The following is a 54800-nucleotide window of genomic DNA, read 5'->3' on the forward strand; positions in this document are numbered from 1 at the left end:
CGCGAGCGCGGGTCATAGCTCGGCCTCGACCTGCTTGATGGCGACGGCGACGGAAACCATGCCGCGATCCAGCTCGTCGTTGAATTCTTCGACGCGATCCCACTCGGCATCGTCAGCGCCCTCGGACGCATGGACGACATGGTCGCAGCGGAAATCGTCACGGATTCCCTCGATCATCCGATACATCTCGTCGCGGGGCTTCCGCAGCAGGCCGCGCGCCTCGTCCCTGATACGCTGTTCGGCGGTGAACAGGTCGCCCGCGATATCATCCAGCGCGAACCAGGCGCGGATCACCGGCTTCGCGGCCGCAACCCACTGGTTGGCCTTCGCGATGGCGTCGGCGATGTTCGGTGCAGCGATCACGGAGGGCATCACAGCTGCTCCGGCAGGAACACGCACTGCGCGATCAGCATGGCGACCGAGAAGACGAGCAGCACGGCCATGGTGATGACCGGCATCTGATGCGGTGCGGCGCGCTCGGCCTCGCGGGCTTCGATCTCAGCCTTATAGTTGTAGGCGTCGTCCCACGCGCGAGACGCATCGTCGTGCGTCAGGCTCCGGGGCTGGTGACTGGTGGACTGTGCCACGGTGTTTCTCCCATCGGCTTGGTGCCGTTGATGGGAGCAATAACGCTATCTTTTGTAGCGTGTCAACATCTTTTGTAGCGCAGTCCGCTATGAATTATTCGTCGGGATAAACCTCGTCCGGCCACCAATCAGCATCCTCCGACCCCGGTGGAGGCCAATCATAGGCTCTTGAGTCCTCCATGTCGGGCAATTCCGGGATAGAGCCATCGGTGCTGACGCGGATCGTAGCGCCCCAGCGTTCAGCCTTCTGGAAGATCGCATTGACACCCTGCCGCCGCATATATGTGTGGACGAGCTGGCAGCGCTCGGCCCGGACATAACCGATCTGGATTCCACGCTCACTGAATACGGCAATCGCCTGCGGATCGACCGGATTCTTGGGTTCCGGCACGAGGTCGATGCGCTCGCCCGGCACGCACATTGCTATTTCAAAGCGCCGTGTCGGTCCAGTTTTGTTGGGATGGTCGGCCCCGACGACGGCGAGGGAAAGATGTCGCTGCATTGCTTATGCGAAAAAGCTGGAGATCCACCGGACGGCGAATGCCAGGACGAGCAACACCGCCATCCGCGACACAATAGCGATCGGCATAGCACCGAGACGGCCTTCGCGGTTCGCAGCCATAACCATGCTGTAGCTCGCTGGATTGTTCACGATGTTGAGTGCCGCACCCAGAAAAGCCGGAATCAACAACCACCATGCGCTCCAGCCTGCCACGCCCGATCCGACAGCAACAGCGACCAGCGCAAGAAATGCAACAGTGCCGAGCATATCAGTGCCTCCGAGCCGACCAAACCACGCGACCGAGGATGCGCAGATCTTCCGCCGAGACTTCCTGATCGGGGATCGAAGGATTGTCTGACATCACCAGTACTCGGTCCCGCGCGACCGGCCGCAGCCGCTTGATGCCGCCGGCGCCGAATAAGCTGATCGCCCAGATCTTATCGGTCGTATTGAGGCGCTGCTGCGTAGTGTCGAAAATGACAATGTCGCGGTCATGAATGGTCGGAAACATGCTGTCGCCGATTCCGTCACCGACGATCAGCCGCTCGGGAGGCGCTCTGCTGATCATGCGCAGCATGTTTGCGTCGAACTCGAAGACGCCCTCGTCGAAATAGTCGTCGATGTTTGATCCGTCACCCATGGATAGGGACATGTCGAGCCGTCGCAGCGGCACAGACCCCTCTTCCGAAGCGACCACTGGCAAATTATCGGATGCGCGTTCCGCTCGCGCGATCGTCGGCTTCGGCCCGCCCTCCATCAGCCATTCGGCCGTGACACCCAGCTTTCGCGCGAACAGCGAAGCATATTTCGCAAAACCATTCTGCCCATTTTCATAGGCGCGATAAGTCGTGGCGTTGACCCCGCACTCGCGCGCGAAGTCGGCTTTATCTTCGAAGCCCGCCTGGGTGCGCGCCCATGCAAGGCGTTCGGACGGCGAATCAAGGTGATGATCGGACATGACCGATCTCTCGCATATCGTCGCGCTACAAATCATGTTGCCATAGCGCGCTACGTTTGATAGCGATAATCGACATGGAACATAGCGACACTATCAAGGCGCTTGGTGGCGCCAAAGCCGTCGGGGATGCCCTGCGCGCCCGTAATGTCGTCGTGGCGGATGTGACCGTCCGGTCATGGTCGCTCGAAGGACGGACGATTCCCTCGAAATATTGGGCGCATCTGGCCGCAATCGCCAGTGAACAGGGCAAGAGCGTGTCCTTCGAGCAGCTCGCCCAGGCCGCCGCCGCATGACCGCGCGCATCCGCCGCAGCTTCGATCCCCTGTTCTGGCCACGTTTCGCGCTGGGCCTGCTGGCGATCGGCAAAAAGGTCCGAGCCGACGCGCACGCCGGCCCGGCAGTTTGTCCCGCCGCGTCGGGTCGCATTCGCACGGCAGGTAAGTCTCCCTCGGGTCGCACCGCGGGCGCAGCTGGGTCGGTCCTGCACGATCGGCCCAGCTGCAACTCTGTTCAAATCCCCCTTCATGAGGATGCTGAATAATGCCGCAGCGCAACAATCCCGAGCGGGAAACGCCGGTCTTTTCCGCTTCCAAGGTGCTGGAGACGGTTGGCAACGATCTCGCCCTCATCAAATCGCAGGACCGGCTGACCTATGCCGACCTCGCCGCCATCCTCGGCAAGAGCGAGGATCAGGCCGCGAAATACTGCGAGGGCACGGCGGAAATGGGCGTCGTCGCCTTCGCCCGCGCCTGGCGCGAGTGGAATGGGCGCTTCGCCGGTGGCCTCGCTGCGCTATGCCACGACAGCCGCCCGAACAAGCATTGTGACCGTGTCCGGCAAAGCCGCGTCCTCGAAGCCGCACTCGCTCTATCCGTTGCGCTGGAAGATGACGGCGAGGTCCGCCCCTCCGAAGTCCGCGACAATCTGCCGGCACTCGAAGCCGCCCGTGATGCGCTCGACGAGCTGATCCGCCGCCGGGTGCAGCGCGCATGACAGCCGCGCCCGCCCCGCAATGCCAGTGCGGCAAACCCTTCTCGCCCAAGCGCGTGCCGAAGACCGGCATGTGCCGCAACTGCTGGTCGATCAAAGGGCTGCATCAATCTGTAACGTCGAAAGGAACTCCGAATGTCTAGTGGACATATCGCCTCCGAAGACCTGCGCCTCGGTATCGAGCGCATCGAGCGTCTGGAGGAAGAAAAGAAGGGCATCGCGGACGACATCAAGGATGTCTATGCTGAATATAAGGCCAAGGGCTTCGATACGAAGACCATGCGCGACATTATCCGCCTGCGCAAAATGTCTGCCGAGCAGCGTCGTGAACGCGAAGCGATGCTGGACATTTACAAGGCGGCCTTAGGTATGCTGGACGGCACCCCGCTCGGTCGCTGGGCCGTGGAGCGCGTGTCCAAACCTGAGGATCAGCCCGAACCCGCCCCATCCCCTGATGATGCTGCACCTGATGCAACCGATCAGGAAGATGCCGCTGAGCGTGCGCCGGAACCAACGGTCGAAGACGCCCGTCGCATGGGGACCGAGGCCGCACAGGCGAACAAACCCGTCACCGCCAATCCCTTCCCGGCCCGCGATGCGCGCCGCGCAGCATGGGACGAGGCGTGGTGCCAGCATCTTGGCTCCGATGGCATGGACATTCCCGATGCACTGAAACCGACCCCGAAGAAAAAGGGCCCTTCGCCCGAAGCCGCGGGAGAAGATGAATGAGCCGGCGCGTAATTGAAATGCAGTCGACAACGCTCGACCAGCTCGTCGGCGATCCCGGCTCCGCACGCTCGGAACTGGAGAAGGAATTCGGCAACCTTGGCCTGGTCGTGATGCCAGGCGATGCTGAAGCACCGATCTTGACCGCTCCGGTGCGCGGGGCGCTGCATCAGTGGCTGTTCGAAATGAACGCCGAGCAGGATCTTCAATCGGTTGGCCTGAAGCCCCGCAGCCGCGCCCTTCTCTCCGGTCCGCCCGGTTGCGGTAAGACGACGCTGGCGCACCACATTTGCGCCCGCCTCGGCGTGCCGATGGTCGTGATCCAGTCGCAGGAGATGATTGGGAAATATCTCGGCCAGACCGGCAACAATCTGGCGAAAACGTTCCGGTCGGCCCGGCGAAATGCCTATGGCGTCGCCTTGTTCTTCGACGAGTTCGACGCACTGGCGAAGCGTCGCGACGCGCTGAATAGCGAAGGCGCGGACAATGAGCGCAGCAACATCACCATCGCGCTCCTCCAGGAGTTCGACCGTTATGACGGCCTTCTCTTTGCTGCCACCAATGTCACGAAGGACATTGATCCGGCCGTCTGGCGGCGCTTCCAGCTTCAGATCGAGATCGGCCTGCCCGGCACGGCAGAGCGGTTCGCTATCGTCCGCCTCTACCTCGCCCCGTTCGAAGTCGACGACGACACCGTCGCCGGCATTGCGGATGCCTTCACTGACGCATCGCCTGCCCTGATCCGGGAAGGCTGCGAGGCGATCAAGCGGTCTCTTGTTCTCGGCCCCCGCATGAAGCTTCCGACCGATCTGCCCTCCATCCTCGACCGGTTCGCCGCCTCGGCATCCGCATCGGAGGGGATGCCGGAGCCGAAATTGTGGGGCGAGCGTCGCGCCGTCCTTCGCGATGCCGCCAATCTTCCGTGGCCGCCAGAAATGGGAGCCACCTAACCAGCTACCCCCGATCGATAGACTGCCCGGACGCCTGCGTCGGCCCGGGACCAAACAAGGACACGATGTCCCGCAAGGGGCCAAGCGGTTCGATCAGGGGGATAGGCGTTCAGCCGCAAATCGTGACCACCGACGCACATTTTTGAGGAGAATATCATGAGCGACATCCATCCCGCACCCGAGGAATTCTCGGCCGACCAGATCGGCGCCGATCCGATCTTGCGCTATTTCCACTATTCGCACCTGCCAGCCGTCCTTCAGGGCGCGAGCAAGCCCTTCTGCGATCTCGCGCGCCACATGGTCGAGACGCTCCCTCGCAATCCCGAACGCACCGTCGCTCTCCGCAAGCTGCTGGAAGCCAAGGACGCTGCCGTCCGCGCCAACGTCAACTGAGTTCCGCGGAGGGTGGTCCTTTGGCCGCCCCGAGCATGAATTCAGCGGGTGCTATATGAAAATCGAACTCCCCTTCCCTGCCAAGATCCTGTGGCCCAACGGTCGCGGGCATCACATGCGCAGGCACAGTGCCGCGAAGAAGCACAAGGGCTGGGCGCGCGCCGCCGCCCTAGCCGAGCGGAAGCACGCCCCGGCCGGTGAGCAGCTGCGTCTGATCGCCACATTCCATCCGAAGCCCGCAGGCCCGGCACCCGACAAGGACAATGCCGGGGCCAGCCTGAAGGTCTATCAGGATGGGATCGCCTGGGCGCTCGGCGTCGATGACCGGCATTTCGCGCAGCCCGAGGTAATCTTCGGCGACCGCGTCAAAGGCGGCAAGGTCGTGATCGAGGTGGTTGCCCATGGCTGAACCACTCACCCCGGCAGAGTGCGACCTGCAGGATTTCCCCTTCATGCCGCTGCACGTCGCCAGGCTGCGCGACAGCGATCTGGCGGCCACGGTCGACCCCGAAGCCGCCTGGTATGCCGTCATGCTCTGGGCATCATCCTGGCATCAGATACCCGCCGCCAGCCTCCCGAATGACGATCAGGTGCTGACCCGGTTGTGCGGTTTGGGCCGGGACGTGAAAACTTTTCGGAAAAATCGCGGCGGAGCGATGCGCGGCTTCATCCTCTGCGATGATGACCGCTGGTATCATCCCGTCGTCGCCGAGCAGGCAAATGCCGCCTGGAAAGCCAAGCTGGAACAGCGCTGGCGGACCGAGTGCGCCCGCATCAAAAAGCACAATCAGCGGCACGAAACCGACGTTTCCGCGCCATCTCTGGAGGAATTTATCGCCTCCGGGTGCCAGCCCGTCCCGCTGACTGCTCCGCCCAAGTCCCCAACTTGTCCCCAGGGACACGGAGGGGAAGTCCCTCGCGAAAACACCTCCAAGGGACAGGGACAGAGAGAGGGAGAGGGACAGGGAGATTCTATAATAGAAGTTGAAGAGGAGCGCGCGGGCGCGAAGCCCGACAGCGTGGAAGAGATCGCCCGCCTCGTGGGGAATGCTGCAGGCATCAACCACAACCCGGCGAACGACCACCAGCGCTACTCCGACAACCTCACCCACGTCAGGGAATGGATCAAGCTCGGGGCAACGGTCGAGGAAATGACCGAGTGCGCCGCACGAGCCTGCGCTGCCCAGTCCGAGCCGATCCGCACATTCCGATACCTCGATCCAGCCATCCGCCAAACCGTTGCCCGCCGGGAGAACCCCCATGGAACACGCCAATCCCCTGTTCGATCGCCGTCCCGCTCCAGCGCTTCCGGCCGTCTCCTCGCCGCAATCGCAGCGGAGGAAGCCGAGCGCCCGCACTGAGCGGATGATCCGCGAACTCGACGTCCGCTTCCCGCCCAACGCCACGATCAGCGAGGAGGATCGCGAAGCCCGCGTCCTGCTGCTCGCGAGCGACGTCGCCGACATGATCGAGGATCAACTGGAGGCAGCGGTTCGGGAATGGATCAGGACCAAGGCGTTCATGCCCAAAGCCGCGGAGCTGCGGAACCTCGCGGCCGACCTTCGGCAGAGGGCTATGTCCGATCCCGACGATCGCGCCGCCATCGGTCGCCGCGTCGCCGAGAATTACAACACCCGCCTCCAGGGCGAAGGGAAGCAGCTGCGTTGGGTCTACAACGAGAAGGCGGACACGATGCACCTCGTCCCGCTGGAGGAATTCCGGCGCCGTGACGAACCGCGATGCACGCCCGACGAGGCTCGTGACATCCGTGATCGCCATCGGAGGGCCGCATGATGCAGCGCAGCCACCCCGAGCTTGATTGCCTCTGCGGAGCCAGGGAGCCGGACACCGGCCAGCCGGTCCCGTTCCGCTGCTGGAGCTGCGGCAAGGACACCTTGGGCCAGTTCACGCGCCGCACCGGAGGAAAGGCTTAATGGAAAATCTGGTCGGACTGGGGATCATCGCCTTCACAATCATCACGGTCGCAGCGGGGACAATCGGGAAATGACGGAACTGACGAACAACGAACGGATCATCTACGAGGCGCTGGTTGCCGCGGCTAATGCCTGCGCGCCCTGCCCGGGCAACGATGCCCTGAATGAACTGATCGGGTCCGAGCATGACAGCGAAGCCCCGCGCCTGCTCGGCCGGCTGGAGGTGAAGGGCTATATCGAGCGGGAAGTTTTCCAGCGGTCTCGTCGTGTCGGGATCAAGGCGACGGGCAAATGGACGGCCCTGCCCCTCAACACCGCCCCGCACTGGCGCAACCGGCCCAAGGATGTTCCGACGCCTGCCCCGGTCGTGGTGAAGACGCGTCGGCCTGACATCGCGGCGGAGATTTTCACCGAAGCGGCCCGGCTGGGGAAGCCTGCGGTGGAATATCTCGCGGATCTGGTTTTCGTGGGTTGGGAGATCGAAAAGAGCCGTGGCTAAGCTGGATGGAAAGCAGGCGCGCTTCGTCGAAGAATACCTCGTCGATCTCAATGCCACCGCTGCCTACCGGCGTGCGGGCTATGTGGCGAAGGGAAATTCGGCGGAGGTCAATGCCTCGCGCCTACTCAGAAATGCTAAGGTTCAGCGGGCCATAGCGGCTGCGCAGCAGGCTCTGAGCGAGCGGACCCAGATCACGCAAGAGATGGTGCTACGCCGTTGGTGGGAGATCGCCACGGCCGATCCGAACGAGCTGATCCAGTTCCGCCGCACCTGCTGCCGGCACTGTCACGGCGACGATTTCGGCTATCAGTGGATCGACACCGCCGAGTTTCGCAAGGCCGTTGCCGCTGCGGCCATGGTCGAGGATGCTGGCCCGCAGGACATGCCCAGCGACGAGGGCGGCTATGGCTTCGACAAGAAGGCTGACCCGCACCCTGACTGCCCGAAATGCGGCGGCGAAGGGCGCGAGGACATCCATGCGCTCGACACCCGGCACCTCAAAGGGCCTGCTCGCCTACTCTATGCGGGCGCGAAGATCACGAAGGAGGGCTTCGAGATCAAGCTGCAGGATCAGGGCAAGGCGCTGGAAAACGTCGCGCGTCATCTCGGCATGTTCAAGGACAAGGTCGAGCATGATATCACCGACGATCTTGCTGCGGCCATCATCGCCGGCAATGCCAGGGTGAACAATGGCCGCCAGTGACCGCGTCGCCCTCGCCCAGCGTATCGGCGAATTCCGTTTCTCCCCGCTCGATCATGCCCGGTTCGCCTATCCATGGGAGACTGAAACGCTGCCGGCGCCTGGCCCACGCACCTGGCAGGAGGAAACATTCCTCCAGATCGAGGAGCACCTGTCCAACCCGGCGCTGCGCTTCACGCCCTGCCGCATCGGCATCGCCTCCGGCCACGGCATCGGCAAGTCCGCTGGGATCTCGATGATTAACAAATGGGCGCTCGATACCTGCGTCGACACCCGCATCGTCATCACCGCTAACACCGAAGGTCAGCTGCTGACAAAGACTGGCCCGGAGCTGGCGAAGTGGGCGCAGCTCGCCGTCACGGACGACTGGTTCAAGGTCAACGCGACCAGTATCGTGTCGACCATGGGCGAGCGCTCGAAGTCGTGGCGCACCGATCTGGTCACATGGTCAGCCAACAATACCGAGGCGTTCGCCGGTCTGCACAACCAGGGCAAGCGCATCGTCCTGATCTTCGACGAGGCGTCGGGCATCATTCAGAAGGTCTGGGAGGTCGCGCTAGGTGCGCTGACCGACGAGGATACCGAGATCCTGTGGCTCGCCTTCGGCAACCCCACGCTCAACACCGGATCATTCCGCGACTGCTTCGGCAAGAGCCGGAACCTGTGGAAGACGAAACAAATCGACAGCCGCACAGTCGAGGGCACGAACAAGGCTTATCTGCAGGAGCTGGTCGACACCTATGGCATCGACAGCGACATCGTGAAGGTCCGTGTCCTTGGGCAATTCCCCTCGGCGTCGTCGATGCAGTTCATCGGCATGGATGTGGTCGAGGCCGCCCAGCAGCGCGTCGTCAATTCCATCGGCTCCGATCCATTGATCTATGGCGTCGACATCGCGCGTTTCGGTGATGACCATAGCACGCTCGCCAAGCGCTGCGGCCGCGATGCCAAGTCCCGGCCGTGGAAGCGGTGGTATGGTGCCGACACCATGACGGTCGCGGGCGACATCGCCATGGAGGCGCAGCAGGAGCATCCCGACGCAATTTTCGTCGATGTCGGTGCCATGGGTGCCGGCGTCATCGACCGCCTACGCCAGCTGCTGCCGGAGATGGCTGTCTTCGAGGTCAACTTCGGCGGCAAGGGGCGTGATGCCGTCTGGGCCAACAATGTCCGCGTGAAGACCAAGAACAAGCGGGCGGAGATGTGGACATCGATGCGGACGTGGCTGGAGCATGGCGCCATCCCAGAGGATCAGGGCCTCGCCGACGATCTGACCAGTCCGGAATATGGCTATGACGCCGAGCAGCGCATCGAGTTGGAAAAGAAGGATCACATGAAGGCGCGCGGTGTGGCGTCGCCGGACGATGCTGATGCGCTGGCCTGCACTTTCGCCGAACCGGTCGCGCCGCGTTCTGTGCCTGGATACCTCAACCCCGAGAATTATGGGCAGTCGCGCAGCAGCGACCGCTACGCCGAACTCGACTAGCCCCGTCGATTCAACCGAATAGCCCGCCGCCATATCCCTGCTCCCGCCACCAAGCGGGAGACAGGCCATTTGCGTTTCAGCACCTGATGTAGCAACGGCGCCGGAGCGACAGTCCGTGAAGCTGCCCGACGAGGGAACGGACCCAGCATCGGATCGTGACGCGCGCCGCCGCCGCAAAGCGATGATCTCGGGCATGATCACTGGCCCGTCGGGCGCGCTCGGCGCTGCCAACACCTCGGCCACCTCGAACACGCTCGGCTGATGGCGTCGCTCCGGCAGAACTGCGAGACCCGGCTGAAGGGGATGCAGTCCATCCGCTCCGACTATGAGCCGGAATGGAAGGAAATCGCGCGCTTCTGCCAGCCTGCCCGGTCGCGCTTCCTCAACAGCGATACCAACAAGACGGCCCGCCGGCAGCGCAACGCCAGGCTCTACGACGAATATGCGATCGGCAGCTATCGGACGCTCGCCAATGGCATGACGTCGGGCCTGTCCTCGCCGTCGCGCCCCTGGAAGAAGCTCTCCACCTTCGACGACGCGCTGATGGACGAGCCGGAGGTGCGCTTCTGGCTGTCCGAGGTCGATCGGCGCATGGATGCCTTCTTCGCGCAGACCAACTTCTACGGTGCGGCGAAGACCGGCTATCATGAACTGGGCCTGTTCGGCACCGAAGCCTGCGTCATGGTCGAGCATCGCAGTCTCGGCATGGTGTGTCACGCCCTGACCGCGGGAGAATATTGGATCTCGATGTCGGACGCGATGGTCGCCGACACGCTCTATCGCCGCTGCCCGATGACGGTGCGCCAGACCGTGCAGTCGTTCGGCAACCGGGCCAGCAGCACCGTGCGAGCCATGTATGACCGGGCGAATTACGACGAGATCGTCGATGTCTTCCAGGCAATCGAGCCTGACCCGGAATGGCGGCCGGGCGATCCCTTCTCGAAGCCTTGGCGGTCGGTCTATTGGGACGAGAAGGACGATCGGGAAAAGACCCTGCGCGTCTCCGGTTATCACGACCAGCCTTTTTATGCCCCGCGCTGGGATCTGACCGGCTCCGACACCTATGGCTATTCTCCTGCGATGGAGGGCCTTGCCTCGATCCGCGAACTGCAGATGCAGAACAAGCGCGAGAATGAAGCGATCGACCAGCTGGTGAAGCCGGAGAAGGTGACGAAGCCCGGCCTGAAATTGACCGGCCAGCCCGGCAACATCGTGTCGGCCGCCGACATCGACAAGGATTCCGTGCTGATCCCGTATCAGCTGCCCTATCAGGCGATCCAGGCGATCGGGGGCAAGATCGACCGGCTCTATCGCAAGATCGACACCACATCCTTCGCTGACCTGTTCATGGCGATCACCAACATGCAGGGCATCCAGCCCCGCAATATCGAGGAGATCGCGGCGCGCAACGAGGAGAAGCTGACCCAGCTTGGTCCGACGATCGAGCGCGTGAACAACGAGAAGCTGTCCGTCGCCATCGATCGCGTCTTCGGGATCATGATGCGCGGCGGGATGCTGCCGCCGGTCCCGGAAGTCATGCGCGACCAGAGCGAGATCAAGGTCGAGTTCGTTTCCATCCTGACTCAGATGCAGCGCATGGTCGGCCTCGGCCAGATCGAGCGCACCGCTTCCTTCGTCGGCAACCTGGCGGGCGCGTTCCCGGATGCGGCGGACAAGCTCAACACCGACGAGATGATCGACGAATATGCGGAGCGCGCCGGCACGCCACCGAAGCTGATCCGCACCGCCGAAGAGGTGGCGAAGATCCGGCAGGCCCGCCAGCAGCAGCAGAACGCGGCGAAGATGGCGGAGATGGCCCCGGCGATGCAGCAGGGCGCGGATGCTGCCCGCCTGCTGTCCGAAACCGACGTCAACGGCCAACCCATGCTCGACACGCTGCTCGGATGACCCAGCAGGAAAAGGATATGGCCGATCTGCTGGCTCTCCCGGCATTCCGTCGGTTCATCTGGCGGTCGATTCAAACGTCCGGAATTCTGACGCAAGGAACGAGCGGGGCTGATGGCCGCGATCTCTCATTCGCAGAGGGGCGCCGCAGCCAAATGTTCGCGATCCTCGCCGATGTCGAAGCGGGCCAGCCTGCCGCGCTTCGCCACCCCCTCAACATCATGACGCTGATTGCGGTGCTTCGCGAGGAAGCGAACCCAGCCCCGAAGGAGAAGAAGAGTGCAACTGGTCGGTATGACGAAATTGCGGAATAGGCATAGCCTGCTGGCTGGCGTCGCCATGACAGCGCTCGAGCGGCGGGTCGGCCGATTCCTGCGCGCGCCGGATCACCCGACCGGCGATCCTGCGCCTGCTCCGGCTGCTGATCCCGCCCCGGCACCCGCCGCCGACCCTGCTCCGGTTGATCCGGCACCCGCCGCTGATCCCGCGCCTGCTGCGGTCGATGATGGCGACGACGATACCGCGCTCGGCGGAAAGAAGCCCGAGACCGATCCCGCTGACCCAGATGCGCCCAAGGAACCCGAACCGCCGGTCGTGCCGGAATCCTATGAGCTAACCGCACTCGAGGGCATGACCATCGACGCGGACCTGCTCGAAGAGGCTACGCCGATCTTCAAGGAGTTGGGCCTGTCCAATGACCAGGCCAACACGATCCTGCCGGTCGCCAAGTCCCTGATGGAGAAGACGCAGCAGTCGACCATTCAGGGCATGATCGACGCCGGCAACCAGCAGCGCAAAGCCTGGCTGGATGCGGCGAAGGCCGATGAGCAGATCGGCGGAAACAAGTGGGATGCCAGCCTCGAAAGCGCCGGTCGCGGCCTCGATGCGATGGGCCATCCCGAAGGGTCTGCGTTCCGCACGGCCCTCAACGAAACCGGCTTCGGCAACCACCCCGAAATGATCCGCATCTTTGCGAAGATCGGCTCGATGGTTGGCGAGGATGGTGACTTCGTGCGTCCCGATGCCGGGGCGCCGGTCAAGCTGTCGCGGGAAGAAGTCCTCTATCCCAACGACGTCAGGAAGGAAGGAGCATAAATTATGGCAACTCTCGGCTCTTCCTACCTCAACCTGATCGACATGTTCAGGGCGGGTGGGGACGCGGCGACTGCGGAAGTCGTGGAAGTGCTGAACCGGCTGTCGCCGGTCGTTCGTAACGCCTTTACGGTGGAAGCGAACAGCGGCACGACGCACAAGCACTCGATCCGCACCGGTCTGCCTTCGGTGACCTGGGGCCGCCTCTATCAGGGCATCCCGCAGAGTAAGTCCGGTCGCGCGGCCGTGACCGACACGACCGGCTTCGTCGAAGGCCTGTCGACCGTCGATACCCGCCTGCTGGACATCTCGCCCAACCCGGCTGCGCTGCGCATGTCGGAAGGTGAATCGTTCGTCGAGGCAATGGTGCAGGAGGCCGAAACCGGCTTCTTCTACCACGACGTCACGACCACGCCCGAGAAGTTCAAGGGGCTGTTCGCGCGCTATAACGCGCTGGGCGGCGGCGGTGCCGGCAACCAGATCGTCGATGCTGGCGGCACTGGCTCTGACAACACCTCGATCGCCTTCGTCACCCACAGCGAAAAGGCGACCCACCTGATCCACCCCAAGGGGACCAAGGCGGGCCTCCAGCGTGAGGACAAGGGCGAGCAGCGTGTCACCGACGCGAACGGCAACGCCTACTATGTGAAGGAAGAGCTGTTCCGCTGGCACCTGGGCGTTGCGGTCCGCGACTGGCGCTATAACGCGCGGATCGCGAACATCGACGTCTCCGACATGCAGGCGGGCACCGTCGACCTCTACAAGTTCATGCGGAAGGGCTTCTACAAGCTCCAGGGCGTCTATGCGACGGCCATGCGGAGCGCGGGTGGCCAGCTGAACGAAAACGCCTCGGTCGAAGGTCGCACGGTCATCTACATGAACCGCGGCGTCCTCGAAGCCCTCGACGCCATGGGCACCAACGCCTCGAACGGCGCGCTGATGCTCAAGCCGATGGAACTGGAGGGCCGCATGGTCCAGTCCTATCGCGGCATCCCGATCGAGGTGACCGACGCCCTGCTCAACACGGAAACCCGCGTCGTCTGACGCTGGCTGAAGGCAAGGAGGAAGACCATGATCATCGACGCAACTCTGATCTTCAGCGACAGCCAGGCGGTTACGGCTGACGCGGGATCGACCAACAACATCAACATCGGCGCGGCCGGGACGGCTTACGGCCATTCCGCGCCGGTCCGCCGCGACATCGGCATCGGGACGGAAATCCCGCTGTGGATCTCGGTCACGGAGGCGTTCAACAACCTCACGACCCTGACCCTGTCGCTTCAGACCGACGACAGCGCGGCCTTCGGTTCGCCAAAGGAGGTCGCCTCGAAGACCTACGCTCTGGCTGACCTGACGCTGGGCGCTCGCCTCAAATTCCCGGCTGAACTGCCGGAGGGCACGGACGAGCAGTATCTGCGCCTTTATTACGACGTGACCGGCACCGCGCCGACCACTGGCAAGATCTTCGCGGCGGTCACGGCCGGCGCGCAGACCAACTGAGGAGGGTTGGAGCAATGAGCGACGAAAAGGAACTGACCGGCAGCAACACCCACCGGGCGAACCAGCCCGGCTATGCCTCCGGCGTGCTGCTCCAGTCGGGCGATCTCGTCCCTGCCGGCATCCCGGTCAGCGAAAACTGGATGGACGAGGTCGAAGGCAACGGCAAGTTGCAGCGGGCCGTCAACGAGGCGCTCGATCCGCAGCCGGGCGATGTCGACCTCAACCAGCTGTCGAAGGCGGCGCTGGAAGCTCGCGCGGCCGAACACGGCATCAATCCGGGTGGCCTGACGAAGGCGGAACTGATCACTGCGATCAAGGCCGCCTACGACAAGGACCGGACCCAGTAATAACAGGGGTGGCGGGGGGCTTCGGCTCCCCGCCTGCTATCCATGCCCAATTATCAATCCCACACCCGGCAGCAGGGATCGCCAAAACGGCTCCCACAGACCACCGGCCAACCGCCGGAGAATGATTTTCGCGTCGGTGAAGTTCGGGCCGCGCCGGTTGTTGCGCTCGCCCTCTCCGATGTTATGGATGCCGACCGTCTCCTCGATGACGGTCCGGACATCGATTTTGTCGATACTGGCCCCAAGGGCACCCTCTCCTTCACTCTCAAAACCACCGGCATCGCACCGGCGACCTATGGGGCGGCGCTCAAGATCCCGGTCATCACCTTCGACAACAAGGGCCGCGCGACACTGGCGTCCGAAATCAGCCTCGGCACCGCGGCTGCGCTCGATAGTGACAATGATCCAACGCTGGCGGCCAACAGCGCCACGCGCCTGGCGACGCAGCAGGCGGTGCGCGCCTTCGTCTCCCAGGCGGTTGCCGGACTGCTCGAATATAAGGGCGATCTCAACTGCTCGACTAACCCCAATTATCCGGCGGGCGAAAAGGGCGACGCCTATCTGGTCACGGTCGCGGGCAAGATCGGCGGGGCGTCGGGCAAGTCGGTCGATATCGGCGATTTCATTATTGCGCGGGCGGACAATGCTGGCGGGACAGAGGCGTCGGTCGGCGCGTCATGGTTTGTTCTTGAGCATAATCTGGCCGGGGCGCTGCTCGCCGGGAACAATCTGTCCGACCTGCCCAATCTGGCGACGGCGCGCGCCAATCTGGGGCTGGCGATCGGATCGGACGTGCAGACCTATAGCGCGAAGCTGGCGGCCTATGCCGGCGGCGATACGCCTTCGGCCTTCACGCTCGGGATTGTCGATAGTGCTGACCAGACGGCATGGCGGACCGCGATCGGGGCCATGGCGTCGAGCGACTATGCGACTGGCACCTGGACGCCGACTGTCTCCGCAGGTTCCGGCTCGATCACCAGTTACACCGCGAGCGGGCACTACACCAAGATCGGGCGGCTCGTCATCGCCTCCGCCACGATCGACATCACGACCAACGGGACCGGCGCGGCGTTCGTCAACTTCTCGCTCCCCTTTGCCGCGTTCGCGAGCGCGATCCTGATGGGAACCGGGCGTGAAGGCGGCGTGACCGGCAATCAGTTGCAGGTCATCATCAACCCGACCGCAACCGACGCCAATGTGCTGACTTATGCCAACGGCTATCCCGGCGGGAACGGCGCCAAGCTGATCTGCACCGTCGCCTATTTCACCTGACCAGGCGCTGCCCCGTCGATTCAAGCGGTGGGAGCCGGAGCCTAGACAGGCGGCATGGCATCCCAACTCGGCATCTGCAACGAGGCGCTATCCGAGATAGCGGCCGATCCGATCAACTCGATCGAGGAAGCGTCATCTAGTGCCTTCTATTGCCGGATGCATTACGCCTCCGTGCTGGAAGAATTGCTCGGCTGGACCGATTGGGATTGGGCAATCCGCCGCGTCACCCTCGCCGCACAGGCGAATGATCGGCTCGGCGAATGGCTCTACCGCTATGCCAAGCCGACCGGGATGGCGGAGGCGCTGCGCGTCCTGCCAACTGTAACCCAGCAGGTCACTGGCCTGCCAGTGGTCGGCCCCTTCCCTTTCCCCGCCTGGGATGCGCTCGGCAAGCTGCCTTTCGCGATGGCCGCCGGCTCGATCTACACCAATGTCGCCGACGCGATCCTCGAATATCAGATCAATGCCGTCGATCCGGCTGTGATCGACCGCTTCGCCGCGCGTGCTGCATCCCTCGAACTCGCCGCGCGCCTCGCCATGCCGCTGAAGAAAAGCAGGGAATTGAAGGGCGACATGATCAAGCAGGCCGAACTGGCAAAGCAACGCGCCGTTGCGGAGAGCGAGAATCGCCAGCCTAGGAGCCAGACCGACTATGTCAGCACGGTCGAATATGCCCGCATGGGGTTGATCGATGGCCTATAGGCTCGCACAGCCCAGCTTCAGCAAGGGAGAAATCGCGCCGGATCTCTATGGCCGGTTCGATGTCGACGCCTATGCGACCGCGCTTCGCAAGGCCCGCAACGTCTTTGTCCTCAAATATGGCGGACTGATGAAGCGGCCGGGCACCCGCCTGGTCGCCGAAGTGCTGGACGCGACCCGCCCGATCCGCCTTGTTCCGTTCCAGTTCTCAATCGAGCAGGCCTATGCGCTGGAGATGGGGCACGGTTACATGCGCGTCGCCGCGGCTGGCGGCCTCGTCCTCAACCAAGAGCTGGCCATCACCGGCATTACGAACGAGGTCCAAGCCAAGGTCACGGCGGCCTATCACGGCTACAGCGTCGGCAACATGGTCTATCTGTCGGGTATCGATGGCGACCTCGGCGACCAGCTGAATAACCGCTTCTTCCCGGTGGTCGCGGTGGTCGATGCCAATAGCTTCCGCGTCGGCATCGATACCAGCGCCATGCCCGCCTTCACCGGAGCGACCGGCGGCACGGTGCGCACGGAGGCGCCGCCCGCCGATCCTGTCGATCCCGTCATTCCCGATCCCGTTAACCCCTCCGATCCGCCCAGCACCGGCGGCGGCGGCAACGGCTGACCGGCACCAAGGAGGAAGCATGGGCGTCTCGCGCGTCTTCAGGGCAGGAACGCCTTACAACGGCGTCGAGCTGTCAGAGATTGATGTCGAGCAGCAGGCCGACACGATGTATCTGGCGCATATCGACCATCCGGTCACGAAGCTGGCGCGGTCGGCGCATGACAGTTGGACCTTTTCGACGGTCTCTTTCGGCCCAAAGATCGCGCCGCCAACCGACGTCACCATCGATGTCCACATGCCGAACGTCGATTCGGAGAATGGCGGCAACGCCTATTTCCCGCAGAACGCCCGCTATTGTGTCACGTCAGTCGATGTCGATGGCTTCGAAAGCCAGCGGTCGGACGGCAACATCACCGCCTATAACGACCTGTCGCTGAAGCGGAATTACAACTTCATCGAGTGGACGGCAGCGGCCGGCGCGGTCAGCTACAAGGTCTACAAGGCGTCGAACAGCAGCTTTTACGGCTATATCGGCAGCACCGATGTTACCGAGTTCGTCGACGACAATATCGGCCCTGATCTCAGCACGGCACCGCCGGAAGCCTATAACCCTTTTGGGGGGGCAGGCGATTATCCCTCGACTGTCACTTTCTTCGAACAGCGCCTGTTCCTCGGCCGCACCCGCAACAGCCCCAATGCGATCTGGGGGAGCCGGTCGGCGGAGTTCGAGAATTTCGACCAATCTATTCCGCTGCGCGCCGACGACAGCATCGCGCTCGCCGCCAATGCCGGGCGCGTGAACGCCATCAACCAGCTCGTGGCCACGACAAGCCTGCTCGCGCTGACCTCGGACAGCCTGTTCAATGTTGAGAGCGGTTCGGACGGCGGCTATCTGACGGCCACGCCACCAGCAACCGTCCGGCGGCAGATCGGGCGCGGTTCCTCGCGCCTCAACCCGCTCGTCGTCGACAATGTCGTCTTCTACGCCCCCTCGGTCGGCAGCGGCGTTCGCTCGCTCAATTACAAATTCGAGATGGACGGCCTGACGTCGGACGATGTGTCGATCTTCTCGCCCCACTTCTTCGAGGATCTGAGCATCGTTTCGTGGTGCTATGCGCAGGAGCCGCGCTCGCTGATCTGGGCGGTCCGCTCCGACGGCAAGCTGCTGGCCTTTACTTGGGAGCAGGCGCAACAGGTCTGGGGGTGGACGCTGTGCGAAACGGATGGCTTTGTCCTGTCCTGCTGCTCGATCCCGGAGAATGGCGAGGATCGTGTCTATCTCACGGTCCGGCGCGCCATTGACGGCGTTGAGCACACCTTCATCGAGCGGATGGCATCGACCCGCTGGGAGGCGGTCGAGGATTGCTGCTATCTCGATTGCGCCGTGTCCTTCTCCTACGATGAGCCGCGCGCGATCTTCCGCAACCTCTGGCATCTGGAAGGGCGCGAAGTCTGGGGGCTGGTCGATGGTTTTGTCGTCAAGGGGCTGACCGTCACAAATGGCACTGTCACGCTCCCGTCGTCCGCCGGCTCGGCACGCAAGGCGACCTTTGGCCTGCCTTATGATGTCGACATCCAGACCATGCCGGTCATGTTCAGCGCGGGAGGTGGCTCCAACGCGGCGCGGAAGCAGCAGCCCGGCGAACTGGTGTTGCACCTGAAGGACAGCCGCAATGTCCTTGCCGGTGCCGGGCGCGAAGACGGCGCGCAACCGCTCCAGCTGTTCGAGATCAAGTCCCGCGGCGATGAACCCTGGGGCGTGGTCGATAGCCTGAAGAACGGCAAATATCTGATGGACTCGCCTAATGTCGTGAGCGGTCAGGCCTCAGTCTATGTGAAGCAGACGGACCCGCTTCCCCTTACTCTGCTCGGCGTCTTCTTGGACCCGATCGTCAACGGATGACGGTCGAAGTCGTGAGGGCACGGGCCACCCATATAGGCCCGATCGCGACCCGGATGCGCGCCATCGACCGCATCGAGTGCGAGGCGATGGGCCATTCGCCGAAACACGCGCTGCGACAGGGCTTCCTCAATTCCGATCGCTGCTGGACCGCGCTGGTCGATGGGCGGCCGGAAGCAATGTTCGGGTCTGTCACCGTCTCCGCGCTCGATCGCCGCGCGACTGTCTGGTTCCTCGGCACCGACGAGGTTTACCGGCACGCCAAGCTGCTGCTCGCATGGGGGCCGTCCCTGATCCGCCGGGCGGTCGATTCAAGGTGGATGGCTGAAAACCTAGTGTCCAGCGCGAACGGGAAGGCGATCAGGCTGTTGCAGGCATGGGGCTTCACCGTCGAGCCAGAGGAGCAATTGGTGTCCGGCGTCCCCTTCCGTCATTTCTGGATGATCCGCGATGTGTGATCCCTTGACCCTCACGGCCATCGGCACTGGCGTCGCCACAATCGGCGCGGGCTTCACCGCGCTCCAGGCGAACGCGCAGGCCAACTACCAGGCCAAGGTCGCCGACCAAAATGCGAAGCTGTCAGCGGAGGCGGCAAGCCGCGCGCAGGAAGCGACGCAGGACGAGGCGCTCCAGCATTACCGCAAGGTCGCTCAGCTGAAAGGCCAGCAGCGTGTCGCGATGGCGGCCGGAGGACTGGACGTCGATTTCGGCAATGCCGCTGATCTGACCTCCGACACCAACATGCTGGCGCGCGAGGATGCGCGGCGCATCTATGACCAGGGCGGGGAGAATGTGCGCGGCTTTGACATCGAGGGCGCGAATTATAGGTCGCAGGCGAAGGCCTCGCGCCAGGCTGCAACCGGCGCGCTGGTCGGTGGCGCCTTCAACATGGCAACCACGGCGCTCGGTGGCGCCCAGCAATATAGCAAGCTGCGCTCCCAAATGGGCGGCAACTCGTCGTTCAAATGATGATCAGGACAGCAGCCACCACGCCAGCAACAGGAGCAGGAACCCTGCGCCCCACAGTTTGAGCAATTTATCGCCCTTGGCGTCGCTGGCTTCCCACTGCTTCAACCGCGCTGATCCCGGCACGACGTCTTTGGGCTTGCTGCCGTTGCTGGCCGCACTGAGCGCGAAGATGCCCGCCATGATGTAGAGGCTGAAGATGCCGCCCCAGATGGCGCCAGGCTCTGTCACGCTTCCTCCTTCCGTCGATTCAATGGGCTAGCTGGCTCGAATACCTATACGGCTCCACCAAACGAGGCAAGACATGCCCCGCATCCCGACCTATGGCGCTGCAACCGTCAGCCCAGCCCAGACAACCAGCGCCCGGTTCCGTGCCGCCGACAATAATGGCGGCGTCGGCGGTGCCATCGCTCGCGGCCTCGAAGGCGCGGGCGGTGCCGTCGTCGATTTCGCGGAGCGTCAGGCGAAGATCGAGGATGATCTGGCCCGCACCAATGCCGACAATCTCTATCTGAGCGCCAGCACCGCGGCGAACTCCGCCGTCAACGATCTGAAGACCAGGCTGGGAAAAGATGCGCTCGATTACCGTCCGTCCGCTGGCAAGGCCATTGACGACGCCTTCTCGTCCACGCTCTCGCGGGCTGACCGGCTGACACGCCGCTATCTGGAGCCGCAGTTGTCCCGGCTGCGCGTATCGGCCGAGAATGAGATGTCGTCCTATGCCGTGGGCCAAAGCCGCGTCTATCAGCAGGAAACGGGCAAGGCCAAGCTGACCAACGCGATTGAGATGGCAGTTGCCGCCGACGATCCGGCAAAGCGTTCTGAGTTCATTCAGCAGGTCAAGGATCAAACACGTGCGAACCTGTCGATGGCTGGGCTTGCTGACCCAGAAATCTTAGCATCGGAAGAGCGGAAGGCGGTTTCTGGCACACATACCGCTGTCACGAACCGCTATTTGGCCGACAAGAATGTCGAATTGGCAAACGCCTATTTCGAGGCCCACCGGGACGAAATGACGGCGGGTGATGAGGCGTCGCTGTCCGCGTCGTTGGCCGCCCCGTTGCAAAAGCGTTGGGCGTCCCAGCAGGTCGATGCCCTCATGACGCTGCCGCCGATCGGCGAGCCGGGCAAGGCGGCTCCGCGCGGCACACCAGTCACCGACGGCGCAGGCGCGATCAAGGCGCTTTTCCCGCAGGCCCATGTCACCGACAATAAGCGCGACCCCGACAGTGCACTCGGCAAGGCCAACCCGCGTTCTTGGCATGTGAAGTCCGCCGCCGCCGTCGATGTCCGTCCGATCCCCGGCATGACCTTCGACCAATATGTGAAGGGCGTCGAGGATGCGGGCTATACCGTGATCGAGGCTCTGAACGAGGTTGGCTCCGGCCGGTCCAAGCACGCGACCGGCGACCACTGGCATATAGTTCTCGGTCAGGGCGGCGGCGGTGTGGCTCCGTCGGCCCGTCGCTGGGATTTGCAGGATCTGACGTCGAAGGTTTACGCAGCAGCCAAGACGAATGGCTGGACCTTTGAACAGCGCGAAGCGGTGCTGGAGCAGGCCAAGGATCGCGTTTCGTTCGACGAGCAGCTGAAGGCGCGCGACGAGGCTGCGGCCGATCGCTCGGCGAGCGAATGGGTGATCAGCAAGGGCGCCAGCTTCACCGACATTTCCCAGATGCCGGCGTCGATCCGCAACAGCCTGTCGCCGGATGCTGTGCGCAGCTACATGGGCGTGGCGAAAAGCAACTCCAAGCCTGTCGAGGTGCCCGCCAACGGCATGACCGCGACCTCACTCGAACTGATGCGCATCATGGAGCCGGAGAAATTCGCGGCCACGCCGCTCGGCAAATATGCAGGGCAGGTCACGCGCGCCGAGATGCAGGGGCTGCTGGTCGAGCAGGCGAAGATCATCAAGGGCGATCCCGACAAGTCGATCCGCAGCAAGGTCGCGTCGACCATCTCCACTTTCGGCGTCGAGGACGGGCTGACCGGGAGCAAGGAGGAAGACCGGAAGAAGCGCGTCGCCGTGCAGAAGATCATGGAAACCGAGATTTCGGCCGTGACCGGCGGCAAGCGGAATCCCACCGACGACGAGCTTTACCGCGCCTATCAGTCCGCGACCCGCGATGTGACGTTCACCGTCAACACCACGTTTGCCGGCATCCCGACGGGGCAGGCGCAGCGCACGAAGCCCCGCTTCGAACTGGAGGCGCGCGACATCCCCGAGAATATCCGCCAGCGCATTGTCGCGGGCTGGACCAAAACCTATGGCGGCGCGCCCGACGACGAGCAGATCGCGACCGCCTATCGCAACGGCAAAGGGCGTTTCTGGTAATGGCGACCGATCCCTATAAGTATCTGGACGCCATGCGCAGCCGGTCGAACGTGCCGGCGCAATCCGGCACCGACCCTTTCGAGGCCGAGCTTCAGCAGCAGCGCGACGACGAGCTGGCCTATCGCATAAAAGTCGCCAGGCCGGACGAGGCCGCGCGGGTTCGCCCCATTGCAGAGGCTCGCGGCCTGCCGCCGTCGGCAGTCGCCAGCAACCTCCCCGCCTTCGAAGCGGAGGCCCGCGCTGCGCGTGCGAAGTCGATCATGCAGCAATATCCGGCAATCGGTCGCTGGTCGGCCAAGCCGGGCAACGCCACCATCGCCGCCGACGATTACGACAATCTCGGTCTGTTCGGCAAAGCCTTCTACGGGGTCAAGAATTTCGGCTCCTATCTGCTGTCCTCGGTCCCGGAATTTACGTCCGGTATCTGGGGCGCGCTGGGCGGCATCACGGAGAATATGGCGGCGTTGACCCCGTCGTCTGATGCTGAGCGCCGCATGGGCGTCCGGTCCCTGGCCCAGATCGTCGCCGACTTCGCCAACACCCGCCAGGTCGAGGGCCAGCAGATGGCGAAGAACCTGCAACCGCAGGTCGATAACTGGCTGGCGCGGAATCTGCTCCAGGGCGTTTCGTCGACTGGTTCCACGGCTGCGGCGGTCGGCATCGGCATCGTCGCCGGTCCCGGTGCTGGCGCGTCCGTCATGGGCACCAGCGTCGGCGGCAATGAATATGCCAAGGCCCGTGGCGCTGGCGTTTCCCCGACTCGCGCCGCGATTTATGGCATCTCGCAGGGCCTGATCGAGACGGCGACCGAGCATGTGCCGGTGTCGCGCCTGGTTGGCGACCTCGCGGCCAAGTCCCCGCTTGGCAAGACGCTGATGCGCCAGCTGACCGCCGAGATCCCACAGGAACAGGTTTCGACCTTCCTGCAAGATCTAAACGAGTGGGCCACGCTCAATCCCGACAAACCCTTCTCGTCCTTCTTGGCTGACCGCCCGCGCGCTGCGCTCGAAACGCTGGTCGCCACAGTGGGCGGTGTCGGCACGACCGTCGGCGTCACCAAAGCGGCTGAGCGCACGGCGCGGATCGCGACCGATGTTCTGGATCGTCGCCAGCAGGCGGCGCAGGCCCGCGCGCATGGCGCCTTTCTCGATGAAGTCGCGGACGCCACCGGCAAGGCCAAGACGACGGGCCGCTCGCCCGAAGCCGTCGCCGACCTCGTCCAGCACCTGGGCGACGATACCGGCAATGATCGCATCTTCATCCCGTCCGAAGCCCTGCGCGCCTATGAGCAGTCGGACGGCTATTCGGGGGAGTTCGACAGTTTCCGCGATGCCGTGGATGAAGCCTATGCCACCGGCGGCGATCTCGTTCTGCCGATCGGCGAAGTCACGAAGCTGGCGGCTACCCCGGCATGGGGGGCGCTGAAGAACGATATGCGGCTCTCGCCCGGCGGCATGTCGGTCAACGAGGCCCAGACCTTCGAGGATTCCATGGCCGACGTCATGGATCAGCTGTCCGAGCAGGCGGCGCAGGAAGCGGAGGCGGAGCGCGCCGCGCGGGAACCGCGCCAGAAGCTGCAACAGTCCATTGCCGACAAGCTGATGACGGCGGGCTTCACCCCGGCGACGGCGATGCAGCAGGCCGAGCTGCTGACGCAGCGCGAGGCGACGCGCGCAGCCCGCATGGGCCGGGAGTTGTCGGGACAGGAGTTTGATCCGGTGGAGGTCCGCCAGATCCTGCCCCCTGCCCTCGCCCAGATTCAAGCCGCCGATTCGACGGACATCCTGATCGAAACCATGAAGGGCGGGAAGGATGCCCGCACGGCGGCCGATCCATCGCTCATGGACTTCATCTCCAAGGGCGGTGGCATCGTTGATACCGGCGGCGACCTGCGCGCTATGGGCGCCGATCAGTGGCATCGTGGCAAGCCCGGCAAGCGCAAGCTGGTGAAGGATCAGGGCGAGCTGATCGACGAAGGCGGCCTCGGCCAGAATGAATATGGGGCTGATGCCTGGGCGCAACGCGCCTGGGAAGCTGGTTATTTCCCCGACTTCGGGCAGGAGCGGCCGACCGCGAACGACCTGCTCGACGCGATCAGCGAAGGCGTGTCGGGCCGCGACAGGTTTCTGACCGCCAAGGAAAAGACCCTGCGCGATGCAGCCCAGGAACTGCGCGGGATGCTGGAGAACCGGGGGATCGATCCCGACGCCGCCAGCCGGAAGGAGATTAAGGACGCGATTGCCGCCTATCAGCAGGAGAGCGAGGGGCAGGCGTTCGACCAGGCTTATAATGATGGCCCGCGCGGTCGCATCGTGTTCCCGTCCGCCGGCTTCGGCACTGGTCCCAGTATCATCGAGCTTTTCCAGAGCCGCGATCAGTCGACCTTCCTGCACGAGACCGGACACCTCTGGCTCGAGCAGCTGCGCGCCGACGCGATGGAGGAAGGCGCGCCAGACCAGTTGAAGGCGGACTGGCAGGCGGTGCAGGACTGGTTCGCCGCGAACGGCCATCCCCTTGCCGATGGCGCAATCCCGACCGATGCTCATGAACTATGGGCGCGCGGCGTTGAACGATACCTGATGGAAGGCAAGGCACCCACCCCGTTGCTGCGCCGTGCCTTCGAGCAGTTCAAGGCGTGGATGGTCGCCATCTATCGCGCCGTCGACCGGTTGAAGGCGCCGATCACGCCCGAGATCCGCGCCGTTATGGATCGGCTGATCGCTACCGACGAGGAGATCGAGCAGGCCCGGCAGATCCAGAACATCGAGGCGCTGTTCGCCGATAAGCCCGCGACCATGACGGACGAGGAGTTCGCGGCCTATCAGGCATCGACGGAAGCGGCGCGCGGCGAAGCCCATGACGCCCTGCTCGCCAAGGTCATGAACGCGGTGAAGCGTCGGGTCACGAAGGAATATAACGACCGTCGGGCAGCGGTCGAGGCGGACGTCGCCGCGACTGTCGATGCCCGGCCTGAATTCCGTGCGCTGCGCCAGGCGCGCGAAACCCCGCTCGATTCCACATGGATCAGGGAAGCCCTCGGCGAAGACGCGCCGGGGATGCTGCCCAAGGCGGTGCCGCCGATCCACAAGGAAGGCGGGGTCAATCCAGATGAGGTGGCCGAACTGTCCGGCTTCACATCCGGCGACGAGATGGTCCGCGCCCTGATGGGCGTGGAGACCGCGCGCCGGCAATTGAGGGAGGGAGGTGATCAGCGGTCGGTGCGCAAGGCACTGATAGATCAGGAAGTCGATGCGCACATGATGGAGCGCTACGGCGATCCGTTTACCGATGGCTCGATCGAGGAGGAAGCGCTTGCGATCATCCATAACGATCAACAGGGCGAAGTCATCGCCGCCGAAATGCGTGTCCTGGCGCGCTCTACAGGCCAGCGCGTTACGCCTTATCGCATTGCGAAGGATTGGGCGGCGCGGTCAGTAAGGTCTGGCAAGGTCGCCGATGTGGCGTCCCGGTCGATGATCCAGCGCTACCAGCGCGCCGCGGCGAAGGCGGGCAAGGCGGCCATGGATGCGGTGATCGCCGGGGACAATGCCGAAGCGTTCCGGCAGAAACAGGCCCAGATGCTGAACAATGCGCTGGTGTCTGAGGCGAAGCGCGCGGCCGACGAGATCGAGGCGGCGGTGAAGCGCATGGACAAGGTCGCCTCGAAGCGGACCATTGCGTCGGTCGATCAGGATTATCTCGAACGCGCGCAGGGTCTGCTGGAGCAGGTCGACCTGAAACAGCGGTCGCAGCGCTTCCTTGATCGGCAGGAGAGTTTCGAGGCGTGGGCGCGCGAGCAGGAGGAATCCGGGCGCGACATGATCGTGCCGCCGTCCTTTGCTGCGACGCTAGGAACGACGAACTGGTCGCGCCTCTCGGTCGACCAGCTACTCGGGTTGGACGCCGCTGTGAAGCAGATCATGCACCTCGGGCGACTGAAGCAGAAGCTGCTCGATGCGAAGGCGGAGCGCGATTTCGAGGCTGTTGTCGGCGAAGCGGTCGCCACGGCAGGCGGCCTGCCGCAGAAGCCGACCACGGCGTCCTTCGAGGAGCCGGGCTGGTTCGACCGGGCAAAATCCTTCGTCCTCGGCATCGATGCCGCGATGCTGAAGATGGAGACCGTGTTCGACTGGCTCGATCAGGGGCCGAATGGCGTGTTCAATCGCGTCGTCTTCCAGCGGTTCGTCGATGCGCAGGAGCAGAGGCGACTGCGCACGGCCGACATGATGCGCCAGCTGGAGGCTGCGCGCCTGGAGATCCCGGAAGCGATCCGCAAGCGGTGGGGCCAGAAGGTCACGCTGACCATGATCGACCCGGACACCGGACGCCCTGCGGTGATGACGCGCGACAAGCTGATCGCCATGGCGCTGAACATGGGCAACGAGGGCAACGCCCGGAAGCTGGCAGGCGGCTATCGCTGGAACGAGCAAGGGATCATGGACGCCCTCAATGCGGAGCTGACCCCGCAGGAATGGCAGTTCGTACAAAAGACCTGGGACATCATCGATACGCTCTGGCCGGACATCGCGGCGCTGGAGCGGCGGGTGAACGGCGTTGAGCCGGACAAGGTCGAGGCTCGGCCGGTGATGACCACGGCAGGCGAGCTACGCGGCGGTTACTATCCCGTCGTCTATGACCCGACCCGCTCGCTCGACACTGAGCGGCAGAACGCGGTCAGCGGCGACAAGCTGTTTGAAAGCGGCTATCGCCGGGCCAACACCCGCGCCGGGTCCACCAACGAGCGCACCAAGGTCGAACGGCCGGTGCTGCTGTCCTTGGCGGTGATCTCCCGGCACGTCGGCGAAGTGATCCACGACATCACCCACCGTGAAGCTGTGATCGATTCGCACCGCTTCCTCAATGACAAGCGGGTCATCACCGCCGTTCGGGACGCGCTGGGCGAGCATATCCAGAAGCAGTTCAACCCCTGGCTTCAGCATATTGCCAATGAGTTCGCCTATGATGCGCAGGGCATGGGGTCGGTGGAAAAGCTGGTCAAAGGCCTCCGCACCAATGCCACCTTCGTCGGCATGGGCTATCGCGCATCAACGACCCTCATGCAGCTTGCGGGCGTGTTCAATACCGCGGAACGGATCGGCACGCGCTGGGCGGCGGAGGGCGTCTATCGGTTCGCCAAGTCTCCGATCGAGACGATGAATTTCGTCATGGCGACCAGCCAGGAAGTTGCGGCCCGGTCGGAAACGCTCGATCGCGACATCCGCGACGCTGTGCGCCGCGAGCAGTCGAAGGTCGGCGCCCTGTCTGACGTCAAGCGGTTCGGCTTCTACATGATCGGCATGATGGACCGCTTTGTTTCGACGGCTGGCTGGATCGGCGCCTATAACAAAGGGCTGAGCGAGGGCATGTCAGACCGCGATGCCATCGCGTTCGCCGACAAGGCCATCCGGGAATCGCAGGGCGCCGGTGCAGCGAAGGATCTGGCAGCGATCCAGCGGGGCAAGGGTGCGGCGGGCGAAGCGGGCAAGCTGCTGACCATGTTCTACAGCTATATGAGCGCCTATTATCAGCGCCAGCGCACGATCGCGCGGGACTATGGCACGGCGTTCCGCACCGGATCGGTCAAGGATTTTCCCGGCCTGCTGTCCCGGACGGTCATGCTCTACCTGATCCCGACGATCGCCTCGGAGCTGATCGCAGGGCGCGGTCCGGACGATGATGAAGATTGGGCATGGTGGGCGATGCAGAAGGTGGGCCTGGCTGCACTCGGCCCCATCCCTGTCGTGCGCGACGTCGCCGGCGGGATCGCCTCGGGCTTCGGCTATACCTTCACCCCGGCGGCGGGCGTCGGCACCTCGATCGTCAATGCGGCGAAGGACATCGGGCGTTTGATTGAGGGCGAGGAGACGAAGCGGGCGACCCGCGATGTGCTGGAGATGGCGGGCTATCTCGGCGCGCCGGTAACGGGGCAGATGGCGGCTTCGGCCCAGTTCCTTGTCGATGTCGGTGCCGGCGATCAGCACCCGGAGACCTTCGGCGATTGGTGGGAAGGCATCACGAAGGGGAAGATCAAGAAGGACTAGCGGCCCCGCTTCTTCGCCAGCACCGCGGCAATAGCCCGGGCCTTAATGTCGGCGCGTTCTTCAGCCATCAGGGCAGTGATCTTCGGAAGGGCTGTTTCGCCTCCAGCGGCTACAGCCACTCGGGCTATCGATTTCCGCACATCCTCTTGCTCTGCCGGGCAGCTGCCGAAGCCGCCCTCGGCAATGGTTTCGGCAGATTCGGCCGGGACGATTAACGAGACGGCGGCCGTCTTTACGCAACTTTCCCACTTCGCGCGCTTCTCTGCGAACGATATTTCCTGCGCGCTTGCGCTGACCGAGATGGCGGCGAGAGCGATGCCCGCAACAATCCCCCGTCGATTCAAGCCCTTTGTCATGCCCTCTAATTACTTGCCGTCCACCCCGGAGGCAAGAGATGGCAGTTTCAACGACCGACACCTACTCGGGGCCATATGAGGCCAACGGGGTCACGGTCGCATTTCCGTTCACCTTCAAGGCGGTTTCGGTCGATGACGTCGCGGTCTTCATCCGTCCCGCGTCGGGTGCCGATCAGCTTGTCGATCCGAGCGCCTATAATGTGACGCTGGCAGCGGAAGGCGGAACCGTGACCTTCGAGGCGGCCCCCGCATCGGGCAACGTCTATGTCGTGTCGGAGCCTTCCTTCCTCCAGAGCGTGATTTTCGCTTCAGGGCAACCTTTCCTTCCCGGCGTCGTCAATGAAGTGAACGACCGCGACGTTGTCCGCGCGCTCTACCTGAAACGCGAAATCGAGCGCGCTCCCAAGACGCCCATCGGTGGCGGTGCCGACGGCCGCTTCCCTGTCGTCATGCCTGGCGGCGGCTGGGGCTTCGCTTCCGGCACCGGCGCAGACGACGGCTTGCGGACCGACATGGCGGACGAGGAGATCGGCGCGGCGCTGCTGGCCTACCGCCGCCCCGCCTCCCTTCCCGCCGCCCCCTCGGTCGAACGCAAGCTGTTCGAAATGCCCTCCATCACCGACTTCGGTGCGGCTGGCGACTATAACGGCTCGGAAGGCACCGACGACACGGCCGCCTTCCAATATTGCATCGACAACGACATCGCTGCGCGCATCCCACAGGATCGCAATTTCCTGATCGAGGGCGTGCTGGAGCTGCGCCCCAACTTCTCGTTCATCGGCGATGATTACCCCGGCGCCGGCGATGATGTCGCTGGCTTCCCGACATCGCGCCTTGTCTTTGCCGGGTCCGGCCGCTCGGCGATGGTCAATGCCGATCCGGGGAGCATCCTCAACAAGGGTGCTTTCGCCAATCTGGTCATCACCACGACGGAGGCGGCGCAGCTCGAATATCTGCTGGACGTCAACGGCCTGCTCGGCGGCCAGTTCATGTGGTTGACGATCGAAAATCGCTGGACCAATGGCGGCGCCATCCGCTCCCAGAAGGTCGGCAGCAACCCGACATGGGTCAATCGCATGATCGGGGTCAACATCAAGATCCCCGATGCCAGCACGCGCTCCACGCTCGATTGCGACTGGACCGATAGCGAGATTGTCGGCGGGAATTTCTCGGGCGGCGACGGCGCCAAGTTTCGCGGCAACGGGAACATGAAGTGCCTCGGCGTCCAGTTCGAACGTGCGCGCGCGGCGGGTGCTGGCGCCACCTGCTCGAAAGAGACGCTGAGCAACGGGGAACTTCTGTTCACCGCCTGCACGTTCGACGAGAATTTCGGGCGCGGCGTGCTGGTCACGGTCAAGGACAGCCCCGGCGGTGGCTATTACGCGCCGATCTTCAACAGCTGCGTCATGCGCAACCCCAATGCCGCGAAGGACTTCGAGTTCGATCCGACAGGCGCCGCTGGGATTTACGGCCCGACCATCAACAACACCATCTTCTCGGCGGCCGGTGTTACGCCGATCGACTTCGACCCGACCAAGTGGGACGTCAGCATCGGCGACAACAGCTATGTCGATCCGACCTGGATCGCGAGCCAGTTCTCCAACACCCGCAATCTGCGGCAGATCCTCGGCCGTCACGGCATCAATCTGCGGGGACCGCTGGAGGTGCGCGACAATCGCACCTATCGCGGCATGGCGAATATCGCCGCCATGTTCGGCATCGGTCTGGACGATGCCCCGATGGTCACGACCGGGATCAAGAACGGCACACTTCCTTTCGTCGGTGCGTCCCGAACGGCGGCGGGCGTGGCGACGGCTCTGGCCCTCGTCACGGACAATCTGGAGCGGGTGCTGATCCCAGTCGGCGGCATCCTCAATTACGCTGACGACGCTGCGGCTGCGGCGGGTGGCGTGCCTGTGTTGGGGCTCTACCGCACCGGCTCTGCGCTGAAGATCCGGATGGCCTGATGCGCGCCCAAGATCATGCAACGGCGAAAACGCCAAGGGTCGGGGCAACCCGGAATGCTTAACAACCGGGGGCAAACGTGACGGCTGAGATGTGGACGACTTTGGGCCAGTTCGGGCCGCTTGGGCTGATGATAGGGTATCTGGTTTGGGACAAGTCGCGCGGGGACGACACGCGCCAGAAGATCGACAAGGACCGCACCGAAAGCGACAAAGCCCTAGCTGCGGCCCTGTCTGCGCTGACCGTCACAATCCAGCACCTGGAGCAGAGGATTGGCAAATGAAGGCGGCGCCGACGCAGCAGGAGAAGATCGAGGCGATCCGGGCCGTCCGCTTGGCAGCGCATGAACTGTCCAATGTCTGTGCGGCGATTGTCGGCGGGACGGAAATGGCGGTTTCCCTGCCTACGGTGGACACCATTGGTGACGACACGCACGGCTTCATGACGCGCATATTGAAGGGCCTGCGCCCGAACGGGGGTGAATGATGAGACGCGAAATATTCGACGCCATCAAATCCGCCCGCGACGGCGCGCCCTTCACGCAGGCGGAAGTGGCGCGGGTGGACGGGTTGCTGGATAGCCTGGGTGTGCCGGTGGATGGCGCCCACAAGCACAAGCTCACCAATCCCGACGCCTTCTTCGTGGCTGTCCGCAAGGTCACTGGTCCGCTGGATCAGCAACAGGTGGACATCATCAACCGCCTGCTTGCCGAAGCCGCGCACCACCCGATCGCATGGCTCGCCTATGAGCTGGCCACCGCCTGGCATGAAAGCCGCCTCAAGCCGATCGAGGAATGGGGCAAAGGTAAGGGCCGTGAATATGGGAAGGTCAACAGCACCGGGAAAGCCCCGTATGGGCGCGGTCTCGTCCAGTTGACCTGGCACGCAAATTATCAGCGCGCCGACGACGAGCTGGGGCTGAAAGGCACGCTGATCGGGAACTATGACCGGGCGCTCGAACCAGAGATCGCTGTGCAGATCATGGTGCGGGGCATGGAAAAGGGATGGTTCACCGGCAAATCGCTCGGCACCTATATCGGCACTGGTCGAGGATCGCTGGATGACTTCACCGGTGCACGGCGGATCATCAACGGTACGGACAAGGCGGATCTGATCGCCGGATATGCGGTGAAATTTCAGGACGCGCTGATTGCCGGAGGCTGGGCATGAAAGTCCTCAATGCCCTCAAAGGCATCGGCGGCGAATATGAGGTCCAGCGTATCCTCGGTGCCTTTGGCTCGGTCGTGTTCATCGTGTCGGCCCCGGCGCTGGTGTGGGCGGGCAAGATACAGGCTTCGTTCGATAGCTTCTGCCTTGCGTACCCTGCGGGCCTTTCCGCCTGCATCCTCGCAACCGCTGGCGCCATCGCTCTCAAGGATCGGCAGGTCGCGAAAGCCAAGAACGAAGGGGCCGGGCAATGATCCTGTTCTGGCTGATCTTCTACGGCTGCACCTGGGAGGGCGAATGATGGCGCATCTCGCCGAAGTCCACACGATCTATGAATCCAATCCTCGGTCGATACCCGACATGCTGCGCCAAGCGGCCGACGGCATCGAACAGGAGAAGGACGAGGATTGCGACCAGACCGTGGTCATGGTGGCTGTGCAGGTCACGAAAAGCGGTGCGGTGCAGGTCTATGGCTGGGGCGACACGAACGACATTCATGCGCTCGGCGCGCTGATGGCCGGCGCGCAGCAGATCGGCAACATCATCTTGGACAGCGGCGAATGACCGCTGCCCTCGCCATCTTCCGCCGCTTCTGGCCCGCGCTTGCGGTGGCCGCTGTTCTCGCCCTGATCCTGCTCCTCGTCCGCTGCTCCGACCGTGCCCAGGACAGCGCCGTCGAACAGGCCCGCGATGCCGGCGCCTCAGAAGTCCGCGAGCAGGCCGCCACCTCAACCCTCACTCGAACCCTGGAGGCGATCAATGCCGAAGAAGCTGTCCGCCACGATCCTGCTGTGCGCGATGCTGCCTGCCTGCGCCACGCGCGAAACCCCGAGGATTGTTGACACCTCCTGCACCGCGTTCAAGGCGATCAGCTTTGCGGTGCCGAGCAAGACGAAGCCAGAGACGGCAGCGAACAGCTATGACACGCCCGCTACCGTGGACGAGATCATCGCCCATAATGCGCGGTGGGATCGGCTCTGCGCGTCAGAACAGCCGAAATAGGGCGCTGCCCGCGTTCCAGAATCCCTGTCCTACCGCAAGGACGGTGAGCGCACCAACGACCATACACTCGGCAACGAAGATCGCGCGCCTCAACACCAAGGCTCCCGCCGCCCGGTCCATGTCCGCGCCAGGCCTTCGCTCACCAGCTGATCGCCCAACGACCGCCCTCCCCTGACCAGCACACGCAGCTTGCGGCCATAGCGGTCGGTATCGCGATCGAGCGTCGCCAGGCTGAACGGCCCGGCGTTGACCAGCGATTGCAGGCGCAAGGTCGCGCGGCGGCCTAAATCTGCCTCCAGCGCGCACCGCGACGGATGGGTTTCGGGCGCATCGATGTCGGCGACACGGACCTTCTCGCCAGCGACCCAGAGCGTATCGCCATCGACAACGCAGTTATAGCCGCCTCCGGTGTGGCAGAGGCCGAAGGCTGCGGCGAGGATGAGACCAGCCAGCATTTCCCGATCTTCCTATATCGCGAACTTAGCCGACATTTCGACGGCGATCTTGCGCACCGAAGCAGCAGCTTGTTCGGTGAATGACAGGGCGTTTACGCCGAAGCCATCGATGATGAAGCTGACCCACACTTCTATCCGCTCGGTTACGCCCGGCGTGGGCACGATCCGCTGCGTCGCGGGGTTTATCGGGGCACCTTGGACCCGAACGCCTCCACCGAACCGAACACCCGACCCCCATGATACAGAGCCGTGCTGACTGCTGACGACGGTGCGCTTATCCTCGACTCGCTTCTGAGGCACAAGATCGATATGCTTCCCTCGCTGCACAATGTCATTCAGCGTCGGCAACCATTGAGCGCCGGTAAGGATATAAGGCTGATGGCTCCGCAGGTAATCGGTAAATGGCTGATGCGCTGCCGCGACCGACTTCCACCGCCACCGTCCCATTGAAGACGCGAAGCCCTGCTCGTCCGGCACAATCGGGAAATAGATTGTCGCCCGGGCCTGTTCGTCTGCCGAGAGGTGAGGCTTAACGTGCAGTTCCCAATAACGCCGCGCCAGTCGATCCAATACACTCCGTAGCTTTTCCAGCACTTCATGCGTCAGAAGAACGGCTCGCTCGGAAACGTGCTTCTGCCTAAGCGATGCATCATATTCCTTCCGCATTTCTGCGAGCAGTTCGTCGGCTCGATCCAAGGATAGCGCGATATTAGGATGCAACTTCAGCCCCTTCTAAATTTTGCGTGATCTTTGCTGGCGACGCCTCCCGATTCGGTCAAGCCGCCATCTCCAACCCCTGTGCCGCCGCGAGCCGCGCGCACGCCGTAGCAAAATGCGTCGGATTCTTCTCGATCCCGATGAACTGGCGCCCGGACTTCACCGCCGCGACACCAGTGGAACCCGTTCCGCAGAAGGGGTCGCAGACGGTCCCCGGCGCGACGTTCCTGATGATCTTGTCCATCACCTCATCGGGCTTCACGGTGGCGTGCCCGAACTTCGCCTCCCCACGCGGGGACATAGCAACGATCATGCGATCGAGGTCATCCAGCGTCCCGCGCGGATGGTGCCCGCGATTCCATGCATGGACATAGAACTCCATCACGGGACGATAATGTTTGTTCGCCACCGGCTGCGGGTTCTTCTTGCGCCAGATGGAGAGCGCCTGGCGCTCGAAGCTGCCGTCGAGATAGGGCAGCAGCTTGGGCAACTGGTCGTTATGGCAGAAGACTACGACTGACCCGCATAGCAGCGGATTGATAATGCTGTGGTCGAAGCCGTCCGCCAGCCCTTCCTCAAGGATCTGATCCATACCTTGCCGCGCGGCGCGATACATGCCGCCGCCCTCGGCCCGGAACTCATAGGGAGGGTCCGTGACGATCGCATCGATCCAACCGAGCTGGGGCAGGATCTGGTAGCTGTCGCCGCAGTAGAGGGTGGCGTTGCCGATGGTGATGGGGGTCATGCGCGTGATCCCCACATCACGCTCTCATCGGCTCCGAATAGGTTCAGCCGAAGGCGCAGCAGCCGCGCGCTCCTGCGGCGCCCCGAAGCATCGGCAGGATATTTGCGGTCCATGTGCGCGTTCATCTCATGATCGGTTTCCAGATCGTTGAGCCAGTCACGCTCCCACCGCCCGAGCGGCACGCGATGACGCCCCAACACGACCACCTCGCGGAACATCCTACCCCGGAACCCGCCACACTTGCGGCACCATCCCGCGCCGTTGGTATAGGTGGAATGGCCGGGACGCTGCCGACCCCACAGATGATCGCACGCCAGATCGCGCTGGTACTTCTCGAATGCCTTCTGCTCGGCCTCCGCGATCGTCTCTCCTTCGCCTCGGATGAATGTGCCGGGGATGAAGGCTTCGAAAAACGGCGTGGCCGGAATGATGCCGTTGCCCCATTGGACGGTGCAGTCGTCGGGCCATGCGCACGCCGGCGTATATTGGACGTCCTTCATTCCGAAAGCGCTGGAAATCCGATGCCTGTCTGTGCCGGGAATGTGATGCGCTGCTATCTTCATGCCGCCGCCCCCGTCAGCTTCGCCAGGTCGGCTTGCCGCTGGTTCAGTCGATCGATCTTCTGCGCCAGCTCGCGCTGTGCCTCATGCACCGCTTCCGTCATCCACTTGATCCCAGCCTTGGCGTTGTCGATGGCCCAGACCCGAACCAATCCGGCGTCAGGCGAAAACGTGTTCTCGTACTGAATGCAGCCGTCATGCGTCACGTTGGGATAGCCCAACTCCTCGCATTGCTTCTCGATGATCTCGCCACCTTCATAGGTGAATACAGGGATAGACCGCTCGAACGTGTCAGGCTGTGCCACCAGCTCCGCCAGCTTGAAGGGGTCGGCGTCCATCTCTTCGAGATACCGCGCAAGTTCGCCCCTGTGAGGCTCGCCCCACCTTCGAATGATCTCGCCCCGGTCTATGCTGATGACGATGATGTCATGGACATAGGGCGACCCGATGCAGATGCCGGCGCTCGTGACCTGCACGATATGCTCGATGCGATAGTGATCGCGGACAGCTTTCCAGCCCATTATGCAATCCCCTCCATCCATTTCCGCACCCGCCAGGCGTCATGCGCCGCAGCTGTGGACCAATCGACAGCGACCGCCGTGCGCCGCGCCACGTCTGCCAGCGCGGCGGTAAGTGCCGCCTCCCGCGTCGGATGGATGCCGCCGCCGAATTTCTCGGACAGGCCGTGCCCGCCGCCTCGATCGGCAAGACACACGTCCGTCGCCTGAAGCCAGCCCGCCTCAATGTGCAGCAGCCGAATCGCGCACAGCGGCGAGCCGCGCCAGCCCTTGGTCGGGTTCGGGCAGATAAAGCTCTCGGCCTCGTCGTCGGGATAGGCGCCGTGCGGGTTGGCGGTGACCGCTACCGGGGGAGATGGCGGCGGGGCGAATAGGTCCAGCTGGATCATACGCCCACCATGTCGCGGAACAGGATCGGCTCGACGGAACCATCCTGATTGACCCGATCGAGCCAAGCGGCGGCGCTAGGCTCGTCCCCGTTCCATTTGTCGGGGAAAGTGCGAGCCGCGATCAACTCGCGGATGCGGGCTTCCTCCTCGGCGTTGATCAGGTCGACGCGGGCGCGGGCCTGAATGTCGAGGATCTTCGCCAACGCCTCCACGCGTGCCTCCAGCGTGAGAGGCCCCATCCGCTGGGGGTTCTTCGCCAGGCTGCCATCTTTCAGCGTCTCAGCCCCGGCCTTGCGCAGCCGCTGCGCCGGCTCGCGCATCCAACGGTAGAGCGGCTTGAGCTCCTTCAGTGCTGCGAGGTGCGCCCATTCTGTCGTGCCGACCAGATAGTCGAGTGCCGTATCCCGGACAGCCAACGGACAGCCGATGCAGCCGGTCCGGGCGTTGATTTCCTCTGCGTCATCGCCGCCATATGCGTCGGCCAGAATGCGCACCGGCCAGCCGCCAAATTCCGGCTGCGGCGCATAGACCTTGAGCCAATCCCAGACGATGCAGACGCGCCAATGCAGGATCGGCGCAAGCGTCGCTATCCGGCCGCGCACGCCTTTGCTCTCCGGCAGCGCCTGCTGATACCATCCCTGGCCGCACTCGGCGCCATCCTTGGAGCATGACATCTCAATCCGGCCATCTCGCACCGCGCTCTCGCCCTGGCGGACGCCGGTGATCATCAACGCCGTGCCGGGCAGCGCCGCGATAGCCGCGCCCAGCGCTTCCGCCATAGGCTCGACCTTGATCTGCCGCGTGCACCAACGGAGCGTGTTGTTGTTCGGCGGCGGCACGCCCCGGCCCAGAATATAGACCATGAAGCGCTTATCGAGCGGCGCCCGAACGACAACCACCTCGATCCAGTCGCGCAAGCGCAGCAGCGCCATCACCTGCTCGGCCGCGATCTGGATTGGCGGAAGCTCCTGCCGCGTGTCGGCATAGAATACGAACAACTTGGCGGGCCGGGGAAGCTCGCCGGCCTCGATTAGATGGACGAGCAACGTCAGAGTCGCGGTGCTGTCCTTCCCTCCCGACCAGGCGATCGCGACATGCTCATGCTTGTCCCAATAAGCGCGCAGCGATTGCAGGGTTAGCTCGATCGCCTCTTCCGAGACCATGCGGGCACCGGCGGCGAAGAGGTTGTCGACCGCCGTCATGCTGGGCCACCTTGGGACCGCACCGGGTCCGCAAACTGCTCGATGTTCGCATAGTGTTCCTGCCGAACGAGCGAGGAAGACTGAGGATTTACTGCGAAATTATGGGGATGCGTTGCCCTCCGAAGGCAGGGGGCTATCAGACGGATTCCGCCTGCGGTATTGGTATCATTAGCCATGCGAACCTCCATTCGCTTTGGTCAGGGCCGGGTGCGTTGCGTAGGCGCATTCCGGCCCGAATTGGTTTTGCTTTCCCCCGCTAACTGATTGAGAAATATCGAGCCGGTTTTGCGTGCAAATCGTCACAGAACCCAATGATCACGGGGAATTCATCATAACCGCTGGTTAAACTCTTCCTGCGTCCGGCTCCGGATCGGACGAGCTTGCGCTCTGCGGCCGGCGGCCCCGCAACCCGGCGAACGCTCGTTCCGCCGCAAACAGGAATCAGGCGGCAGGAAGGCACGCTTAACCCGCTTTTAAGACCTGACGCGGCATGACGGCAGGCATATGCCGCGTGAGGAACCATGAGCGAATATATCCCCAGCACCCAGCTTCGCGCCGGAAGTTCGACCACCGCCGCCGATTTCAACGCGGGGGTCGACAGCACGCTCAGCATCGAGAGCCTCGTCACCCGCTTCAGCCAGGCCCTGGGCCTTCAGGCGGCGAGCCATGCCTGCTACGCTGTCGGCGATGGGGAGCGGCGCTTCCTGTTCGGTGAGACCGGCTGGTGCGGGCCGATCGCACAGCCGGAGGTCCTGCCGCAGATCTGCTTTCCGATCACCGGCTGGGACGAACGGCAATATGAGGTTGAGATCCGCCTGCTGAGCATGCTGGAAAGCCCGGAGGAACGCGCGAACCTGCACGCCATGGCGACGCTCTACCTGTGCCGGGGCATCGCCCTGCTCGACGCGCGCGACGATCTGGCCGCGTCCGCCCTGACCGAGACCGAGCTGTTCTGCCTCGACCAGCGGCAGGCCGGGTGGTGCGACCTCGACATTGCCGAGGCACTCGACCGCTCCGTCCAGGCGGTGAAGGTGCATGTCCAGCGCGCCCGGCAGAAGCAGGCCGCCTGAACCCCCTTTATCGACCGGGTTTTTTGCGGGGAACATGGATTGCACCCTGCAACTTTCCGATGACCTCCCCTGTATAATATGTTACAGGCGCTGCCGCTGCATGCGGGGGACGAACGGATTTGATTCATCTGATTTCGAAGAACAATTCCGCACTGTACCAGGACGAGATCAGAGATTTGCACCAGGCCCGCGCGGAGGTGTTCGTCAACCAGCTCGGCTGGGATCTCAGGGTCGAGGACGGATTGGAATATGACGAATATGATGATGCGCGCGCGAGCAACATCATAGGCTTTTCGACCGAGAACCGGGTCGTCATGGGGCTGCGTTTCCGCCCCACCGACGACTGTTCCATGCTGCTCGATCATTTTTCGCATGTCCTGCCCGCCGGCATCCGCCCCATCGACGACGGGCGCACCTGGGAACTGAGCCGCGGATTCTGCATTGAGCGGGGCATGCGCCGCCACAATCTGCGACGGAAGGCCGCGTGCATGATCGCGCCGCTGGAACTGGCCTATGAGGCCGGGATCGACCGTTGCGTGGGCTTCACCGATGTCCGCATGCTCAGCTTCTGCTACGGCGTCGGCTGGAAGCTGACCCTGCTCGGTTCCGCCATGGACTATGGCCAGGGGGAGGCCGTCGCCTATGAGGTGGAGGTGTCGCAGGCCGCGCTCGACGAGATGCGCCAGATGTGGGGCCTGCCCCGGCCTTCGCACATCACCATCGACCAGCTTCTTCCGGAGGAGGAGAATGTGCACGTCGCGGCGGCCCGGCTGGCGCGCGAGCATCCGGAACTGCAGAAGATCGCCGCCCAGCCGGAGATCGGTTCCGTCACACACCCGTCCGCCACGACCGGGGCGGACGTCTATTATGGCAGATTCGGGGCGACCCGTTCGGCTTCAGGGGGACATTGATGAATTCCGACCTTATTCGACAGGCATCGGCAGAGGAAATCGAAAGCTGGATCATTGCCCGCATCGCTGAAATCGTGAATGTGGCGCCCGCCGCCGTCTCTCCCGATGCGCCGTTCGACAGTTTCGGGATCGATTCCGCCAAGGCGATCTCGCTGATGGTGGAGCTGGAGAACTGGCTGAACCTGCCCGACGAACTGCCGCTGGAACTGTTGTTCGAGGCGGAGGCGATCCGCGACGCGGCGACGGGCATCGCCGCGGCGGTCAGCGACATGGCGGCGCAGCAGGGCGGCGTCCGGCCATGATCCAGGACGAACAGATCGAATTTGGCGGATCGGCCGCCGCCATCCGCCACCATTATGATGTCGGCAACGACTTCTATTCGGCGTGGCTCGACCCCAGCATGACCTATTCCAGCGCGATGTGGGACGGCCTGCCCAAGGACGCCCCGCTGGAGGAGGCGCAGCAGCGCAAGCTCGACTATCATGCGGAATCGGTCGGCGCCGGCGAGGGCATGCGCATATTGGACGTCGGTTGCGGCTGGGGCGGCATGATGCGCAACCTGCGGCGCAGGCATGGCGCCGCCGAATGCGTCGGCCTGACGCTGAGCGAGGAACAGCTCGCCTATATCGAGCAATCGGGCGATCCCGGCATCGGCGCGGTCCTTTCCAACTGGCACGACTATCGTCCCGACAGGCCGTTCGATGCGATCATCTCCGTCGGCGCGTTCGAGCATTTCGCCCATCCGCAGCAGAGCGTGGACGAGCGCCGCGGCGTGTACCGCGAATTCTTCCAGGCCTGCCGCGACTGGATGGAAGGGAAGGGCCGTCTGTCGCTCCAGACCATCGCCTATGGCAGGATGTCGCCGGAGGACGCCAATCCCTTCATTGCGAACGAGATCTTCCCGGCGGCGGAACTGCCGACGCTGGAGGACATCGTGGTCGCCTGCAAGGGTCTGTTCCGCGTCGAGCGGCTGCGCGACGACGGGCTGGACTATGCGCGCACCTGCGAGATGTGGAGTAACCGGCTGCGCGGCGCGGTCCGCAGCGGGGTGGTGGATCCGGCCATCCATCCGGTCGAGAAATATTCCCGTTATCTGCGCATGTCGGCCGCCGGTTTCCGCATGCGGAAGATCGGCCTGCTCCGGATAGCCTTCGCGACGGAATGACCAGAATATCCCGGCCAGCGGGCGGAATCGCCTGGCGACCGGGACCATGCGGCATCAAAGGACTGGGCGTTTTCGCTCCATGTGAAAAGGCTCCAAAGCATCGGGTTCGCAAAAAAGATGCAGATAGACTTCAGCCGGTCGATCGTCGACATCGTACTGGACCATGGGAACAGCGTCCCGGACCGGCCGGCGCTGATATTCGACCAGGGCGACGGTCCGCAGAGCAGCCTGACCTATGCGCAGGTGGCGGCGCAGGTCGGGCAGCTTGCCGGCGCCATGGCGGCACGGGGGTTGGCGGCGGGGGGGTTGGCGGCGGGGGGGCTGGCCGGTCCCCGGATCGCCCTCCTCTTCTCGGCGGGGACCGACTTCGCGCTCGCGCTGCTTGCCTGCCTCGCGGTCGGCGGCGTCGCCATTCCGCTCGCCCCGGTCGGCCGGCGCAAAGCGCGGCTTCGGAATATCCTGAACATGCTGGACGACATCCGGCCCGACTGCATCCTGCTGGACGACGGCATGGCCGGCCTGTTCGGGGAGGAACTGTCCGCCGCCCTGTCCGCCGGCCCGGTGCGCTATCTGGAATTTGCCGCGCTCGCGGCGGAATCGCACGCCTTCTCGCCGCTGGCGCTCGCGCCGGACCGGCTCGCCGTGCTCCAGTTCACCTCCGGCACAACGTCGAACCCGAAGGGGGTGATGATCAGCCATGGCAACATCATCGCCAATGAGACGATGATCCGCGCCGCCTTCGGCCACGACCGGGATTCCCATTTCGTCGGCTGGGTGCCGCATTATCACGATCAGGGGCTGTTCGGGAACATCCTGCAACCGCTGTTCCTGGGCTCGACCTGCGTGATCACCTCGCCCGCCGCGTTCATCAACAGGCCAATGTCCTGGCTGCAACTCATTTCCCGTTATCGCGCGCATACCAGCGGCGGGCCCAATTTCGGCTACGACCTCTGCGTCGACCATGCCACGCGGCGGGGCATGCCGGACGGTCTCGACCTGTCGGGCTGGCGCGTCGCGTTCAACGGGGCGGAGCGGGTGCGGCCCGCCACGCTCGACCGCTTTGCCGAATGCTTTGCCGATGCCGGTTTCGACAGGCGCGCCTTCCTGCCCTGCTATGGACTGGCTGAATCCACCCTCGTGACCATCGCGGTTCCGCCCCGGAGCGACCCCATCGTCAAGAGCTACGACAGCCGCGCTCTCGCGGCAGGTCGGGCGGTGGAGAGCGCCGGCGGGGACGCCGTGCTGGACCTCGCCTGCTGCGGCCCCGCCATGGCCGGGGCGGAGGCGCGGATCGTCGATCCCGAAACCGGCGAGGCGCTGCCCGATGGCGCGGTGGGCGAAATCTGGCTGCGCGGCCCGCACATCACCGCCGGCTATATCGACAATCCCGCCGCGACGGAGGCGAGCTTCGGCCGGCTGGACGAAGGCGGGCCGTTCCTGCGCACCGGCGATCTCGGCTTTTCCACGGCCGATGGATTTTTCATCGTCAGCCGCCTCAAGGACCTGATCATCGTCCGGGGCCGCAACCATGCGCCTAGCGATGTCGAGCAGATCTGGTCGGAACTTTCCGGCACGGTGGGACAGGCAAGCGCCGCCGCCGTGGAGATCGAGATGGGCGATGCGCAGCATATCGTCCTGATCGCGGAGATGAAGCGCGACGACGCCCGGTCCCTGTCGGACGAGAAACTCCAGGACCTTGCCGCCCGGCTGCGCGCCACGGCCATGGAGCGGCTGGAACTGGCCATCACCGATCTGGTGATGGTGCCCGCCAGCGCGATCCCCCGCACGACCAGCGGCAAGGTGCAGCGCAAGCAGGCCGGCAGGATGCTGATGGACGGGGAATTGACGGTGCTGGGCATGGCGGGACCGCTGGCGCAGGCGTTCGCGCCGTCCGGGCAAAGGGCATCCGCCTGAGTTCGTCCTGACAGGGTGGAACGCGGTTCGACCCGACAGGCGAAACCCTGAGGGCCGGGATCGGCCGGCGTCCGCCCGACCGTCTCCCACATCGGCATCCGCGCGAAGGCGCGACCTGCGCCCGATTGAACGCGGCGCTCTGGCTGACGGTCGGCACAGCCGAAGGTCGTCGCGGCGATGGCTGCGCCGTTCGCCCGCGCCAGGTCCGACTCGTTCCTTGATGCCCTGGCCCCGGAAGCGTAAATTGCATGCCGGTCGGGGGCGTGGCCGCCGAAGCGGAGAGGATGGACCGATGATTCGCCTGTCATTGCCGATGCGCTCTGCCATCCCCCTGCTGCTGGCGGCGAGCGCCGGTCCCGCCCTTGCCCAATCGACGATCCTTCCCGAAGGCATGGCCATCCAACTGGAAACCCGGCAGGAGATTTCCTCCAAATCCGCCCGCGTCGGCGACAGGATCGAACTGGCCGTGGCCAAGCCGGTGACGATCGGCGGCGTGACGCTCATCCCCGCCGGCAGCCCGGCGGTGGGGGAAGTGAGCCGCGTCAGGGACAATGGCCTGCTCGGCCGATCGGGCAAGCTCGACATCAAGGTCAGCACGGTCAGGGCGGGCGGGATGGACGTGCCGGTGCGCGGCCAGCGCAATTCCCAGGGCAAGTCCGGCACCCTGGGCGCGGTGGGCGCGGGCATCGTCTTCCTGCCGCTGGCGGTGATCGTCCGCGGAAAGGACGTCAAGCTGCCCGCCGGCACGCTGTTCGAGGTCTATGTCGACAAGGAGGTTTCCCTGGGATCGGGCGTGGCTCCGGGCGGCCCGGCCGCCGCCACTCCGGCCGAAAGCCGCGACATGCCCGGCAGCATAAGGACCGTCGATCCCAATCAGGCGCTGGGTTCCTGAAGCCCGTCTCGGCAGCGGTCAGCCCTCGCCCTCCGGCCCCAGCCGCAGCGCGCTCGCCTGCTCGAAAATGGCGGCGATCACCGGATCATTGTCCGAAATACGCTTGGCCACATGGAACTCAATGGGCGACAGGGCCGGCATGCCCTCCAGTTTCACGAGGGCTCCGCTCATCAGGTCGGCGCGGGCCATGGGTTCCGGGAAGATGCCGATCCCGCCACCCGCCTTGGCGATGTCGATCATCATCCGCGCATTGTTGCACAGGTTGAGCGATTTACGGGCGATCTGCGAAGCGGCGATCGCGTCGCGCATCCGCCCATAGATCGGGGAATGGCTGGCCAGCGACCAGATCGGAATGGTGCGGTCCCCCGCATCGCCGTGGAATGACGCGGCAATGGCGGGACTGGCGAGCCAGACCAGGCTCACCCCGCCGATGGGATGCGACTGGAGCGCCGGATGCGCGATGGGCCCGGCCGCGAAGGAAATATCGGCGCGCCCGACCAGCAATTGCTGGATCAGGTTGGCGGTCAGGTCGATTTCCAGTTCCAGGCTGACATGCGGCATCGCCCCCTTCAATTGCGACACGAAGTCCGGAAGGCAGCTTGCCGCGGCGATTTCGCCTGCGCCGATGCGGACCACGCCGCTCGCTTCCGCCAATCCGCCGCAGCGCAGCAGCATGCTCTGCAGATCGCTCCAGAGAGGCCCGCAATCGCGCACCAGTTGCCGCCCGGCGGGGGTGAAGGACATGGTCCGGCCTTCGCGGCGGAACAGGCGGGCGCCCAGATGGCTCTCCAGTTCCCTTACCCGCGCCGAAATTGCCGGCTGGGTGGTGTTCAACCGCTCCGCCGCCGCAGCGAATGTGCCGAGCCGGTCGATCCAGAGCAGGGTTTCCAGATGGAAGAGGCCAATGCGATTAATAGACATGGCTTTTGGCTAAAGCAAAAAACAAATCATTAGAAATGATAGTTGGCCTCCGCCAGAATGGCGATCCGAAGGAGAGGCATGCTTATGGTCAAAAAGCTTTATTCGGATGCGGCGAGTGCGTTGGAGGGTTTGCTGTTCGACGGCATGCATCTGTGCGCTGGCGGGTTCGGTCTGTGCGGGATACCCGAGCGGCTGATCGATGCGATCCGGGATTCGGGCGTCAGGGATCTGACCATCGCCTCCAACAATGCGGGGGTAGATGGCGAGGGGCTGGGCAAGCTGCTGCGCACGCGTCAGGTCAGGAAGATGATCTCCAGCTATGTGGGCGAGAACAAGGAGTTCGAGCGGCAATATCTGGCCGGGGAGCTGGAGGTGGAGTTCTGCCCGCAGGGCACGCTGGCTGAACGCTGCCGGGCGGGCGGCGCGGGCATTCCGGGCTTCTACACCAGGACGGGCGTCGGCACGGCGGTGGCCGAGGGCAAGGAAGTGAAGAGCTTCGACGGGCAGGATTATATATTGGAGCGCGGCATCTTCGCCGATGTGGCGGTCATCAAGGGCTGGAAGGCCGATGAGAGCGGCAACCTCATCTTCCGCAAGACGGCGCGCAACTTCAACCAGCCCATGGCGACGGCGGCGAAGATCTGCGTCGCGGAAGTGGAGGAGGTGGTGCCCACCGGCAGCCTCGACCCCGATGCGATCCATCTGCCCGGCATCTACGTCAAGCGCATGATCGTCGGAGCGCCTTACGACAAGAAAATCGAATTCCGCACCGTCCGCCAGAGGGAGGCCGCATAATGGCATGGACTCGTGACGAAATGGCCGCGCGGGCGGCGAAGGAATTGCAGGACGGTTTCTACGTGAACCTGGGCATCGGCATCCCGACGCTGGTGGCGAACCATATTCCCGACGGCGTGGAAGTGACGCTGCAGTCGGAGAACGGCATGCTGGGCATCGGCCCCTTCCCCTATGAGGGGGAGGAGGATGCCGACCTGATCAATGCGGGCAAGCAGACGATCAGCGAATTGCCGCAGAGCTGCTATTTTTCCAGCGCCGACAGTTTCGCGATGATCCGGGGCGGGCATATCGACCTGACCGTGCTGGGCGCGATGGAGGTTTCGGAACATGGCGACATCGCCAACTGGATGATCCCGGGCAAGATGATCAAGGGCATGGGCGGCGCGATGGATCTGGTCGCGGGCGTCAAGAAGATCATCGTCGTCATGGAACACACGTCCAAGGACGGCAGTCCCAAGTTCATCCCGGCCTGCACCCTGCCGCTGACGGGCAGGAATGTGGTCGACATGATCGTCACCGACCTCTGCGTGTTCCAGCGGCCCGACCATGACAGCCCGTTCCGCCTCATCGAATGCGCGCCGGGCGTGACGGCGGAGGAAGTCGCCGCCAAGACCAGTGCGCATTACACGGTGGACGTCGCTCAACCGGCCTGAGGAAAGAGGGCGAGGCCCCTCCCGTCAATGGGCCTCGCCGCCTCAGGCATGAAAGCGAATGCGCCCTGGGTCGCGTCGTCCGATCCACGGCAAAGTCATCCTGTTCAGGGATAGCCTGAATAGAGTGAAGCGAAGCGCCACAGGACATATCCGGGCCAGGCCGGCGCCAAGCTTTTCTCCGCAGAGGGGCCGTGACCCCGAAACAGGATGCGGATCAGGCTGCCTGCGCCCGCGCCGCGGCTATGCAGGCCTGCAAGTGATTATGCCGGAAGGGCTTGGACAGGCGCGTGATGTCGGGCGCGATCAGGTCAACCCCCTCATAGCCCGATATGATCAGCAACGCGATGTGCGGATGATCGGCCCGCAGGCGCAGCGCCAGTTCCACCCCCGTCATGCCCGGCATGATATGGTCGGTGATCAGGATGTCCGGCCGGTCGCCGGATTCGATCATGCTGAGCGCGCGTTCGGCCCGGTCGGTGTCGACCACCTCATAGCCCATGTCGATCAGCATCTCCCGCGTGCTATTCCGGACGAGATCGTTGTCGTCCACCAGCAGCACCTTGCCCGAACGCTCTTTCGGTCCCTCCTCGACTGCTGGGGAAGCCGCCTTCACGGCAGGCGCCCGCTCGACGGGCAGCCATAGCCGGACGCTGGTGCCCTGCCCCACGGCGCTGTCGATCTCCACCGTGCCGCCAAGCTGGGCGGCAAGGCCATGGACCATGGAAAGGCCAAGCCCCGTGCCATGGCCGGACGGCTTGGTCGTGAAGAAGGGCTCCATGGCCGCCGCCTTGACCGCCGGGGTCATGCCGGTGCCGGTGTCGCTGACGGTCAGGCAGACATAGGGACCGGGCGTCAGCGCGGCGGGCAGGCGGCTTTGGCGCGCCTGCGCCTTTATGCTGAGCGCGCCGCCGTCGGGCATGGCGTCGCGGCCGTTGACGGCCAGGTTGAGCAGCGCGACCTCAAGCTGATGGGCGTCCGCGCGCACCGGCGGCACCATCGGCTGGAGATCGACGGACAGCGCGATCCGCGGTCCCAGCGTGCTGGTCAGCAAGGCCTGCATCCCGCCAAGCAGGTCCGACAGGTCGACCGCCTTTGCGGTCAGGGGCTGGCGGCGGGCAAAGGTCAAGAGCCGCTGCACCAGCGTCTGCGCGCTCTCCGCCGCCTGCATCGCGATGGTCGCATGCCGCTCGATCGATTCGGGCGTCCGCTTGCCCGACAGGATCAGGTCCAGCCCGCCGACGATCGGCATCAGCAGATTGTTGAAGTCATGGGCGACATGGCCCGTCAACTGGCCGAGCATGTCCAGCTTCTGGACCTGGCGCAGGCTGTCCTGCGACCGCTCCAGTTCCGTGGTGCGTTCCCGGACGCGGCGTTCGAGCTGGTCGTTCAGCGCTTCCAGCGACGCAAACAGCCGCCCGTTCTCCAGCGCGGTGGACGCGGCGCGGGCCAGCGCCTCCAGCAGAGCGATCTCATTGTCGGTGGGCTGCGCGAATTCGGACCAGTAGGCGCCCAGAGCGGCCATGGGTTCGATGCGGCCGATCGGCACCATCACCATCGACCGCACGAATGTGGTGCGATAGGCCTCCACCGGCACGCGGGGATCGTCGAAGACGTCCGGGATCACCGCCGTCCGATGATGCTCCATCGCCCATCCGGACACGCAACTCGATGCCGGGAAGCGCTGTCCCGCCCAGAGCGGTTCCATCGAATCTTCAGCGATATAATGACACTGGTCCTCGTCGCGCAGGACGACCGCGATGCCGTCCGCCCCCACCGCGCGGCGCGCGAAGGCCCGCAGGACATTTATGATCGCTTCCATCGACCGCGCGCCGGCCAGCGCCTCCATGGCTTCGGCGGCTATGGTCCATCGTGCCGCCAGCGCCTTTTGTTCGGCACCCCGTTCGCTTGCCAATTTCCTGTCCATCGACAACCTTCTGCATCGGAACCGCGCGTCTTTCTAACATCGGACGGCGTCGATCACAAAGCGATTATGATCAATGGCTTAGAGGCGGCCTGGGTTTGCGGCCCGTCAACTCATCCTTAACCCTGTTCATCCGCCGGTCCGCCGGCGCGGGCGCCGGGCGCGCAAGCCCGCGACGCCCGCTCCGCAGGAACCGTCACAATGCCTCGACGATGGTCACATTGGCGATGCCGCCGCCTTCGCACATGGCTTGCAGCCCATAGCGCTTGCCCCGCGCCCTCAATCCATGGACAAGGGTCGCCATCAGCTTCGTCCCGCTCGCGCCGAGAGGGTGGCCCAGCGCGATCGCACCGCCATGGACGTTCAGCTTGCCCGGATCAGCGCCCAGCACCTTCAGCCAGGCCATGGGAATGGAAGCGAAAGCTTCGTTCACTTCGAACAGGTCGATCTCGTCCAGGCCCAGCCCCGCCCGGCGCAGCGCCCTTTCCGTGGCCGCAATCGGTTCCTCCAGCATGATGACGGGGTCGCCCGCCGTCACCGTCAGATTATGGATGCGCGCCAGCGGCCTCAGGTCGAACCGCTTCAGCGCCTCCTCATTCGCGACCAGCACGGCGGAGGCGCCATCGGTCATCTGGCTCGCATTGCCGGCGGTGATCGTGCCGCCTTCGGTCAGCGTCTTGAGCCCGGCCAGCGCCTCCATCGATCCATTGGCGCGCACGCCCTCATCCTGCGCGAAGCGGCCGTCCGGCGTGTCGACCGGCACGATCTCGCGCTCGAAAGCGCCCGCGGCGATGGCGGCCGCGGCCTTGCGATGGCTCTCCAGCGCGTAGGCGTCCATGTCTTCGCGGCTGAAGCCATATTTGTCGGCAATCGCCTGCCCGCCATGGTACTGGCTGAACTCGTTGACGCCGTAGCGCTCGCGGATGCTGGCGGGCCATGGCCCTTCCCCAATTCCCGCCTGCGCATGCAGATTGAAGTTGGAGCCCATCGGCACGCGCGTCATGCTTTCCACGCCGGCCGCGATCACCAGATCCTGCGTGCCGGACATCACCGCCTGCGCCGCGAAATGCAGCGCCTGCTGCGACGATCCGCACTGCCGGTCGATGGTGACGGCGGGAACGCTGTCGGGCAGCTTCGACGCCAGCACGACATTGCGGCCGAAGGCGAAGGATTGTTCGCCGCCCTGCGTGACGCAGCCCAATATGACATCCTCGACCGCGGCGGGATCGATGCCGCTGCGGTCGACCAATGCGTTCAGCACCACGGCGCCCAGATCCGCCGGATGAACGCCCGACAGCGCGCCCTTGCGCTTGCCGCCGGCAGTACGCAGCGCCTCGACAATATAGGCTTCGGCCATTTTCAGCTTCCTTCGACATGAGGAGGAGCGGCGGACCAAACCGGTTCCCCGCTCCAGAAGGCGGCAGGCGCGCGCGTGGAACCAGCGCTTCGCCTGCCGGGGCCGCTCAACGCGGCGCCATTCGGATCGCGCCGTCCAGTCGGATGACCTCGCCGTTCAGCATGGGATTGGCGATGATGCTGTCCACGAGCTGCGCATATTCGTCGGGCTTCCCAAGGCGGCTGGGATGCGGCACCTGCGCGCCCAGCGCATCCTGCACATGCTGGGGGAACGCCTCCAGCATGGGCGTCAGGAAGATACCCGGCGCGATGGTCATCACACGGATCTTGTGCTGCGCCAGGTCGCGGGCGATGGGCAGGGTCATGCCGACGACGCCGCCCTTGGAGGCGCTATAGGCGGCCTGGCCGATCTGGCCGTCGAACGCCGCAACCGACGCCGTGTTGACGATGACGCCCCGCTCACCCTCGATCTCGTCCGCCTTCGCCAGGGAAGCCGCGAAGCGGGCGATCATGCAGAATGTCCCGATCAGGTTCACTTCGACGGTCCGCCTGAACACGTCCAGCGGATGGGGCGCATGCTCCTTGCCGACGGTCTTGATCGCCGGCGCGATCCCCGCGCAGTTGACCAGGATGCGCGCGACGCCGTGCAGCGCCTCGGCCTGTTCGAACGCTGCCGCGACGGCGCCCTCGTCCGTCACGTCGACCTTCATGAACTGGCCACCAATGGCGTCGGCATGGGCCGCCCCCAATTCGGCGTTCAGGTCGAACAGCGTCACCCTGGCGCCGCCCCGCGCCAGACGCGCGGCGGTGGCTCCGCCCAATCCCGACGCGCCGCCGGTGACGATGGCAGCCATTCCCTTCAGATCCATTTCAGCCTCCGGAAACTCATGAGTGACTCATGCACTTTTGGGTGTATTGCGTCGCGCCGGGTTTCCTGTCAACGCTCCGATGGAGAAAAGAGGACATTGATGCACGCCGCTTCACCATTCCGCACCCCCGCCCAGAAAGAGGCGGAGCGCCTTGCCAAGCGCGAGGCCGTGCTGCGCGCGGCGGTGCGGATGTTCAACGAACGCGGGTTTCACGCGACGTCGCTGGACGACGTCGCCGCCAGCCTGGGCATATCCAAGCGCACCATCTACCACTATCTGGCCAACAAGGATCAGGTGCTGCTGGAATGCGTCACCATCGGCCTGCAGCAATTGCTGGAAGCGGCCGATCAGGCCCGGCGGGAGCCCGGCGACGGCCGCCATCGGCTGACGCGCTTCCTGCGCCGCTATGCCGAGGTCAACATGGACGATTTCGGGCGATGCGTGATCCGGACCGGGGACGAAGTGCTCTCGCCGGAAAGCAGGCCGCGCTATCGCGCGCTGAAGCGGGAGATCGACAATGCCTTGCGCAGGTTGATCGAAGACGCCGTTGCCGATGGTTCGATCGCACGGATCGACGTGAAGATGGCTGCTTTCGCGCTGGCGGGGGCGCTCAACTGGCCGGGGCGCTGGTACGATCCGGAAGGGGCGATGCCGGCCGGGACCGTGGCGGAAAAGCTGGTCGACATTCTGGTTTCGGGACTCGATCCGCGCGATTGACTTGGGTAGAGCGTGCGCGAAGGCGGCTTGCCCTCCTTCCAACGTCGATCCCGATCACGGCGGCAGGGCGGGATGCCGGGGGACACGGGCACGCTTCCGCTTCACGGCTGCAATTTGGAGGCTCAATGGCAGAGACAAACCGCAAAAAGGCCCCGGACGAAAGCGCCGCCGCGAAACAGCCCGGCCAGCGGCGGAAGACCAACCGGCGCGAACAGCAGCGGTCCGTCGAAACGCGCCAGGCGATATTGGAGGCGGCGCTCAACGAATTTGCCGAGCGCGGGTTCGACGGCAGCAGCGTGCGCCGCATCGGGGAACGCGCGGGCCTGGAATATACGCTGATCACCTATCATTACCGCACCAAGGAGGCGCTGTGGAAGGCGGTGGCCGAATATGCCTTCGAGCAGATCGAGACCATGTGGGACGAGGCCATTCCCCCCGATTCCCGAATGTCCGCGTCAGAGCGCGTGCGGGCCGAGTTCCGGACCTTCCTGCGCTTCACGGTCGAACATACCGCGTTCCACCATTTCATGCTGCGCGAGAATCAGGGATCGAGTCCGAGAATCGGTTGGCTGGTCGAGAAGGTTCTCAGCAAGACCCGCGACCGCATCCTGCCCCAGATCCGGGCGGCGCAGGCGGAGGGCCAGCTCCTGCAGGGCGATCCCGATCATGTCTATTACATGCTCATCGGCATGACCTCCACCCTGTCGTCGCTCAACCGCGAAATGGCGGAAACCATTGGCTTTTCCATCAGGAATGAGGAGGCCGTCGAACGCTATTGGAACCTCGTCGAACGCGCTGTCTTCAAATAAACTCCACGACTGTAGAGTTTTTATGGACTCCTGCGGCAGGGCATGTTAGCCCTGCTCTCCAGACGGCAATGACCGTGATGGAGAAGATGCCCCGTGGATGTTCCAGTCATCGTAGCGGGTGGGGGGCCGGTCGGCCTTACCACCGCATTTGAGCTTCAAAGCCGCGGCGTTCGCACGCTGCTGCTCGAACGCAATCCCTCGACCACGCGCCATCCGAAGATGGACGTGACCAATGGCCGCAGCATGGAGCTGTTCCGCCGCATGGGCATTGCGGAGAAGATACGCGACGTCGCCGTGCCGCGCGGCAATCCGATGGACGTTTCCTGGGTGACGCGGCTGAACGAGTGGGAACTGGCCCGCTTCCGCTATCCCGACGTCGAAAGCTGGCGGGAAGAAATCCGCGCCAACAATGACGGGTCGCAGCCGCTGGAACCCTATATGCGGTTGAGCCAGGTCGTCCTGGAACCGCTGCTGCGCGGGTTGCTGGAAGAATCTCCGCTGGTCGAAATGCGGTTCGGCTGGGCGGTCGAGGGCTTCGACGACGATGGCGAAGGGGTGACGGTCCATCTGCGCGAAGTCGCGACGGGGCGCACCGAACGGCAGCGCTGCGCCCTGCTCGCGGGCTGCGACGGCGGCGGCAGCATCATCCGCGAGAAGCTGGGCTATGCCTGGGACGGGCAATATAATGTCGCCCGCTTCTTCATGGTGCATTTCCGGTCGGAGGCGCGCGACCTGCTCCAGCGCTTCGGCATCGCCTGGCATTATCAGTCGCCCGCCGGCAGCACGCTGATCGCGCAGGACGATGCGGAGATCTGGACGCTCCACTGCATGCTGCCCGAAGGGGCGGACGCGGCGGCCATCGATCCCCGGCAACTCGCCTTCGATGCGTTGGGCCGGGAATTCCCGATCGAGGTGATCCAGGCGAACCCCTGGTCGCCGCATCTGGTGCTGGCGAACGGATATGGGCGCGGGCGGGTGTGGATGGCGGGCGATGCCGTGCATCAGGTGATCCCGACCGGCGGTTACGGCATGAACACCGGGATAGGCGACGCCGTCGACCTCGCCTGGAAATACGCCGCCATCCTGCAGGGCTGGGGCGGCCCCGCCCTGCTCGACAGCATAGAGGCGGAGCGCCGGCCGGTGGGCCGCGCCATTGTCGACGCGTCGCGCCTGCATATGGGCGTGCGCCTGAAGATCGCGGAAGCCTATGCCCCGATCATCCATGACGACACGCCGGAGGGGGCCGCCGCGCGCGACGCCTATGGCGCGCTGATCGCGGAACTCGGCAATGCGGAGAATGAATCGCGGGGCATCGAACTCGACCATCGCTACCGCCAGTCGCCGATCGTCTGCCATGAATGCGACGAACCGGAATGGCGGCTGCGCGATTATGTGCCCAGCACCTGGCCGGGCATGCGGGCGCCGCATCTGTTCCTGGAGGATGGCAGCGCCATCTTCGACCGGCTGGGGCCCTGGTTCACTTTGGTCCGCTTCACCGACGCCTCGGCCCAGCCGCTGCTCGACGCCGCGCGCGAGCGGGGCGTGCCGGTCGACCTGCTCGACATTCGCGACGCGCATGCCCGGCGGATCTACGAGCGCGATTTCGTGCTGATCCGCCCCGACCAGCATGTCGCCTGGCGCGGCGACGCCATGCCGGAAGACCCGATGGCGGTGATCGACCGGATCAGGGGAGCAAGGTCATGATCGGTCAAGTCGACCCCATCGTCCGGGCGGACGCCGTCGTCCATGTGAGCTTCGAGCGGCGCGACATCGACGCCATGGCGCACTTCCTGGAGGATTTCGGCTTCGTGCCGGTCGCGGGCGGCAGCGGCGGGCAGCGCCATTTCCGGGGCTATGGACCGCAACCCTATTGCGTCGAGCTGATCGCATCGGAGCGGGATGCCTTCGTCGGCTTCGGCCTTGCCGCCAGGGACCGCGCCGATCTCGATCGGCTGTCCACCGCCACCCAGTCGCCGGTCGAAGCGACGGATGCGCCGGGCGGCGGCGAGCGGGTGCGCCTCTTCGATCCGGAGGGCGTGCGCGTCGACCTGCTCTGGGGCGCGGCGCCGCTGGAGCCGCTGCCGGTGCGGGAGCCCTTGACCGAGGTCAACTCGCCCGTGGCCAGCCGCCGCATCGACAGGCCGGTCCGGACGCCGACCGCGCCCGCGCCGGTGTTCCGCATCGGCCATGTCGTGCTCCAGACGCCGGACTTCGAACGGACCGCCACCTGGTACCGGCGCCATTTCGGCTATCTCCCGACCGACGTCGCGACCGTGGGCGAGGATGCGCCGGTGCTGGGCTTCTTCCGCTTCGACCGGGGCGCGGAGCCCGCCGACCATCACAGCCTCGCGCTGCTCGCCGGGCCGGAATCGCGCCTGCTGCACATCTCGACCGAGACGATCGACGTCGATGCGGTGGGGCAGGGCCAGCAATATCTGCGCGGCAGGGGCTGGAACCATTATTGGGGCATCGGCCGCCATGTGCTCGGCAGTCAGGTCTTCGATTATTGGAAGGACTCCGCCGGGGACGAATGGGAACATTATGCGGACGGCGACCTGATGACCGCCGATTATCCGACCGGTTTCCATCCGCTGTCCCGCGGCGACCTCTGGTCCTGGGGCGACGACCTGCCCGATTCCATGCGGCCGCCCGCCCCCGCCCCGGCCGACGCCCCCCCGCTCGTCCGCAATATCGTCGACGCCCTGCTGGCGCCCCCGCGCCCCTGGCTTCGCTGACATCCCCATTGGAATGCAGGAGTAGAATGATGGCATTGATGATCGTCCGCTATGATGAAGGCGCGGGCCCGCGCTGGGCCGTGCTGACCGGCGATGCGCCCGAGGGGCCGGCCGACCGGGTCGAAGGGCGGGGCATTGCGAGCGGCGCGAGGACCCTGGGCGAACTGATCGGCGCGATCGAAGCCGCGCCGGACCTGACCGCCACGGGCGAGGCGGTGCGCTTCGCCGCGAGCGCCCTGCTGAGCCCCGTCACCCCCGATGCGACGCTGATCTGCCAGGGGCTCAACTATGATGAGCATGCGGCGGAGGCCGGTCATCATGTGCGCAAGGAGAACCTCCTTTTCGCCAAGGCGAGTTCGTCGCTCTGCGGCGCCTATGCCGACATCGTCCGTCCCAAGGGGGTCGAGCTTCTGGATTATGAGGTGGAGGTCGGCATCGTCCTGCGCCGTCCGCTGGAGGCGGGAACCACCGTGACGGCCGGCAATCTCGGCTCCTATCTTGCCGGCGTGGTCCTGTGCAACGACGTGTCGGCGCGCGACACCATGTTCGGCGCGTCCTTCATGCAATGGTTCCAGGGCAAGAGCTATCGCACCTTCTGCCCGGCCGGGCCGGTCTTCTATCTGCTCGAACCCGAAGAGGTCGCGGCGACGGTCGAC

At 64.4% G+C, this 54800-nt stretch carries 64 protein-coding genes and 2 pseudogenes (2 of these 66 only partly in view); 47 read left to right on the top strand and 19 right to left on the bottom strand.

The features are described from left to right. The 6 genes from EGM87_RS22700 to EGM87_RS22725 form a co-directional block, all read right to left on the bottom strand. Positions 1-16, bottom strand: partial view of a hypothetical protein gene (locus tag EGM87_RS22700; protein WP_137708742.1) — the 5' portion only. The gene continues 368 nt to the left of window position 1, outside the view; 16 of the gene's 384 nt are visible here — the first part of the coding sequence; the start codon lies at positions 14-16; the stop codon falls past the left edge of the window. Further along, positions 13-372, bottom strand: a complete 360-nt coding sequence (locus EGM87_RS22705; RefSeq protein WP_171009929.1) for a hypothetical protein — start codon at positions 370-372, stop codon at positions 13-15. Before EGM87_RS22705 ends, EGM87_RS22700 begins: the two co-directional genes overlap by 4 nt. Further along, positions 372-587, bottom strand: coding sequence for a hypothetical protein (locus EGM87_RS22710; RefSeq protein ID WP_137708740.1), 216 nt, complete (start codon positions 585-587; stop codon positions 372-374). Before EGM87_RS22710 ends, EGM87_RS22705 begins: the two co-directional genes overlap by 1 nt. A gap of 94 nt (positions 588-681) precedes the next feature. Then, complete coding sequence (locus EGM87_RS22715) at positions 682-1089, bottom strand: HIRAN domain-containing protein (RefSeq protein ID WP_137708739.1); 408 nt, start codon at positions 1087-1089, stop codon at positions 682-684. 3 nt (positions 1090-1092) lie between these two features. Continuing rightward, positions 1093-1356: a hypothetical protein gene (locus tag EGM87_RS22720; RefSeq protein ID WP_137708738.1), complete on the bottom strand. Its 264-nt coding sequence runs from the start codon at positions 1354-1356 to the stop codon at positions 1093-1095. 1 nt (position 1357) lies between these two features. After that, complete coding sequence (locus tag EGM87_RS22725) at positions 1358-2047, bottom strand: XRE family transcriptional regulator (protein ID WP_171009928.1); 690 nt, start codon at positions 2045-2047, stop codon at positions 1358-1360. A gap of 74 nt (positions 2048-2121) precedes the next feature. Between EGM87_RS22725 and EGM87_RS22730 the strand changes: the two genes are divergently transcribed. From EGM87_RS22730 to EGM87_RS22845, 24 genes and pseudogenes are all read left to right on the top strand, one after another. Beyond that, positions 2122-2340 carry a hypothetical protein gene (locus EGM87_RS22730; RefSeq protein WP_137708736.1) on the top strand — a complete coding sequence of 73 codons (219 nt, stop codon included), beginning with the start codon at positions 2122-2124 and terminating at the stop codon, positions 2338-2340. Positions 2341-2587: 247 nt separating this feature from the next. Next, positions 2588-3040, top strand: a complete 453-nt coding sequence (locus tag EGM87_RS22735) for a hypothetical protein (protein WP_137708735.1) — start codon at positions 2588-2590, stop codon at positions 3038-3040. A gap of 132 nt (positions 3041-3172) precedes the next feature. After that, a pseudogene (locus tag EGM87_RS22740) lies at positions 3173-3409 on the top strand (DUF2312 domain-containing protein); the annotation flags it as partial. Positions 3410-3762: 353 nt separating this feature from the next. Further along, complete coding sequence (locus EGM87_RS22745; RefSeq protein WP_253719191.1) at positions 3763-4713, top strand: AAA family ATPase; 951 nt, start codon at positions 3763-3765, stop codon at positions 4711-4713. Positions 4714-4869: 156 nt separating this feature from the next. Beyond that, positions 4870-5106: a hypothetical protein gene (locus tag EGM87_RS22750; protein ID WP_137708733.1), complete on the top strand. Its 237-nt coding sequence runs from the start codon at positions 4870-4872 to the stop codon at positions 5104-5106. Between the two features lie 55 nt (positions 5107-5161). Then, positions 5162-5515 carry a hypothetical protein gene (locus tag EGM87_RS22755; RefSeq protein ID WP_137708732.1) on the top strand — a complete coding sequence of 118 codons (354 nt, stop codon included), beginning with the start codon at positions 5162-5164 and terminating at the stop codon, positions 5513-5515. Further along, positions 5508-6467, top strand: a complete 960-nt coding sequence (locus EGM87_RS22760; protein WP_137708731.1) for a DUF1376 domain-containing protein — start codon at positions 5508-5510, stop codon at positions 6465-6467. The genes EGM87_RS22755 and EGM87_RS22760 overlap by 8 nt, the downstream gene beginning before the upstream one ends. Positions 6468-6471: 4 nt before the next feature. Beyond that, positions 6472-6900, top strand: a complete 429-nt coding sequence (locus EGM87_RS22765) for a hypothetical protein (RefSeq protein ID WP_025772737.1) — start codon at positions 6472-6474, stop codon at positions 6898-6900. A gap of 210 nt (positions 6901-7110) precedes the next feature. Then, complete coding sequence (locus EGM87_RS22770) at positions 7111-7539, top strand: hypothetical protein (RefSeq protein ID WP_137708729.1); 429 nt, start codon at positions 7111-7113, stop codon at positions 7537-7539. Next, the gene (locus tag EGM87_RS22775) at positions 7532-8242 is read left to right on the top strand and encodes a terminase small subunit (RefSeq protein WP_137708728.1); all 711 of its coding nucleotides are present in this window, start codon (positions 7532-7534) and stop codon (positions 8240-8242) included. Before EGM87_RS22770 ends, EGM87_RS22775 begins: the two co-directional genes overlap by 8 nt. Continuing rightward, positions 8229-9725, top strand: coding sequence for a terminase (locus EGM87_RS22780; RefSeq protein ID WP_137708727.1), 1497 nt, complete (start codon positions 8229-8231; stop codon positions 9723-9725). Before EGM87_RS22775 ends, EGM87_RS22780 begins: the two co-directional genes overlap by 14 nt. A 115-nt stretch (positions 9726-9840) precedes the next feature. Then, entirely contained in the window at positions 9841-9987 is a 147-nt protein-coding gene (locus EGM87_RS22785) for a hypothetical protein (RefSeq protein WP_171009922.1), read from the top strand. Continuing rightward, positions 9987-11633: a portal protein gene (locus EGM87_RS22790; RefSeq protein WP_262857519.1), complete on the top strand. Its 1647-nt coding sequence runs from the start codon at positions 9987-9989 to the stop codon at positions 11631-11633. The genes EGM87_RS22785 and EGM87_RS22790 overlap by 1 nt, the downstream gene beginning before the upstream one ends. Positions 11634-11650: 17 nt before the next feature. Then, positions 11651-11944: a hypothetical protein gene (locus EGM87_RS22795; protein ID WP_253719192.1), complete on the top strand. Its 294-nt coding sequence runs from the start codon at positions 11651-11653 to the stop codon at positions 11942-11944. A 25-nt stretch (positions 11945-11969) separates the two neighbouring features. Further along, the gene (locus tag EGM87_RS22800) at positions 11970-12725 is read left to right on the top strand and encodes a hypothetical protein (RefSeq protein WP_171009927.1); all 756 of its coding nucleotides are present in this window, start codon (positions 11970-11972) and stop codon (positions 12723-12725) included. 3 nt (positions 12726-12728) lie between these two features. After that, positions 12729-13766, top strand: a complete 1038-nt coding sequence (locus EGM87_RS22805) for a major capsid protein (protein ID WP_137708723.1) — start codon at positions 12729-12731, stop codon at positions 13764-13766. Between the two features lie 27 nt (positions 13767-13793). After that, positions 13794-14222, top strand: a complete 429-nt coding sequence (locus EGM87_RS22810) for a Bbp16 family capsid cement protein (RefSeq protein ID WP_137708722.1) — start codon at positions 13794-13796, stop codon at positions 14220-14222. 14 nt (positions 14223-14236) lie between these two features. Continuing rightward, positions 14237-14569, top strand: coding sequence for a hypothetical protein (locus EGM87_RS22815; RefSeq protein ID WP_137708721.1), 333 nt, complete (start codon positions 14237-14239; stop codon positions 14567-14569). Positions 14570-14611: 42 nt separating this feature from the next. Continuing rightward, a complete protein-coding gene (locus tag EGM87_RS22820; protein ID WP_137708720.1) occupies positions 14612-15841 on the top strand; it encodes a hypothetical protein in 1230 nt (409 codons plus the stop codon). A gap of 54 nt (positions 15842-15895) precedes the next feature. Further along, entirely contained in the window at positions 15896-16543 is a 648-nt protein-coding gene (locus tag EGM87_RS22825) for a phage connector family protein (protein WP_137708719.1), read from the top strand. After that, on the top strand, positions 16533-17159 hold the full coding sequence (locus tag EGM87_RS22830; protein WP_137708718.1) for a hypothetical protein: 627 nt from the start codon (positions 16533-16535) through the stop codon (positions 17157-17159). Before EGM87_RS22825 ends, EGM87_RS22830 begins: the two co-directional genes overlap by 11 nt. A 19-nt stretch (positions 17160-17178) precedes the next feature. Continuing rightward, a complete protein-coding gene (locus EGM87_RS22835) occupies positions 17179-19002 on the top strand; it encodes a phage tail protein (protein WP_137708717.1) in 1824 nt (607 codons plus the stop codon). Between the two features lie 53 nt (positions 19003-19055). After that, the gene (locus EGM87_RS22840; RefSeq protein WP_253719193.1) at positions 19056-19457 is read left to right on the top strand and encodes a hypothetical protein; all 402 of its coding nucleotides are present in this window, start codon (positions 19056-19058) and stop codon (positions 19455-19457) included. Continuing rightward, positions 19450-19968 (top strand): virion core protein, T7 gp14 family, encoded by a 519-nt coding sequence (locus EGM87_RS22845; RefSeq protein ID WP_137708715.1) that lies wholly within the window; start codon positions 19450-19452, stop codon positions 19966-19968. The genes EGM87_RS22840 and EGM87_RS22845 overlap by 8 nt, the downstream gene beginning before the upstream one ends. 3 nt (positions 19969-19971) lie before the next feature. Here the strand turns inward: EGM87_RS22845 and EGM87_RS22850 are convergent, their stop codons facing one another. Continuing rightward, on the bottom strand, positions 19972-20196 hold the full coding sequence (locus EGM87_RS22850) for a hypothetical protein (RefSeq protein WP_137708714.1): 225 nt from the start codon (positions 20194-20196) through the stop codon (positions 19972-19974). A gap of 73 nt (positions 20197-20269) precedes the next feature. Between EGM87_RS22850 and EGM87_RS22855 the strand changes: the two genes are divergently transcribed. Further along, positions 20270-22300, top strand: coding sequence for a M23 family peptidase (locus EGM87_RS22855; protein WP_137708713.1), 2031 nt, complete (start codon positions 20270-20272; stop codon positions 22298-22300). Beyond that, positions 22300-28341, top strand: a complete 6042-nt coding sequence (locus tag EGM87_RS22860; protein ID WP_137708712.1) for an LPD22 domain-containing protein — start codon at positions 22300-22302, stop codon at positions 28339-28341. The genes EGM87_RS22855 and EGM87_RS22860 overlap by 1 nt, the downstream gene beginning before the upstream one ends. Here the strand turns inward: EGM87_RS22860 and EGM87_RS22865 are convergent. Next, on the bottom strand, positions 28338-28697 hold the full coding sequence (locus EGM87_RS22865; RefSeq protein WP_137708711.1) for a hypothetical protein: 360 nt from the start codon (positions 28695-28697) through the stop codon (positions 28338-28340). The genes EGM87_RS22860 and EGM87_RS22865 overlap by 4 nt on opposite strands. Positions 28698-28735: 38 nt before the next feature. Between EGM87_RS22865 and EGM87_RS22870 the strand changes: the two genes are divergently transcribed. The 8 genes from EGM87_RS22870 (at position 28736) to EGM87_RS22905 (ending at position 32830) form a co-directional block, all read left to right on the top strand. Next, a complete protein-coding gene (locus EGM87_RS22870) occupies positions 28736-30664 on the top strand; it encodes a hypothetical protein (protein WP_137708710.1) in 1929 nt (642 codons plus the stop codon). Between the two features lie 77 nt (positions 30665-30741). Then, positions 30742-30945 carry a hypothetical protein gene (locus EGM87_RS22875; protein ID WP_137708709.1) on the top strand — a complete coding sequence of 68 codons (204 nt, stop codon included), beginning with the start codon at positions 30742-30744 and terminating at the stop codon, positions 30943-30945. Then, entirely contained in the window at positions 30942-31148 is a 207-nt protein-coding gene (locus EGM87_RS22880; RefSeq protein ID WP_137708708.1) for a hypothetical protein, read from the top strand. The genes EGM87_RS22875 and EGM87_RS22880 overlap by 4 nt, the downstream gene beginning before the upstream one ends. Then, positions 31148-31831, top strand: coding sequence for a lysozyme family protein (locus EGM87_RS22885; RefSeq protein WP_216614598.1), 684 nt, complete (start codon positions 31148-31150; stop codon positions 31829-31831). The genes EGM87_RS22880 and EGM87_RS22885 overlap by 1 nt, the downstream gene beginning before the upstream one ends. Continuing rightward, on the top strand, positions 31828-32082 hold the full coding sequence (locus EGM87_RS22890; protein WP_137708707.1) for a hypothetical protein: 255 nt from the start codon (positions 31828-31830) through the stop codon (positions 32080-32082). The genes EGM87_RS22885 and EGM87_RS22890 overlap by 4 nt, the downstream gene beginning before the upstream one ends. Before the next feature lie 43 nt (positions 32083-32125). Continuing rightward, the gene (locus tag EGM87_RS22895) at positions 32126-32392 is read left to right on the top strand and encodes a hypothetical protein (protein WP_137708706.1); all 267 of its coding nucleotides are present in this window, start codon (positions 32126-32128) and stop codon (positions 32390-32392) included. After that, on the top strand, positions 32389-32670 hold the full coding sequence (locus tag EGM87_RS22900) for a hypothetical protein (RefSeq protein ID WP_137708705.1): 282 nt from the start codon (positions 32389-32391) through the stop codon (positions 32668-32670). The genes EGM87_RS22895 and EGM87_RS22900 overlap by 4 nt, the downstream gene beginning before the upstream one ends. A 37-nt stretch (positions 32671-32707) precedes the next feature. After that, on the top strand, positions 32708-32830 hold the full coding sequence (locus EGM87_RS22905; protein ID WP_262857528.1) for a hypothetical protein: 123 nt from the start codon (positions 32708-32710) through the stop codon (positions 32828-32830). 89 nt (positions 32831-32919) lie between these two features. On the opposite strand, the pseudogene EGM87_RS22910 reads toward EGM87_RS22905, so the two are convergent. From EGM87_RS22910 to EGM87_RS22940, 7 genes and pseudogenes are all read right to left on the bottom strand, one after another. After that, positions 32920-33267, bottom strand: a pseudogene (locus EGM87_RS22910) (thermonuclease family protein); the annotation flags it as partial. Between the two features lie 30 nt (positions 33268-33297). After that, positions 33298-34005, bottom strand: coding sequence for a hypothetical protein (locus EGM87_RS22915; RefSeq protein WP_171407222.1), 708 nt, complete (start codon positions 34003-34005; stop codon positions 33298-33300). A gap of 55 nt (positions 34006-34060) precedes the next feature. Beyond that, positions 34061-34747, bottom strand: coding sequence for a DNA-methyltransferase (locus tag EGM87_RS22920; protein WP_137708701.1), 687 nt, complete (start codon positions 34745-34747; stop codon positions 34061-34063). Beyond that, positions 34744-35310, bottom strand: coding sequence for a hypothetical protein (locus tag EGM87_RS22925; RefSeq protein ID WP_137708700.1), 567 nt, complete (start codon positions 35308-35310; stop codon positions 34744-34746). Before EGM87_RS22925 ends, EGM87_RS22920 begins: the two co-directional genes overlap by 4 nt. After that, positions 35307-35828, bottom strand: coding sequence for a hypothetical protein (locus tag EGM87_RS22930; RefSeq protein WP_137708699.1), 522 nt, complete (start codon positions 35826-35828; stop codon positions 35307-35309). The genes EGM87_RS22925 and EGM87_RS22930 overlap by 4 nt, the downstream gene beginning before the upstream one ends. After that, positions 35828-36214, bottom strand: a complete 387-nt coding sequence (locus EGM87_RS22935) for a hypothetical protein (protein WP_137708698.1) — start codon at positions 36212-36214, stop codon at positions 35828-35830. Before EGM87_RS22935 ends, EGM87_RS22930 begins: the two co-directional genes overlap by 1 nt. Further along, positions 36211-37416, bottom strand: coding sequence for a phosphoadenosine phosphosulfate reductase domain-containing protein (locus tag EGM87_RS22940; protein ID WP_137708697.1), 1206 nt, complete (start codon positions 37414-37416; stop codon positions 36211-36213). Before EGM87_RS22940 ends, EGM87_RS22935 begins: the two co-directional genes overlap by 4 nt. 521 nt (positions 37417-37937) lie before the next feature. Between EGM87_RS22940 and EGM87_RS22945 the strand changes: the two genes are divergently transcribed. The 6 genes from EGM87_RS22945 (at position 37938) to EGM87_RS22970 (ending at position 43368) form a co-directional block, all read left to right on the top strand. Next, entirely contained in the window at positions 37938-38486 is a 549-nt protein-coding gene (locus tag EGM87_RS22945) for a hypothetical protein (RefSeq protein WP_025551310.1), read from the top strand. A 119-nt stretch (positions 38487-38605) separates the two neighbouring features. Continuing rightward, the gene (locus tag EGM87_RS22950) at positions 38606-39397 is read left to right on the top strand and encodes an acyl-homoserine-lactone synthase (protein WP_025551308.1); all 792 of its coding nucleotides are present in this window, start codon (positions 38606-38608) and stop codon (positions 39395-39397) included. Continuing rightward, entirely contained in the window at positions 39397-39699 is a 303-nt protein-coding gene (locus EGM87_RS22955) for an acyl carrier protein (RefSeq protein ID WP_025551306.1), read from the top strand. Before EGM87_RS22950 ends, EGM87_RS22955 begins: the two co-directional genes overlap by 1 nt. Next, the gene (locus EGM87_RS22960; RefSeq protein ID WP_025551304.1) at positions 39696-40562 is read left to right on the top strand and encodes an SAM-dependent methyltransferase; all 867 of its coding nucleotides are present in this window, start codon (positions 39696-39698) and stop codon (positions 40560-40562) included. The genes EGM87_RS22955 and EGM87_RS22960 overlap by 4 nt, the downstream gene beginning before the upstream one ends. A 117-nt stretch (positions 40563-40679) precedes the next feature. Continuing rightward, positions 40680-42476: a fatty acyl-AMP ligase gene (locus tag EGM87_RS22965; protein ID WP_103001548.1), complete on the top strand. Its 1797-nt coding sequence runs from the start codon at positions 40680-40682 to the stop codon at positions 42474-42476. Between the two features lie 292 nt (positions 42477-42768). After that, a complete protein-coding gene (locus EGM87_RS22970; protein ID WP_025549430.1) occupies positions 42769-43368 on the top strand; it encodes a hypothetical protein in 600 nt (199 codons plus the stop codon). 18 nt (positions 43369-43386) lie between these two features. Here the strand turns inward: EGM87_RS22970 and EGM87_RS22975 are convergent, their stop codons facing one another. After that, positions 43387-44289: a LysR family transcriptional regulator gene (locus EGM87_RS22975; protein ID WP_103001543.1), complete on the bottom strand. Its 903-nt coding sequence runs from the start codon at positions 44287-44289 to the stop codon at positions 43387-43389. 84 nt (positions 44290-44373) lie between these two features. Here EGM87_RS22975 and EGM87_RS22980 point away from each other — a divergent pair, with 84 nt between their 5' ends. Further along, the gene (locus EGM87_RS22980; protein ID WP_025549432.1) at positions 44374-45084 is read left to right on the top strand and encodes a CoA transferase subunit A; all 711 of its coding nucleotides are present in this window, start codon (positions 44374-44376) and stop codon (positions 45082-45084) included. Next, positions 45084-45737: a CoA transferase subunit B gene (locus EGM87_RS22985; RefSeq protein ID WP_044661041.1), complete on the top strand. Its 654-nt coding sequence runs from the start codon at positions 45084-45086 to the stop codon at positions 45735-45737. Before EGM87_RS22980 ends, EGM87_RS22985 begins: the two co-directional genes overlap by 1 nt. A gap of 214 nt (positions 45738-45951) precedes the next feature. Here the strand turns inward: EGM87_RS22985 and EGM87_RS22990 are convergent, their stop codons facing one another. The 3 genes from EGM87_RS22990 to EGM87_RS23000 all read right to left on the bottom strand — a co-directional run bounded on the left by EGM87_RS22990 (position 45952) and on the right by EGM87_RS23000 (position 49883). Next, positions 45952-47661: an ATP-binding protein gene (locus EGM87_RS22990; RefSeq protein ID WP_025549434.1), complete on the bottom strand. Its 1710-nt coding sequence runs from the start codon at positions 47659-47661 to the stop codon at positions 45952-45954. Between the two features lie 193 nt (positions 47662-47854). Beyond that, complete coding sequence (locus EGM87_RS22995; RefSeq protein WP_044661040.1) at positions 47855-49015, bottom strand: acetyl-CoA C-acetyltransferase; 1161 nt, start codon at positions 49013-49015, stop codon at positions 47855-47857. Between the two features lie 106 nt (positions 49016-49121). Further along, on the bottom strand, positions 49122-49883 hold the full coding sequence (locus EGM87_RS23000; protein ID WP_025549435.1) for an SDR family NAD(P)-dependent oxidoreductase: 762 nt from the start codon (positions 49881-49883) through the stop codon (positions 49122-49124). A 99-nt stretch (positions 49884-49982) separates the two neighbouring features. Between EGM87_RS23000 and EGM87_RS23005 the strand changes: the two genes are divergently transcribed. From EGM87_RS23005 to EGM87_RS23025, 5 genes are all read left to right on the top strand, one after another. Next, entirely contained in the window at positions 49983-50600 is a 618-nt protein-coding gene (locus EGM87_RS23005) for a TetR/AcrR family transcriptional regulator (protein ID WP_025549436.1), read from the top strand. 125 nt (positions 50601-50725) lie between these two features. Next, complete coding sequence (locus EGM87_RS23010; RefSeq protein WP_025549437.1) at positions 50726-51409, top strand: TetR/AcrR family transcriptional regulator; 684 nt, start codon at positions 50726-50728, stop codon at positions 51407-51409. A gap of 93 nt (positions 51410-51502) precedes the next feature. Then, a complete protein-coding gene (locus tag EGM87_RS23015) occupies positions 51503-53113 on the top strand; it encodes an FAD-dependent monooxygenase (protein ID WP_099186604.1) in 1611 nt (536 codons plus the stop codon). After that, positions 53110-54144 carry a VOC family protein gene (locus EGM87_RS23020; protein ID WP_025549438.1) on the top strand — a complete coding sequence of 345 codons (1035 nt, stop codon included), beginning with the start codon at positions 53110-53112 and terminating at the stop codon, positions 54142-54144. The genes EGM87_RS23015 and EGM87_RS23020 overlap by 4 nt, the downstream gene beginning before the upstream one ends. Positions 54145-54173: 29 nt before the next feature. Next, on the top strand, positions 54174-54800 hold the 5' portion of the coding sequence (locus EGM87_RS23025; RefSeq protein ID WP_025549439.1) for a fumarylacetoacetate hydrolase family protein. 357 nt of this gene lie beyond the right edge of the window; the window shows 627 of its 984 coding nt (coding positions 1-627); the start codon lies at positions 54174-54176; its stop codon lies beyond the right edge, outside the window.

Source organism: Sphingobium sp. RSMS, from assembly GCF_005406185.4.
GTDB lineage: Bacteria > Pseudomonadota > Alphaproteobacteria > Sphingomonadales > Sphingomonadaceae > Sphingobium > Sphingobium fuliginis.

Excerpts from the sequence above, each read along its gene's own strand:
- EGM87_RS22705 (WP_171009929.1), bottom strand. The coding sequence starts at position 372 with ATGCCCTCCGTGATCGCTGCACCGAACATCGCCGACGCCATCGCGAAG.
- EGM87_RS22715 (WP_137708739.1), bottom strand. The coding sequence starts at position 1,089 with ATGCAGCGACATCTTTCCCTCGCCGTCGTCGGGGCCGACCATCCCAAC.
- EGM87_RS22720 (WP_137708738.1), bottom strand. The coding sequence starts at position 1,356 with ATGCTCGGCACTGTTGCATTTCTTGCGCTGGTCGCTGTTGCTGTCGGA.
- EGM87_RS22725 (WP_171009928.1), bottom strand. The coding sequence starts at position 2,047 with ATGTCCGATCATCACCTTGATTCGCCGTCCGAACGCCTTGCATGGGCG.
- EGM87_RS22730 (WP_137708736.1), top strand. The coding sequence starts at position 2,122 with ATGGAACATAGCGACACTATCAAGGCGCTTGGTGGCGCCAAAGCCGTC.
- EGM87_RS22735 (WP_137708735.1), top strand. The coding sequence starts at position 2,588 with ATGCCGCAGCGCAACAATCCCGAGCGGGAAACGCCGGTCTTTTCCGCT.
- EGM87_RS22745 (WP_253719191.1), top strand. The coding sequence starts at position 3,763 with ATGAGCCGGCGCGTAATTGAAATGCAGTCGACAACGCTCGACCAGCTC.
- EGM87_RS22750 (WP_137708733.1), top strand. The coding sequence starts at position 4,870 with ATGAGCGACATCCATCCCGCACCCGAGGAATTCTCGGCCGACCAGATC.
- EGM87_RS22755 (WP_137708732.1), top strand. The coding sequence starts at position 5,162 with ATGAAAATCGAACTCCCCTTCCCTGCCAAGATCCTGTGGCCCAACGGT.
- EGM87_RS22760 (WP_137708731.1), top strand. The coding sequence starts at position 5,508 with ATGGCTGAACCACTCACCCCGGCAGAGTGCGACCTGCAGGATTTCCCC.
- EGM87_RS22765 (WP_025772737.1), top strand. The coding sequence starts at position 6,472 with ATGATCCGCGAACTCGACGTCCGCTTCCCGCCCAACGCCACGATCAGC.
- EGM87_RS22770 (WP_137708729.1), top strand. The coding sequence starts at position 7,111 with ATGACGGAACTGACGAACAACGAACGGATCATCTACGAGGCGCTGGTT.
- EGM87_RS22780 (WP_137708727.1), top strand. The coding sequence starts at position 8,229 with ATGGCCGCCAGTGACCGCGTCGCCCTCGCCCAGCGTATCGGCGAATTC.
- EGM87_RS22790 (WP_262857519.1), top strand. The coding sequence starts at position 9,987 with ATGGCGTCGCTCCGGCAGAACTGCGAGACCCGGCTGAAGGGGATGCAG.
- EGM87_RS22795 (WP_253719192.1), top strand. The coding sequence starts at position 11,651 with ATGGCCGATCTGCTGGCTCTCCCGGCATTCCGTCGGTTCATCTGGCGG.
- EGM87_RS22800 (WP_171009927.1), top strand. The coding sequence starts at position 11,970 with ATGACAGCGCTCGAGCGGCGGGTCGGCCGATTCCTGCGCGCGCCGGAT.
- EGM87_RS22805 (WP_137708723.1), top strand. The coding sequence starts at position 12,729 with ATGGCAACTCTCGGCTCTTCCTACCTCAACCTGATCGACATGTTCAGG.
- EGM87_RS22810 (WP_137708722.1), top strand. The coding sequence starts at position 13,794 with ATGATCATCGACGCAACTCTGATCTTCAGCGACAGCCAGGCGGTTACG.
- EGM87_RS22815 (WP_137708721.1), top strand. The coding sequence starts at position 14,237 with ATGAGCGACGAAAAGGAACTGACCGGCAGCAACACCCACCGGGCGAAC.
- EGM87_RS22820 (WP_137708720.1), top strand. The coding sequence starts at position 14,612 with ATGCCCAATTATCAATCCCACACCCGGCAGCAGGGATCGCCAAAACGG.
- EGM87_RS22825 (WP_137708719.1), top strand. The coding sequence starts at position 15,896 with ATGGCATCCCAACTCGGCATCTGCAACGAGGCGCTATCCGAGATAGCG.
- EGM87_RS22830 (WP_137708718.1), top strand. The coding sequence starts at position 16,533 with ATGGCCTATAGGCTCGCACAGCCCAGCTTCAGCAAGGGAGAAATCGCG.
- EGM87_RS22835 (WP_137708717.1), top strand. The coding sequence starts at position 17,179 with ATGGGCGTCTCGCGCGTCTTCAGGGCAGGAACGCCTTACAACGGCGTC.
- EGM87_RS22840 (WP_253719193.1), top strand. The coding sequence starts at position 19,056 with ATGCGCGCCATCGACCGCATCGAGTGCGAGGCGATGGGCCATTCGCCG.
- EGM87_RS22845 (WP_137708715.1), top strand. The coding sequence starts at position 19,450 with ATGTGTGATCCCTTGACCCTCACGGCCATCGGCACTGGCGTCGCCACA.
- EGM87_RS22855 (WP_137708713.1), top strand. The coding sequence starts at position 20,270 with ATGCCCCGCATCCCGACCTATGGCGCTGCAACCGTCAGCCCAGCCCAG.
- EGM87_RS22860 (WP_137708712.1), top strand. The coding sequence starts at position 22,300 with ATGGCGACCGATCCCTATAAGTATCTGGACGCCATGCGCAGCCGGTCG.
- EGM87_RS22865 (WP_137708711.1), bottom strand. The coding sequence starts at position 28,697 with ATGACAAAGGGCTTGAATCGACGGGGGATTGTTGCGGGCATCGCTCTC.
- EGM87_RS22870 (WP_137708710.1), top strand. The coding sequence starts at position 28,736 with ATGGCAGTTTCAACGACCGACACCTACTCGGGGCCATATGAGGCCAAC.
- EGM87_RS22880 (WP_137708708.1), top strand. The coding sequence starts at position 30,942 with ATGAAGGCGGCGCCGACGCAGCAGGAGAAGATCGAGGCGATCCGGGCC.
- EGM87_RS22885 (WP_216614598.1), top strand. The coding sequence starts at position 31,148 with ATGAGACGCGAAATATTCGACGCCATCAAATCCGCCCGCGACGGCGCG.
- EGM87_RS22890 (WP_137708707.1), top strand. The coding sequence starts at position 31,828 with ATGAAAGTCCTCAATGCCCTCAAAGGCATCGGCGGCGAATATGAGGTC.
- EGM87_RS22895 (WP_137708706.1), top strand. The coding sequence starts at position 32,126 with ATGATGGCGCATCTCGCCGAAGTCCACACGATCTATGAATCCAATCCT.
- EGM87_RS22900 (WP_137708705.1), top strand. The coding sequence starts at position 32,389 with ATGACCGCTGCCCTCGCCATCTTCCGCCGCTTCTGGCCCGCGCTTGCG.
- EGM87_RS22920 (WP_137708701.1), bottom strand. The coding sequence starts at position 34,747 with ATGACCCCCATCACCATCGGCAACGCCACCCTCTACTGCGGCGACAGC.
- EGM87_RS22925 (WP_137708700.1), bottom strand. The coding sequence starts at position 35,310 with ATGAAGATAGCAGCGCATCACATTCCCGGCACAGACAGGCATCGGATT.
- EGM87_RS22930 (WP_137708699.1), bottom strand. The coding sequence starts at position 35,828 with ATGGGCTGGAAAGCTGTCCGCGATCACTATCGCATCGAGCATATCGTG.
- EGM87_RS22935 (WP_137708698.1), bottom strand. The coding sequence starts at position 36,214 with ATGATCCAGCTGGACCTATTCGCCCCGCCGCCATCTCCCCCGGTAGCG.
- EGM87_RS22940 (WP_137708697.1), bottom strand. The coding sequence starts at position 37,416 with ATGACGGCGGTCGACAACCTCTTCGCCGCCGGTGCCCGCATGGTCTCG.
- EGM87_RS22945 (WP_025551310.1), top strand. The coding sequence starts at position 37,938 with ATGAGCGAATATATCCCCAGCACCCAGCTTCGCGCCGGAAGTTCGACC.
- EGM87_RS22955 (WP_025551306.1), top strand. The coding sequence starts at position 39,397 with ATGAATTCCGACCTTATTCGACAGGCATCGGCAGAGGAAATCGAAAGC.
- EGM87_RS22960 (WP_025551304.1), top strand. The coding sequence starts at position 39,696 with ATGATCCAGGACGAACAGATCGAATTTGGCGGATCGGCCGCCGCCATC.
- EGM87_RS22965 (WP_103001548.1), top strand. The coding sequence starts at position 40,680 with ATGCAGATAGACTTCAGCCGGTCGATCGTCGACATCGTACTGGACCAT.
- EGM87_RS22970 (WP_025549430.1), top strand. The coding sequence starts at position 42,769 with ATGATTCGCCTGTCATTGCCGATGCGCTCTGCCATCCCCCTGCTGCTG.
- EGM87_RS22975 (WP_103001543.1), bottom strand. The coding sequence starts at position 44,289 with ATGTCTATTAATCGCATTGGCCTCTTCCATCTGGAAACCCTGCTCTGG.
- EGM87_RS22980 (WP_025549432.1), top strand. The coding sequence starts at position 44,374 with ATGGTCAAAAAGCTTTATTCGGATGCGGCGAGTGCGTTGGAGGGTTTG.
- EGM87_RS22985 (WP_044661041.1), top strand. The coding sequence starts at position 45,084 with ATGGCATGGACTCGTGACGAAATGGCCGCGCGGGCGGCGAAGGAATTG.
- EGM87_RS22990 (WP_025549434.1), bottom strand. The coding sequence starts at position 47,661 with ATGGACAGGAAATTGGCAAGCGAACGGGGTGCCGAACAAAAGGCGCTG.
- EGM87_RS22995 (WP_044661040.1), bottom strand. The coding sequence starts at position 49,015 with ATGGCCGAAGCCTATATTGTCGAGGCGCTGCGTACTGCCGGCGGCAAG.
- EGM87_RS23000 (WP_025549435.1), bottom strand. The coding sequence starts at position 49,883 with ATGGATCTGAAGGGAATGGCTGCCATCGTCACCGGCGGCGCGTCGGGA.
- EGM87_RS23005 (WP_025549436.1), top strand. The coding sequence starts at position 49,983 with ATGCACGCCGCTTCACCATTCCGCACCCCCGCCCAGAAAGAGGCGGAG.
- EGM87_RS23010 (WP_025549437.1), top strand. The coding sequence starts at position 50,726 with ATGGCAGAGACAAACCGCAAAAAGGCCCCGGACGAAAGCGCCGCCGCG.
- EGM87_RS23020 (WP_025549438.1), top strand. The coding sequence starts at position 53,110 with ATGATCGGTCAAGTCGACCCCATCGTCCGGGCGGACGCCGTCGTCCAT.